This window comes from Streptomyces sp. NPDC043680 (genome assembly GCF_056436685.1).
On record NZ_JBWKCE010000011.1, the window covers coordinates 113570 to 169162 of the forward strand.

A 55593-nucleotide genomic window follows, 5' to 3' on the forward strand; every position below is an offset into this window, starting at 1 on the left:
GGCGCAGCCCACCCGTACGCGCCATTCCGCTTGTGTGTTGACGCCCGGTCGGCAGCGGCTCCGGCGGGGCCGGGCACGCGCCTCAGCGGCCCCGGCCGGGGCGGAAGGCCTCGGCGGCGAGCAGTCCCGTGTCGGCGTTGTCGGTGAAGATGCCGTCGATGCCCTGGGCGAAGTAGGCCCGGAAGGCGCCGAATGCGTCCCCGTAGGCCGCCGGGTCGGTGCCCTTGCGGTACTCCGCGGGCAGGAAGGTGTTCTCGTTGCGCGCGGTGTAGGGGTGCAGCACCAGCCCCTCGGCGTGGGCGTCCTTGACCAGGGTCGTCGGAACCCCGAGCCGGCCTTCCGCGTCCCGGGGCAGGATCAGGTCCATGGTCGGGCCGATGCCCTGCGCGAACCCGGCGATCCACCGCAGCCCCTCGGGCTTGACCAGGTCCGCGACCGTACGGGGGTCCTTGGCCACCTCGAAGTCCCAGGGGCGGGTGCCTGCTGCGGAGAGCAGCACCACACGGGGAGCGGAGACCAGCCGGGACAGGCGCCGGATGCTGGAGGGCTCGAAGGACTGGAGGAAGAGGGGGGCGTTGCGTCCGTCGCGGCCGTAGCGGCGCAGCAGCGCGGCGAGTGGCTCTTCCAGGCCGAGGCCGAGGGAGCGGAAGTAGGTGGGGTGCTTGGTCTCGACGTGCAGCCAGACGCGTCGGCCGCGCCGCCTGCCCTCCCGGTCGGCCCAGCGGAGGACCTCCTCGAAGGTGGGCACGTCCCACCGGCCGTCGTAGAGGGTGTTGCGCTGGCGAACGGCGGGGATACGTTCCTTCGCCCGCAGGGTCTTCAGTTCGGCGAGCGTGAAGTCCTCGGTGAACCAGCCGGTGACCGGGACCCCGTCGACCGACTTGGTGGTGCGCCGGGAGGCGAACTCCGGGTGGTCGGCCACATCGGTGGTGCCGCCGATCTCGTTCTCGTGCCGGCACACCAGATGGCCGTCGCGGGTGGGCACCAGGTCCTGTTCGACGACGTCGGCGCCGAGGTCGAGGGCGAGTTCGTACGATCCGAGGGTGTGCTCGGGGCGGTAGCCGCAGGCCCCCCGGTGGCCGATGACCAGCGGGACGGGGAGGTCCCGGTAGCCACCGCGGCCCTCCCCCGCCGCCTGCGCCTCCCCCGCCGCCTGCGCCGCCCCGGCCTGCTGCACCGCTGCCGCGGATCCCGCCGGGAGTCCGGCCACGGCTCCGCCCGCCGCCAGGACGGCCGCCCCCAGGACCGTACGCCGCGCTGCCCCACCCTGTGTCATGAGTGTCACTCCTCTGTTGTCTCGAATCGGCGCAATCGGCGTCGCGATCGTAGGCAGCGGCCGGTGGCCGAGGGGTGCGTACGGGTGGAACATGGCGCAAACACGCGTCAACACCGGGTATCCGATGTGTGAACCCGATGTGCGATCAGCCCGGACCCGCGAGTATCGTCCTCACCTGCGCGACCGCCGTGTCGCGCGAAGCCGTTTTCGATGCCGGAGGGCTCACGTTGTTCCGTACCGCGCTCATCAAGGCCACTGTCGGACCGGTCATGCGCATGATGTTCCGCACCCGTGTGGAGGGCATCGAGAACATCCCGGGGACCGGGCCGGTGATTCTGGCGGGCAACCACCTCACCTTCATCGACTCGATGATCCTGCCGCTGGTGTGCGACCGCACGGTCCACTTCATCGGCAAGGACGAGTACGTGACGGGCAAGGGGATCAAGGGTCGCGCCATGGCCTGGTTCTTCACCGGCTCCGGAATGATCCCGGTCGACCGGGACGGGGCCAACGGCGGCGTCGCCGCCCTGATGACCGGCCGCCGGATCCTGGAAGAGGGCAAGATCTTCGGGATCTACCCCGAGGGCACCCGCTCCCCCGACGGCCGGCTCTACCGCGGCCGGACCGGCATCGCCCGCCTGACGCTGATGACCGGCGCTCCCGTGGTCCCGTTCGCGGTGATCGGCACCGACAAGCTCCAGCCCGGCGGCAAGGGCATGCCCCGCCCCGGCCGGGTCACCATCCGCTTCGGCGAGGCGATGGAGTTCTCCCGCTACGAGGGCATGGACCGCGACCGCTACGTGCTGCGCGCCGTGACCGACTCCGTGATGGCCGAGGTCATGCGGCTGTCGGGCCAGGAGTACGTGGACATGTACGCCACCAAGGCGAAGGCCGCGTAGGGCGCACCCGCCCGCGCTACTGCCGTTGCAGTGACCGGCTGACGCCCGCCGCGGTCGTCGTGGCGAGGACCCAGCCGGTCACGATCAGCAGGTACGACAGCCACTGGTACCAGCCGCTCGGCGCGAAGGCCTGCTCCTGCCCGAAGCCGATGATCGGCAGCATCAGGTCGATCGTGTAGAAGGCCGGGTTGAAGTCGGGCGCCTCCCCCTGCTTGAGCGGCCGCGGCGGCTGGAGCCCGTACGCGATCGTGCCCGTCACCAGCAGCGCCGCCAGCCAGCCGGCCGCGCGCAGGGGCCGGAACCCGTAGCCCACGGTGGCGTCCTGGAGCAGCCCCCAGAGCCTGGCGTGCCGCGGCCGGGTGCGCCGGTGCCGCCGCAGCTTCGCGAGCTGTACCGTCCGGGCGGCCGCCTCGTCGCCGGCCGTGCGGTACGCGGTGGCGAGCTGTTCGTAGGCGTACGGGAGGTATCCCGACTCCTCCCGCTCCAGTGCGGGCAGCCGCTGCTCGGCGGGGAGGTGCGGGGCGAGGGTGCGGTAGGTCAGGCCGTCCACACGGATCCGAGCGGGCCACGTCCCTGGGTCGATGTGCAGCAGGTCGAAGGTGGAGCGGCGCAGGTTCACATCGCCTTGCACGGTGTCGCAGGCACGCAGCCACACCTCGCCTATGGCGCAGCTGGAGGCGCGCAGGGCGGTGCCGGCCGGGTTGGCCAGGCGCGCGTGCGCGAGGTTCAGCTGGCCCGGAATGCGGGAGCCGGTGAGGTTGACCCTGCCCCGGGCGTCCAGGCGCATCGCCCGCAGGTCCGTTCCGACCGTCAGGTTCTCGGCGTGCAGGGCGGTGCCGCCGGGGGCGAGGAGGCGGGCGTCGTCGAGGTTGACCTGCCCGCCGACGACCGCGCCGTTGATGCGGGTTTGGCCGTGGACCGTGAGGCCCATGGCGATGATGTCGGTGCCGATGGCGGCGTGGTTCAGCTGGAGCGGCGCCTCGCCCGCCTCGGCGTGCCGGCCGGTGGTGCTCAGGACCGCGTGCTGGAGGAAGAGGCCGCCGGATATCCGCGCCCCCGCCAGGCGGACGGGCCCGGTGAACCGGCAGCACGTCATCCGGAGCACGACCTCGACGCGCAGGGTGGCGGCGGTGAGGCCGGGCAGGACCGATTCGGTGAGGACGAGGGCGCGCAACCGGGCTCCGTACAGGCTCGGTTTGTGCTCGAACCAACAGCCGCGCATCCGCATCGGGGCGTCGATCTCGGCGTACTTCAGGTCGAGCTTTCCGCTGATCCGCGCTCCCTTGACCTTGAGACCTGCGACCTGGCCGGGCACCGTCGGGCTGTTGACCAGCAGCGCCCGGATCACGTGGGCGCGGATGGTGCGCTCGGAACCCCAGGAGGCTCCGTCCGCCGCATCCTCACCGGGCCCCTCACGGAAGTCGACGCCCTCACCGTGCGGGTACGCCTCCCAGACGCGGCGCTCGGCCGGGGTCAGATCGTTGATCTCCATCGCCCGGATGGTGTCCCGCGGTTCGACGGACTGTCAACTCGGCTAGCAGCAAGGAACTTTGACCGTCAGTGCTCGACGCCGTCCTGGAGCGCCTGCCCCTTGAGCAGGTACCAGGCCGCGACGGCGGTGGCCAGGAGGATGGCCGCTCCCACGCCGGAGGCGAGGCGGAGGCCGTCCACGAAGGCCCCCTGGGCTGCGTGCACCATGGCCTGCGCGGTCCCCGGGTCCACCGAAGCCGCCGCTTCGACGGCGCCGCCGAGCGACTCGTGCGCGGCGGCGGCGATCGGCGCGGGAACGGACGCCGGGGCGGTGAAGCCCTGGTACACGCCGGTGACGATGGAGCCGAGCAGGGCGATGCCGAGGGCGGCGCCGAGCTCGTACGCCGTCTCGGAGACGGCGGAGGCCGAACCGGCCTGCTCCTTGGGCACGCTGGAGAGGATGACGTCGGCGGTGACCGTGAAGGAGAATCCGGCGCCGAGGCCGACGACGAGCAGGGCCGCGCCGAGTAGCGGGTAGCCGCTGTCCTGGTGGATCAGGGTGAGGACGCCCAGGGCGAGCCCGCTCGCGCCGAGGCCGCCGGCGACGATGGACCGGACCGAGAACCTACGGGCGTACCGGCCCGCCACCAGGCCCGTGGCCACCGCGCCGACGGCGGCGGGCAGTTCGGCGAGCCCGGCCTCCAGCGGCTGGCGGCCCTGGACGAGCTGGAGGAACTGGGAGAGGAAGAAGACCAGGCCCGACAGGCCGAAGACGGTGAGGAGATCGGCGAGGACGGCTCCGGAGAAGCCGCGGTGCCGGAAGAGCCGCATGTCGAGCAGCGGCGAGGCCAGTCGGAACTGCCGCCGCACGAAGAGGACGAGCGCGGCGGCGCCCAGGCCGGCGGCGGCGCCGATCTGCCAGGTCACGCCGTGGATGGCGGCTTCCTTGACGGCATAGACGACACCGATGACACCGACGAGGGACAGTCCGACGCTGGGCAGGTCCCAGGGACCGGAGACGGGGTTCTTGGACTCGGGGAGCAGCTTGATGCCGACGAGGACCAGCACGAGCATCACGGGGAGGTTGATGAGGAAGACCGAGCCCCAGTAGAAGTGCTGGAGCAGGGCTCCCCCCACGACCGGGCCGACGGCCGCGCCCGCGGAGGCGGTGGCGCCCCAGATGCCGATGGCGAGGCTGCGCTCCCGGGGGTCGTGGAATATGTTCCGGATCAGCGCGAGGGTGGACGGCATCAGGGTCGCGCCGGCCACGCCGAGCAGGGCGCGGGCCGCGATCATCATCTCGGGGCTGGTGGCGCAGGCGTTGAGGACGGAGACGGCGCCGAAGGCGGTGGCGCCGGCGAGCAGCAGTTTCTTGCGGCCGATGCGGTCGCCGAGGGAGCCCATGGAGACGAGCAGACCGGCGATGACGAAGGAGTAGATGTCGCCGATCCACAGCAGTTGGGCGCCCGAGGGGCGCAGGTCCTCGCTGAGGGAGGGCGTGGCGAGACCGAGTACGGTGGCGTCCACCGCGACCAGCAGGACGGCGAGGACGAGCACCGAGAGGGCCAGCCAGCGCCCGCGGCTCCTCTCCTGCTCCTCCTTCCGGCGGCTCAGCTGTTCGGTACGGCTCATTTCTCCACGCTCCGTCGTGCGCCACCGAGCAACAGCTCGATGATCATGTACTGGAAGTCCTTCGCGGCGACCCGGCCGTCCATCACGGCCCAGGCGCAGGTGCCGATGAGGCCGTAGAGGGCCTCGGTGAGCCAGGCGGGGCTCAGGTCGATCCGGATGTCGCCCTCCTCCTGGCCGCGCCGGAAGAGGGCGCCGACGCGGGCGTCGAGCCGGGCCCAGCCCTCGTTGATCTGGTCGCCCTCGAAGAGCTGGTTCTCGGTGACGAGGAAGGCGAGCAGCTGGGCGTTGGGCTCGGCTTCGGCGACGAGCCGTCTCAAGGCCTCGACTGCGGTGCCCTCGTGCAGGCGGGCGTTGTCGAAGGCCACCTCGAACTCGCGGATGCCGAGGTCTTCCAGGGCCCGTACGAGGGCGTCGCGTCCGGCGAAGTGCCGGTGGAGGGTCGCGCGGCCGATGCCGGCGGCCCGGGCGACCTCGTCCATGGTGGCGGTCGACTTGCGGGAGAGCAGTGCGGCGGCGGCGCGGAGCACCTGATCACGATCCATGGCCATGAGACGACCATACACCAAATGAGACGTAGACGTCTCATTTTATTTCGGGTGCCCCAAGGCACCCCGAGAGGAATGCTGTGTACATGACGCCGAAGCCGCTGCTCCTGATCGACGTGGACGGCCCGCTGAACCCCTACGCGGCCCAGGCCCAGCGCCGCCCCGAGGGCTACACCACCCACCGCATGCGCCCCACCGGGTGGACCGAGGCCGAGAGCCGCAAGCCGCTGCGCGTGTGGCTGAACCCCGCCCACGGCGCGGAGCTGCTCGCGCTGGCGGACACGTACGAACTGGTGTGGGCGACGACCTGGAAGGGCGAGGCGAACGACTGGATCGCCCCGCACCTGGGCCTGCCGCGGCTGCCGTACATCGACTGGCCGCAGATGCACGGGCGCGCCCCGCGCGGCACCTTCTGGAAGACGCAGTACATCCTGGAGTACGCGGCCGGGCGGGAGTTCGCGTGGATTGACGACGATGTCACGGCGATGGACCGTGAGTACGTGGACCAACGCCACCCGCTGCGGACGTTGTTGCTGCGCATCGACGAGCAAGTGGGGCTCATGCGCGGCGACTTCGACACGCTGGCGGACTGGGCGGCGTGAGGGGCTCGCAGGGGTGCGGTGAGGGGCGGCGGTTTTGATCATGCTCGTGCGGCCGCCATAGCATGCACATGCCACCCTTGCGACCTCCGTCCGACGAAAGCGACCCATGCGCATCCAGCGGATCCTCGCCACTACCGCCGCCCTCACCTGCCTCGCCGTGCTGCCCGCGTGCAAGGGAGGTGGCGGCCAAGCAGCACCTCCGGGCACACCCGCCTCCTCCGCCTCCTCGGCCTCCGCCGGAGCGGACGGGGGCGCAGCCTCCGATGGCCCGCTCGTCAAGGCGCAGCAGTACATGCGCGAATGGGCCGGGTGCGAGAACCTCAGCTCCAAGGCCGACGACCCGAGGATCCCGAGCGGCGACTTCCCGAAGGTCGGGCAGTGGTCGGTGACGGAGATGGGCGTCTGCAGCACCACGGCCGACAAGAGCGACATCGTCATCGCCGTCCCCAAGGACATGAAGGAGTTCCAGGCGGGCTACAAGCAGTACGTCATGGACAAGATCGCCGGTGGCGACGGGGCGTACGGGCTCTCCAGCAACGTCCTCATCGGCAAGGGCTTCGTCGCCTTCCCCACCCTGCCGAAGACCTCCATGGCCCTGGTGCGCTCCGAGATGCGCGTCCTGACCTGCAACCCGACCGCCCCCGTGCCCAAGGGCTACAAGCGGGAGAAGGCGCTGGTCGAGTACTGCAACCTCAGCGATTTCGTCCCCGCCGAGGACGGCTCCGGCAGCCCGAACTTCGAGACCCAGCAGAAGGGACCGGACGGCAAGCCCGGCCAGCCGGCCACCGGCAGTCTCGGACTCGCGCGCGCGGGCAGCATCGCCGAGCTCCGCACGCTCGTGAACAACAGCCCCCTGGCCTGCAAGGAGCACTTCTCCACCGACCCCGAGGCGGTGGCGATCGAGTCCATCGACTACCAGCCGGTGGTCAAGGGCAACGCACTGGACTGGGGCGTGACCGGTCGCGCGCTGTGCGGCCAGCCGGCGGGTGAGCGGCGCGCCCACGACCTGAGCTGGCTCGACACCGTCGGCGACATGAAGAAGCTCCAGACGAAGGCGAAGGCCGCCCAGCAGGCCGACCTGAAGGACGACGGCAGGCTGAGGGCGACCGCCAGCAAGCTGCTCGTCGGCGAGAACGTCGCCGTGGAGACCAACAACGCCTCGGCCCGGTTCGTCCTGTACCAGCTCCAGTTCCTGTACCTGAACTGCGTGCCCGGCTTCTCGGCCCCCACCGGGTACCGGCTGGAGAAGGCCCAGGTGGAGGGCTGCGTCCTGACCAACTACGAGCCGGAGCACCCGGTGCGCTGAACGCGCGTAAGCGGGGGCGGGTGTGGGCCCGGGCGCGGACACGACGGAGGGGCGGCCGGAGCACAGGGCTCCGGCCGCCCCTCCGGGCATCCCGCGGCGTGCGGACGTACAGGGCCCGGGGAGCCCTGGGGGCTACGGGCGTGCGGGCCGCAAGGCCGCCGGGGTATGTGGGGTACGGGGGTCGGGGGATGCGGGGGCCGCCGTACGGGCTACTGCTTGTGCGCGGCCCAGGCGTGCTGGATCACCAGGTCCGCCTTCAGTTCGGTGAGCTGGGTCGCGACCGCCGACGGGGCTGTGCCGCCGCGGCCGTTGCGGGAGGCCAGCGCGCCGGGGACGTTGAGGACCGTGCGCACCTCGGGCGTCAGGTGCTCCGAGATCTTGGCGAACTGCTCGTCGGTGAGCTCGTCCAGCTCGATGCCGAGCGCCTCGCACTCCTTGACGCACTCGCCGGCCACCTCGTGCGCCACCCGGAACGGCACACCCTGCTTGACCAGCCACTCGGCGATGTCCGTGGCGAGGGAGAACCCGGCCGGGGCCAGCTCTTCCATCCGCTCCCGGTTGACCGTCAGCGTGGCCATCATGCCGGTGAAGGCGGGCAGCAGGACTTCGAGGGTGTCGCAGGAGTCGAAGACGGGCTCCTTGTCCTCCTGGAGGTCCCGGTTGTAGGCGAGCGGCAGGGCCTTGAGGGTGGCGAGGAGGCCGGTCAGGTTGCCGATCAGGCGGCCCGACTTGCCGCGCGCCAGCTCCGCGATGTCCGGGTTCTTCTTCTGCGGCATGATCGACGAGCCGGTGGAGAAGGCGTCGTGCAGGGTCACGAAGGAGAACTCCTTCGTGTTCCAGATGATGATCTCCTCCGCGATCCTGGACAGATTGATCCCGATCATCGCGGTGATGAACGCGAACTCGGCGACGAAGTCGCGCGAGGCCGTGCCGTCGATCGAGTTGCCGACCGAGCCCCGCTCGAAGCCCAGCTCCGCCGCGACCGCCTCCGGGTCCAGCCCCAGCGAGGATCCGGCCAGCGCGCCCGAACCGTACGGGGACACCGCCGTCCGGGTGTCCCACTGGCGCAGCCGCTCCGCGTCCCGCGACAGGGACTGCACGTGGGCGAGCACGTGGTGCGCGAAGAGCACCGGCTGCGCGTGCTGGAGGTGGGTGCGCCCCGGCATGGCCACGTCGGCGTGCGTCTCCGCGAGGCCGACCAGTGCGTCCTGCAGGTCGGCGACCAGGCCGCCGATGATCCGGGCGTGATCGCGCAGGTACATCCGGAAGAGGGTGGCCACCTGGTCGTTGCGGGACCGGCCGGCCCGCAGTTTGCCGCCGAGGTCGGCGCCGAGCCGCTCCAGCAGGCCTCGCTCCAGGGCGGTGTGGACGTCCTCGTCGGCGATGGTGCCGGTGAAGGAGCCGTCGGCCACATCGGCTTCGAGCCGGTCCAGGCCCGCGATCATACGGTCGAGTTCGTCGTCCGTGAGCAGGCCCGCCTTGGCGAGCACGCGCGCGTGGGCGCGGGAGCCGGCGATGTCGTACGGCGCGAGGCGCCAGTCGAAGTGGACCGACGCGGAAAGCTTCGCGAGGGCCTCGGCCGGGCCGTCGGCGAACCGGCCGCCCCAGAGCCGGACGTCACCGTTGTTGCTGCTCACAGCTACTGCTCCTCAAGAGTGGGGGTGTACGACGGCCTCCCCGCGCGGAGGTAACGGGGAGGCCGTCTGCGTACTGCGTGACGACTCAGGCGAGGTCGCGGCGCGCGGCGATCTTCGCGGACAGACCGAAGATCTCGATGAAGCCCTGGGCCTTGGACTGGTCGAAGGTGTCGCCCGAGTCGTAGGTCGCCAGGTTGAAGTCGTACAGCGACTCGTCGGACTTGCGGCCGGTGACGACGGCGCGGCCGCCGTGCAGGGTCATCCGGATGTCGCCGGTGACGTGCTGGTTGGCCTCGTTGATGAAGCCGTCCAGGGCGCGCTTGAGCGGGGAGAACCACAGGCCGTCGTAGACCATCTCGCCCCAGCGCTGCTCGACCTGCCGCTTGTAGCGGGCCAGCTCGCGCTCGACGGTGACGTTCTCCAGCTCCTGGTGGGCGGTGATCAGCGCGATCGCGCCCGGGGCCTCGTAGACCTCACGGGACTTGATGCCGACGAGGCGGTCCTCGACCATGTCGATCCGGCCGATGCCCTGGGCTCCGGCCCGCTCGTTGAGCTGCTGGATCGCCTGGAGCACGGAGACGGGCTTGCCGTCGATGGCCACCGGGACGCCCGCCTTGAAGGAGATGACGACCTCGTCGGCCTCCCGCGGGACGGCCGGGTTCGAGGTGTACTCGTAGATGTCCTCGATCGGCGCGTTCCAGATGTCCTCCAGGAAGCCCGTCTCGACGGCCCGGCCGAAGACGTTCTGGTCGATGGAGTACGGGGACTTCTTGGTGGTCGCGATCGGGAGGTTCTTCTCCTCGCAGAAGGCGATGGCCTTGTCGCGGGTCATGGCGTAGTCGCGGACCGGGGCGATGCACTTGAGGTCCGGGGCCAGGGCGACGATGCCGGCCTCGAAGCGGACCTGGTCGTTGCCCTTGCCGGTGCAGCCGTGGGCGACGGTCGTGGCGCCGTGCTTCTTGGCGGCGGCGACCAGGTGCTTGACGATGGTCGGCCGGGAGAGCGCCGAGACCAGCGGGTAGCGGTCCATGTAGAGGGCGTTCGCCTTGATCGCCGGGAGGCAGTACTCGTTGGCGAACTCGTCCTTGGCGTCCGCGACCTCGGCCTCGACGGCACCGCAGTCGAGCGCGCGCTTGCGGATGACGTCCAGGTCCTCGCCGCCCTGGCCGACGTCCACGGCAACGGCGATGACCTCGGCGCCCGTCTCCTCGGCGATCCAGCCGATGGCGACGGAGGTGTCCAGGCCGCCCGAGTAGGCGAGTACGACGCGCTCGGTCACGGGTTTCTCCTTACAGTGCATTCAACGACAGGCATAACTATGCACTACTCCGTATGTTTCGTCAATCGAGCCTCGGCCACCTCCTCCGACCTGCGGAATCCGCGAGCGGCGCGACCATGCAGCTGCCTACGATCGGGGACCGGCAACGGAGGGGGAGGCCATCGTGGGCAGCGAACCGCGGCGACAGCGGGAGACGGGGCGCGCGTACGCCGGGCGGCTCGTCGGCGCGACGGATGCGAAGGATGCGACCGAGGCGGCAGAGGCGACCGACGGCTGCGCGGCGGCCGTGTCCGACGGGGACGCGCTCTTCGCGTCGGACCTGCCGGAGGCGTGGATCGAGTTCGACCACGAGGTGCGGCGGATCCACCGGCGCTCGTACACGGCCCCCCGCAGCAATCGGTTGGAGGTGCGCCTGTGCCACCCCGACGGGCGGATCCGGGCCGCCGCGCTGACCGCTCCGCGGCCGCCGCTGGCCCTCGTGGCGATCCGGTGCACCGACTGGGCCCCGCCGGTACGCGAGCGGGCGCGGGAGGTGATGGCCGGGGCACTGGCCGACGCCCCCGGGCCCGTCCTGACCACCCTGACGGGCCTTGTGCTGCGGCTGGGCCGCCGGGAGCACGGCGGATGGGCGCTGGAGCGCATCGAGGCCGGGCTGCGCCGCGACCCGTCCGCACTCGCCGTGCTGCGCGACAGCGCGGACCTGCCGACCCGGCGGTTCGCCGCCCGGCTCACCCTCGATAGGGGGCTCTTCGGCGTACGGGAGCTCGCCCGGCGGGCTGCCGGTGAGCGGGACCCGGCGGCGGCCCGGCTGTGGACCGACGGCGCGCTGCGGGCCATGGCCGCCGACGGGCCGGACGGGACCGCGGTCGACGCCCTGCTCGGGGCGCACCTGCCGATGGTCCGGGCCGGCGGGGTGACGGCCCTGCGGGGGGCCGGCCGGGCTGCAGAGGCCGTGGACCACCTGGCCGACCGCTCCGGGCTGGTGCGGGCCTGTGCGCGGTGGCTGCTGCGGCAGGACGGCGGTCATCCGTACGCCGACTACCGCGAGCTGGTCTCGGACCCGGCGCGGGTGGGCCCGTACGCGGTGGCCGGACTCTCCGAATGCGGCGGCCGCGCGGATATGCCCGCGCTGCGCGCCCTGCTGGACCATCCCTGCGACGCGGTCCGCGCCGCGGCGCTCGCCGGGATCCGGCGCCTTGACGCCACGCTGGAGGACGCGCTGCTGCTCGGGCTGCTGGACGACCCGTCACCGTCGGTGGCCCGGGAGGCCTCCCGGAGCCTGCGGCCGGTGGCCGGGCGGTTGGACACGGCCCGGCTGGCCGCGCGGATCGCGGTGGAGCGGCCCGTGCACGTGCGCCGCGCCGCGTTCCACCTGCTGCGCGCGCAGGGCGGGATCGGCGGGCTGCGTGCCTCGGTGGCCCTGCTCGGGGACGCGGACCCGGCCCTGCGGCAGCTCGCTGAAGCCACCGTCCGCGGCTGGGATTGGCAGCTCACCCTCTTCGAGGGGCAGAGCACCGCGGCAGAACTGGACCTGCTGCTCGGGCAGTCCGCGTACCTCTTCACCGACTACGAACACCGGCTGCGCCGCGGTCGTCTGGGGCTCACGGGCTGACACCGCCCGATCCATCCGGCCGTCCCCGACGGATAATCGGTCCATGGGAAAACTCCACGACCGCATAGACGGCCGCCTGCGCACGTTCATCGAGGCGCAGCCGGTCTTCTTCACCGCGACCGCCCCGCTCGCCGGTGACGGCCACGTCAACCTGTCCCCCAAAGGCCGCTCGGGCACCCTCGTCGTCATCGACGAGCAGACCCTCGCCTACCTCGACTTCGGCGGCAGCGGCGCCGAGACCATCGCCCACGTCCGGGAGAACGGCCGGATCACCCTCATGTGGTGCGCCTTCAGCGGACCGCCGAACATCGTGCGCATCCACGGCGAGGGTGAGGCGGTCTTCCGCGACGACCCGCGCTGGGGCGAGCTGATCGGCCTGTTCGGGGCCGCCGACGGGCCCTCGGCGCGGGCGATCATCGTCGTGCACGCCCGCCGCATCTCCGACGTCTGCGGGTACGCCGTCCCCTTGATGGAGTACCAGGGCGAGCGCACCCTCCACGCCGAGTACTTCGGCCGCAAGACCGACGAGGAGTTCGCGCAGTACTGCGAGAAGAAGGAATTCATCGAGACGAGCCTCGACGGCCTGCCTGCACTTCCTCTGCCCCTTCCTCCGCGTACCGTCTGACATGTGCTGCGTACCGCTCTCGTCACCGGCTCACTGATCGTCACCAGCCTGCTCCCCCACGGCTCCCCGTCGCTGCCCGCCCGTCTCGCCGACACGGGCGGCGGCAGCCAGCTCATCACGGCCGTCGCACCCGCCCCCGGATCGACCACGGGGCGGGTGACGTGGTGGGACCTGCGGGCGGGCCGCTGGTACGAGGAGGGCAGCGCGGAAGCCCGCTTCGGCGCGAACGGCCTGACGGAGGGCCGGACCCGGGTCCAGGGCACGAACACCACGCCGACCGGCCTGTACGAGCTCCCGTACGCCTTCGGCATCACCCGCGCCCCGGCGGGGACCGAGTACCCCTACCGGCGGGCGACGCAGCAGTCCTGGTGGTGCCAGGACAACGCCTCGGGCAGCTACAACCGCTGGGTGGAGCCCCTGCCTGCGGACTGCGCGCCGGGCGAGGCGGAGCACCTGGTCGCGTACGAGAAGCAGTACGCGCACGCGCTGGTCATCGGCTTCAACTACGACCGCCCGGTGCACGGCCGCGGCGCGGGCATCTTCCTGCACGTCAACGGCAAGGGCGCCACGGCCGGTTGCGTCTCGGTCCCGGAGCGGGCGATGCGCGAGATCCTCCGCTGGGCCAACCCCCGCCGCCACCCCCACATCGCGATCGGCACCGATGCGGGGCCGCTGGCCGTCACCCGGTACTGAGTCAGCCTTCCTTCTGGGCCAGGCGCAGGAGGTGGTCCGCGAGGGCCTGGCCGCCCGCCGGGTCGCGGCTGATCAGCATCAGGGTGTCGTCGCCCGCGATCGTGCCGAGGATGGCGTGGAGCTCCGCCTGGTCGATCGCCGAGGCGAGGAACTGCGCGGCGCCCGGCGGGGTGCGCAGGACCACGAGGTTCGCGGAGGCCTCCGCCGAGATCAGCAGTTCCCCGGAGAGGCGCCGCATCCGCTCCTCCTTCGCCGACTCGCCCAGCGGGGCCTGCGGGGTGCGGAAACCGCCCTCGCTGGGCACCGCGTAGATGAGCTCACCGCCGGTGTTGCGAATCTTCACCGCGCCCAGCTCGTCGAGGTCGCGGGAGAGCGTCGCCTGGGTGACGCTCAGTCCGTCGTCGGCGAGCAGCTTGGCCAGCTGGCTCTGGGAGCGCACCGGCTGCCGGTTGAGGATGTCCACGATCCGGCGGTGGCGGGCGGTACGGGTCTGGGGGACGGAAGGCCCTCCCCCGGACTCCGTCAGGGGGGACCCCCACTGCTCGTTGTCCTGCGCCTGGCTCATCGTCGTCTCATTCCCCGGTTCGTCCGTCCCCGTTGGCTGCGTCGAGGATGCCCGGCAGCGCCTGGACGAACGCGTCCGCCTCGGCCTCGGTCAGGACGTACGGGGGCATGAGCCGTACGACGTCGGGGGCGGGCGCGTTGACCAGGAATCCGGCATCCTGGGCCGCCTGCTGCACCTGCGGTGCGAGCGGCTTGGTCAGCACGATACCCAGGAGGAGGCCCTCTCCACGGACATGGGAGACGAGCGGGTGGCCGGCGCCCTCGATTCCCGAGCGCAGCCGCTCCCCGCGGGCCTTGACCTGGTCGAGCAGTCCCTCCGCGGCGATGGTGTCGATCACCGCGAGGCCGGCGGCGCAGGCGATCGGGTTGCCGCCGAAGGTGGTGCCGTGCTGGCCGGGCTGCAAGAGCTGTGCGGCCGGTCCGAAGGCGGCCACGGCGCCGATCGGCAGACCGCCGCCCAGACCCTTTGCAAGGGTGACGAGATCGGGCTCGACGCTCTCGTGGGCCTGGTGCTCGAACCAGTGGCCGCACCGGCCGATGCCGGTCTGCACCTCGTCGAGGACGAGCAGGGTGCCGGTGGCCCGGGTGATCTCGCGGGCGGCCGTCAGGTATCCGGCGGGCGGTACGACGACGCCGTTCTCGCCCTGGATCGGCTCGATGACGACGAGCGCGGTCTCCTCGGTGACGGCGGCCCGCAGCGCCTCGACGTCACCGTACGGGACGTGCGTGACATCGCCGGGCAGCGGCCGGAACGGGTCCTGCTTCTTGGGCTGGCCGGTGAGGGCGAGGGCGCCCATGGTCCGCCCGTGGAAGCCGCCGTCGGTGGCGACCATGTGGGTCCGCCCGGTCAGCCGGCCGATCTTGAAGGCGGCCTCGACGGCCTCCGTGCCGGAGTTGCAGAAGAAAATCCGGCCGGGACGCCCGAAGAGCTGGAGCAGCCGTTCGCCCAGTGCGATGACCGGCTCGGAGGCGTAGAGGTTGGAGACGTGGCCGAGGGTGGTGATCTGCCCGGTCACCGCCGCGACGATCGCGGGGTGGGCGTGGCCGAGGGCGTTGACGGCGATCCCGCCGACGAAGTCGGTGTACTGCTTGCCGTCGGCGTCCCAGACCTGGGCGCCTTCGCCGCGTACGAGTGCCAGCGCGGGCGTGCCGTAGTTGTCGGTCAGCGCGCCCTGCCAGCGGGCTGCGTACTCCTGGTTGCCGGTCACTCGCCGTCCCCTCCCTGTGCGTCGGGCACGACCATCGTGCCGATTCCCTCGTCGGTGAAGATCTCCAGCAGGATCGAGTGCGGAACCCGCCCGTCGATCACGCGGGCCGTGCTCACCCCGCCGCGGACGGCGTGCAGGCAGCCCTCCATCTTGGGCACCATCCCGCTGGACAGCTCGGGCAGCAGCTTCTCCAGCTCGCTGACCGTGAGGCGGCTGATGACCTCGTCGCTGAGCGGCCAGTCCGCGTACAGGCCCTCCACGTCGGTGAGGACCATCAGCGTCTCGGCGCCCAGGGCGGCGGCGAGGGCCGCGGCCGCCGTGTCGGCGTTGACGTTGTAGACGTGGTGGTCGTCGGCGCTGCGGGCGATGGAGGAGATGACCGGGATCCGGCCGTCGGCGAGCAGCGCCTCGATCGCGCCGGTGTCGATGGCGGTGATCTCGCCGACCCGCCCGATGTCGACGGGCTCGCCGTCGATCTCCGGGGTGTGCCGGGTGGCGGTGATGGTGTGGGCGTCCTCGCCGGTCAGGCCGACGGCAAGGGGCCCGTGCTGGTTCAGCAGCCCGACCAGCTCGCGCTGGACCTGGCCTGCCAGGACCATCCGTACGACGTCCATGGCCTCCGGGGTGGTGACGCGCAGGCCCGCCTTGAACTCGCTGACCAGGCCCTGCTTGTCGAGCTGGGCGTTGATCTGGGGGCCGCCGCCGTGCACCACGACGGGCCGCAGGCCGGCCTGGCGCAGGAAGACCACGTCTTGGGCGAAGGCCGCCTTGAGGTCCTCGTCGACCATGGCGTTGCCGCCGAACTTGATGACGACGATCTTGCCGTTGTGCCGGGTGAGCCAGGGCAGGGCCTCGATGAGGATCTGCGCCTTGGGCAGGGCGGTGTGCTTGCGCGTGGTTCCGGCGCCGGGCTGGCCGGCCTTGTCGTTGCTCATGAGGAGTAGGCGCTGTTCTCGTGGACGTACTCGGCGGTGAGGTCGTTGGCCCAGATGACGGCGGACTCGCCGCCGGTGGCCAGGTCGGCGGTGATGCGGACCTCGCGGTCCTTCATCGAGACCAGGTCGCGGTCCTCGCCGACGCTGCCGTTCTTGCAGACCCAGACCCCGTTGATGGCGACGTTGAGGCGGTCCGGGTCGAAGGCGGCCTTGGTGGTTCCGATGGCGGAGAGCACCCGGCCCCAGTTCGGGTCCTCGCCGTGGATGGCGCACTTGAGCAGGTTGTTGCGGGCGATGGAGCGGCCGACCTCGACGGCGTCCTCCTCGCTGGCCGCGCCGATGACCTCGATCCGGATGTCCTTGCTGGCGCCCTCGGCGTCGCCGATCAGCTGGCGGGCCAGGTCGTCGCAGACGGTCCGCACGGCCTCGGCGAAGACCTCGTACTCCGGCGCCTGGCCGGAGGCGCCGGAGGCGAGCAGCAGCACCGTGTCGTTGGTGGACATGCAGCCGTCGGAGTCGACGCGGTCGAAGGTGGTGCGGGTCGCGGCGCGCAGCGCCCGGTCGAGGGTGGCGTGGTCCAGGTCGGCGTCGGTGGTGAGCACGACGAGCATGGTGGCCAGGCCCGGCGCGAGCATGCCCGCGCCCTTGGCCATGCCGCCGACGGTCCAGCCGTCCCGCGTCACGGCGGCCGTCTTGTGCACGGTGTCGGTGGTCTTGATCGCGATGGCGGCGGCCTCGCCGCCGTCGGCGGTGAGCGCGGCGGCCGCGGTCCCGATGCCCGGCAGCAGCTTGTCCATGGGGAGCAGGACGCCGATCAGGCCGGTGGAGGCGACGGCGACCTCGCCCGCGTTGTGCTCGCCGCCCAAGACCTCTGCCACCTTCTCGGCGGTGGCGTGGGTGTCCTGGAAGCCCTTGGGCCCGGTGCAGGCGTTGGCGCCGCCGGAGTTCAGGACGACCGCGCTGACGGTGCCGCCCCGCAGGACCTGCTCGGACCAGAGCACGGGCGCGGCCTTGACGCGGTTGGAGGTGAAGACGCCCGCGGCTGCCAGCCGCGGCCCGTTGTTGACCACCAGGGCCAGGTCCGGGTTGCCGTTCTCCTTGATCCCGGCCGCGATGCCCGCGGCCGTGAATCCCTGTGCTGCCGTGACGCTCACGGTGCGACTCCGATCGTGGAAAGACCCAGGCTCTCCGGGAGCCCCAGGGCGAGGTTCATGCTCTGCACCGCGCCGCCGGCGGTGCCCTTGGTGAGGTTGTCGATGGCGCTGATCGCGATGATCCGCTGCGCGGACTCGTCGTACGCGACCTGGATCTGAACGGCGTTGGAACCCTGGACGGAGGCGGTGGCCGGCCACTGGCCCTCCGGGAGGAGGTGGACGAAGGGCTCGTCCGCGTACGCCTTCTCGTACGCCGCCCGGACCGCCTCGGCGGTGGTGCCGGGCAGGGCCTTGGCGGAGCAGGTGGCGAGGATGCCGCGGGACATGGGCACGAGGGTCGGCGTGAAGGAGACGCTGACCCGCTGTCCGGCGAGCGGGGAGAGGTTCTGCACCATCTCGGGGGTGTGCCGGTGGCCGCCGCCCACGCCGTAGGGGCTCACCGATCCCATGACCTCGGAGCCGAGCAGGTGCGGCTTGAGGGCCTTGCCGGCGCCGGAGGTGCCGGTGGCGGCGACGATCACGGCCTCCGGCTCGGCGAACTGCGCGGCATAGGCCGGGTACAGCGCGAGCGAGACGGCGGTGGGGAAGCAGCCGGGGACGGCGATGCGCTTGGTCCCCTCCAGCGCCGCGCGGGCGCCGGGCAGCTCGGGGAGTCCGTAGGGCCAGGTGCCGGCGTGCGGGGCGCCGTAGAAGCGGTCCCAGTCGGCGGAGTCCTTCAGCCGGTGGTCGGCGCCCATGTCGACGACGAGCACCTCGTCGCCGAGCCGGGCGGCGACGGCGGCGGACTGCCCGTGCGGCAGCGCCAGGAACACGACGTCGTGCCCCGCGAGCACCTCGGGCGTGGTCTCCTCCAGGGTCCGGCCCGCGAGCGGGACCAGATGCGGCTGCAGCGAGCCCAGCAGCTGTCCGGCGTTCGAGTTCGCCGTCAGCGCGCCGATCTCCACCTCGGGGTGCGAGAGCAGCAGGCGCAGCACCTCGCCGCCCGCATACCCGCTCGCCCCGGCCACCGCTACACGAACCACCATCGGACCCTCCTCCTCGATGGCATGACTATACGTACCGCCGCACTTTTATGCAAAGGCTATGCAGTCCGCCCGGTCCGGCAGGTGTCCGGACCGGCGGCGGCGCGGGGCGACTCGGCGTCGAGAGATCTCCGCTCACCGACCGCGGGCCTTCGCGCGCCGGACGGTGCGCTCATCGTCACCCGTTCGGCGTAGAGCCGCCCACCGGCGACCGCTCGATTGGTCCACTCAGGTGAATCCAGGGCGTGAGCCGTGTGCAGGCGGCCGCAGAAGGGCCGGAAACGGCGTTGAAGGCCCGGCGGCGGCATCCGAGCATGGAGCTGTGCCCGTGAGAGCGGCTGCCGCGCGGCGCCGAGTCCGCCCGCGCCGCCGCACCGTGACGGGGGTCAGTGGTGTTGCGCATCCACTTCACCGCGGAGGATCTCGCCCGCACCCGGGTGGCCGGCACGATCGGGGCCGCGGCGGAGACGTACTACAGCCTGGAGATGCTGGGCAGGCGCTCCGGCGCCGTGCCGTTCCACCGGTGGCGCGGGGAGGTGACCGGGCGCCTGGCCCAGGACGCGGGGCCGCTCACCGCACTGCTCCCCGCCCGTGGGCCCGGGCTCGACCTGCTGGCGCTGGCCGGCGACTCGCCCGACATCGACCACGCCGTCGACGCGCTGCTGCGGGCGCCGCGGGCCCGTGTCCGCCGCGAGGTGGAGGCCGTCGCCTTCGACCCCGTCCACGCGGCCTGGGCGCGGAGCCTCGCCGAGGGGGACGGCGGGGCGCGGCGGCAGCTGGCGGCGGCCCTGGCGGCCTGCCACCGGGCGACCGTCGCGCCGTACTGGTCCGCCTGCCGGTCGCGCCTCGACGCGGTGCGCGCCCAGTACGCCCGGACCTTCCTCGACGGAGGCGTCGAGGGCCTGCTCGCCTCGCTGTGTCCGCCGCTGGTGCACTGGCGAGCGCCCGTGCTGGAGGTGCAGTATCCCCGTCCGGTCGAGGTCCACCTGGGCGGGCGAGGGCTCGTCCTGGCGCCGACCGTGTTCTCCTGGCGCCAGCTCAGCCTGCTGTACGACCCGTACGACGACGAATCCATGCCCCGGCTGACCGTACCGGCCGTGACCGGCCCCGAGACGGGCTCCGCACTGTGGCCCGGCCCCGGCCTTCCCGACGACGATCCCCTGGGCACTCTCCTGGGGCGCACGCGGGCCGCCGCACTGCGCATCGTCGCGGAAGGCGTCGGCACCACCGAACTCGCCCGCCGGCTCGGCGTCACCCCGGCGGCGGCCAGCCAGCACGCCAAGGCGCTGCGCGGCGCGGACCTCATCACCACCAGCCGCCGCGGAGGATCCGTGCTGCACGTCACGACCACCCTGGGCCGCGAACTGCTGGGCGGCACCACCTCTTGAGCCACCTCTTAAGCCACGGCTTAAGGCCATGGCCGCGGGCGCCCGGCCGACGCCAGCATTCCTGATGGCAGGGCCGCGGAAGACGGCCGTGCACGAGGCAAGAAGAAGAGGAGTACGGCATGACTGCTGCGACGAGGTCACCGAGTACGAAGTTCCGCCCGCGCCGCGCCCTGGAGCGTACGGCGGTGCTCCTGGGCGCCGCGGCGATCGCCTTCGCCACGGCCCAGGCTCCCGCACAGGCGAGTCCCGCCCAGTGCGGCGACAACCGCCTGTGCGCGTGGTCCGACGACAACTACGCCAGCATCTTCACCGCCTACACGGCCTCCGCGCCGGCCCTCGGCGGGGACAACGACCGGTTCGACTCGCTGTGGAACCGCAGCAGCGTCTCCTGGTACGTGTACGTCGACGCGTACTACGGAGGAGCCAAGTACTGCGTACGGCCGGGGTACTCCGTCTCGAAGCTGGGTGACTGGTTCGGCCTCCACGACAAGATCTCGTCGGTGAAGAAGCTGACCTCCTCGTCCTGCGGGACGGCGACTCCGATCGGTTCCTACAAGGGCTCGTAGGTCCCGTGGCGGGCCGCCACCCCGCCCGATCGCCCGACCGCCCGACCGCCCGTCACAGCCGGTGGCGGACCCAGACGTTCGGTTCCACGTAGACCGCGTAGCCCTGCTCCGGTTCGCAGCGGACCGGGGTCAGGGCGCCCGGGGCGTGGACCGGGCCCGGGGTGTCGAAGGGGAGGCCCGTCCACCCGCGCCACTCCGGGAGGGTGCCGGTGATCGTCATCGAGAAGGGCGCGATCGAGTCGATGACCCCGCCCGCGCGGACGTGGACGCGCAGCCACGGGTCGTACGGCAGGCCGTCCGCGCGGGTGCGGTACGCGTACTCGCGGATCGGGGTGTCCGGCTCGGCCGGCTTGCCGCTCGGGCGGACCGGGGCGACCACCTCGGTGAAGCCGCGGGCGCGGGCGTTCTCCCGCATCACGGACAGCATCCGCCCGGACAGGCCCTCGCCCTGCCGGCCGGCGGCGATGCTGATCTCGATGGCGCTGACGGTGTCGGGGGCGATCCCGCGCCGCAGGTCGGAGAAGGCCCACAGGAGGACCTGGTCCCAGCCCCGCGGGGGCAGCACCCCGTCGCGGCCCTTGGTGTGCTGCGCGAAGGGCACGCTGAACCCGCGGCCGATCACCTCGTCGCCGTCCGTCGCGACCAGGACGTACGGCGCCAGCTCCGTCACCATCCGCGGATACAGGAGCCAGCCGACCGGGTCGTGGCGGGAGAACTCCGGCCAGGAATCCTGCATGTCCCAGAGCCGGTCGGCCAGTTCGGGGCGCTCGGCGAGCGTGGTGATCCGTGGGTCGGTCATGCCCGCAGGCTAGGCCGGGGACCGGTACCGCCTCCACCGAATTGACGGGCCGGCCGGCGCACCTACGCGGGCGCCGGAAGCGACAGGTGCCAGCGGCCCGACCAGCCGGTCAGGGTGACCGTGGACAGCGGTCGGACGTCCACGCTCCAGTACGTCAGCGGGGCCGCCCTCAACGCGTACACCAGAGCGGCCCGCAGCACCGACGGCTCGGCCACCGCCACGATGGCCCCGCCGTCGTCCGCGGGCCGGCTGTCCAGCCAGCCGCCGATGCGGGAGATGAAGGCGAGCAGGGACTCCCCGCCATGCGGGGCGGCCAGGGGGTCGCTGAGCCAGAGGTCCACCGCCCCGGGCTCACGCTCCGCCACCTCGGCGAGCGTCAGCCCCCGCCAGCGGCCCATGTCGCACTCGCGCAGCGCGGGCTGCGCGAGCGGGGCGTAGCCGAGGGCCCGGCCCGTGGCCCGGCTGCGCGGGGTCGGCGAGCAGTAGCGCAGCTCGGCGGCGCCGAGGGGGACGAGGCCGTGGGCGGCGGACTCGACCGCGCGCCAGCCGGCCACGTCGAGTGGGCGGTCGTCGTCGAAGCGCTCGGCGAGCAGCGAGCAGCCACGGGCTGCGGCCACCAGCGAAACCCGAACATTCATGCGGCGATGGTGAGCCGCGGGCCGCATGCGGTCAAGCGTCTGGACCGAGGGCATTGCCAGGGGCATGGCCGAAGGTACGGCCCGAGGCGTCCCCGCGGGCGCTGCCGCGCACACCGGTGGCGTCGGCGAGCCCGTCACGCAGCCGCTGGACCGCCTCGTGCAGCTCCGCCGTGCCCGAGACCCCGGCGAAGCTGAGCCGGGCGTAGGCGCCCGGCGGCTCCGCGCAGAAGTACGGGCGGCCCGGCGCGACCGCGACGCCGGCGCGCAGGGCCGCCGCCGCGAAGGCCGCGTCGTCGCCCCCCGCGGCCACGCGTACCCACAACTGGTAGCCGCCCGAGGGCAGATGCGGCAGTTCCAGCTCGGGCAGCCCCCGCCGCAGTGAGCCCGCGAGCACGTCCCGCCGGTGGCGCAGCGCGGTGGCAACGGCCCGCAGGTGGCGGGGCCAGGCGGGCGCCCCGACCAGCTCCAGGGCGGCTTCCTGCAGGGGCCGGGGGACGAAGAAGCTGTCCACGACCTGGATGGCGCGCAGCCGCTCCAGCACCGGCCCGCGCGCGGCGAGCGCGCCCACGCGCAGGCTGGCCGAGGTGGCCTTGGTGAGGGAGCGGACGTGGACGACGACCCCGTCGGCGTCCTCGACGGCGAGGGTGGCCGGCAGCGGCCCTGAGTCCTCGTGGGCCAGGGAGCGGGCGTAGTCGTCCTCGACGACGAAGGCGCCGGCGGCCCGCGCGATCCGCAGGATCTCGGAGCGCCGCGCCGGGGCCAGCACCGCCCCGGTCGGGTTCTGGAAGAGCGGCTGGCATACGAAGACCCGCGCCCCCGTGGCCTCGAACGCGGCGGCCAGCAGCTCCGGCCGGACCCCCTCGGCGTCCATGGGTACGGGCACCGGCCGGCATCCGGAGGCGCGGGCGATGGCCAACAGGCCGGGGTAGGTCGGGGATTCGACGAGCACGGGCGCGCCCGGCGGGGCCAGCGCCCGCAGGGCGGTGGCCAGCGCGCTCTGCCCGCCGGCGGTGACCAAGACGTCGGCGGCGGTGAGGGTGCCCACCGGGCCGCCGATCTCGCGGGCGAACCAGGCGCGCAGCTCGGGCAGCCCCTCCAGGGGCGGCCGGCCCCACGCCCCGGGGCGCCGGCCGGCTCGGGCGAGCGCGGCGGCCATGGCCCGCTCGGGCTGGAGCGAGGGATGCAGGTAGCCGCCGTTGAGCTCGATCACCCCGGGCGGCGGTGCGGCCAGGGAGTTCAGCACCCCGGAGGCGTCCACGGCGCGCGGTATCACCTCGCCCCCGCCTTCGGCGCTGAGGGCGACCTCCTGCCAGGAGGTGTCGCCGGGTGCGTGCTCGGCCGTGCGCGGCGCCGCCCTGAACACCCCGGCGCCGGGCCGGGTGACGACGAGCCCCTCGGCGGCGAGCCGCGCGAGGGCCCGGGAGACGGTGACGGGGCTGACCCGGTAGCGCTCGACGAGGGCCCGGCTCGACGGGAGCTTTCCACCCACCGAGTAGCGGTCGAGCTCCGACCGTAGCTTCCCTGCCAGTTCCGCCACACTGCTACTCTCATGCATGACAGCACAGAATAGCGCTACCCGCTCCACCTCGATAGCGGTCGAGGCCCGCGGCGCCCGGCTCCGCGGTGCCCGACTGGGAACTGCCCGGCTCCGCGGTGCCCGGCTCGGAAGCGGTACCGCGCTCGCCTCGCTCGGCGTGATCGCCTTCTCCCTGACCTTCCCCTCCACCGCCTGGGGTCTGGAGAGCTTCGGCCCGTGGTCCTTCGTCGCCGTGCGCAGCGTGCTCGCGGCCGTCATCGCGGGCGGGTTCCTGCTCGCCGGGCGGGTTCCGCTGCCCGGCCGCGAGCACTGGGCGGGCCTGGCCGTCGTCGCCGGCGGGGTCGTGGTGGGCTTCCCGCTGCTCACCACCCTCGCACTCACCACCGCCACGACCTCGCACGCCGCCGTCGTGGTCGGCCTGCTTCCGCTCACGACCGCCACGCTCTCCGCGCTGCGTACCGGGGCCCGCCCCTCGCGCCGCTTCTGGGCCGCCGCCCTCGCTGGGGCCGCCGCCGTCCTCGGCTTCACCCTGACGCAGAGCGGCGGCGCCCTGTCCGCGGGCGACGGCTACCTCTTCGCGGCCCTGCTCGTCTGCGCGGCCGGCTACACCGAGGGCGGACGCCTGGCCCGCATCCTGCCCGGCTGGCAGGTGATCGGCTGGGCCCTGGTGCTGTGCCTGCCGCTCAGCCTGGCCGGCTCCGCGCTGGGACTGGCGTACGAGCCGGTGCACCTCACCGGCCACGGGCTGGCGGGCCTGCTCTGGGCGGCAGCCGGCTCGACCTTCCTCGGCCTCTACGTCTGGTACCGGGGCATGGCGGAGATCGGCGCCCCCAGGGCCAGCCAGCTGCAGCTCGCGCAGCCCCTGCTGACCCTGGTCTGGTCGGTGGCCCTGCTCGGGGAACACCTCTCGCCGGCAGCCCCCGCCGCCGCCTGCGCCGTGCTCGTCTGCATCGCCGTCACCCAGCGGGCTTAATCCGCCCGAATCGCCGTAAACTGCTGTCACCGGAACCAGACCGCCTCCGAGGAGGTCAGCAATGCGCGCGACCGAGGGAGACCAGCTCGTGCAGCACGGCAGGGTCGTCGGGCAGCACGACAAGGTCGGCGAGATCACCCAGGTACTCGGCGAAAACGGCACCCCTCCCTACCGTGTCCGTTTCTCGGACGGCCACGAGGCCGTCATGTCCCCGGGCCCCGACTGCGTCGTCAAGCACCCGTCCGAGCCCGCACACTGACTGCACACCGACTGCAGCCCCCGCCCACACGACACACTCCGCGCCACGCCACAGGACACACGACCGGGGGCCGCTCAGCGCGGCGGCACCGGCGTCGGGTAATGGTCGGCAACGACCTTGGCCATCGCTCCATTGGGGTCCGCGACCACCTGCTTCGCCGAGAAGTAGACGTGACCGCGGACCTCGGCGTATCCGCGTGCGAACCGCACGTGTCGTGACAGCTCCGCCGGATCGCGCCAGGCTTCCGTGGAGCTCTCGGCCTCGCACCGGTAGAGCGCCTCCCCCACGTACAGCGCCACGCCCGTGCCCGCGACGGTCTGCGCCCACCAGGGGACGATCTTCGCGTAATCGGCGGTCGGGTGGCCGATGTGCCAGTACGCCTGCGGCACGATGTAGTCGATCCAGCCCTCCTTGACCCACTTGCGGGTGTCCGCGTAGAGGTCGTCGTACGTCGCCACCCCCGCCTGCGTGGCCGAGCCGAGGGGATCGCGGTCGCGGTTGCGCCAGACGGCGAAGGGGCTGATGCCGAACCGCACCCCGGGGCGCAGCGCCCGCAGCCGGGCGGACATCTCCCGCACCAGGGTGTCGATGTTGTTGCGGCGCCAGTCCTCCCGGGAGTCGAAGCCGCCTCCGTGCTGCGCGTAGGCGTCGTCGTCGTCGAAGTCCTCGCCCTCCACGGGGTACGGGTAGAAGTAGTCGTCCCAGTGCACCCCGTCCACCGCGTAGCGGGAGACGGCGTCGAGCATGGCCTCCTGCACGAAGGCGCGCACCTCGGGCAGCCCGGGGTTGTAGTAGAGCTTCCCGCCGTACGCCACCGTCCAGTCGGGGTTGCGGCGGGCCGGATGGCAGGCGCTCAGCCGGTCGGGATCGGCGTGGTTCGCCACCCGGTACGGGTTGAACCAGGCGTGCAGCTCCAGCCCGCGCGCACGGGCCTCCCGGACCGCGGTGCCCAGCGGGTCCCAGCCGGGATCCACGCCCTGCTCCCCGGTCAGCCACTGTGACCAGGGCTCACGGGCGGCCGGCCACATCGCGTCCGCGGCGGGCCGCACCTGGAGGACCACCGCGTTGAGCCGGCGCTCGACGGCGGTGTCGAGGAGGTCGAGCAGCTCGCTCTGCTGCGCCCCCGCGCTCAGCCCGGGCCCGGAGGGCCAGTCGACGTTCTCCACCGAGGCGATCCACATGCCCCGGAACTCGGCTGCGGCCGCCCCGGCGGCACCGGCCTTCGCGGCCCCGCCCTTCTCAGCCGGAGCCGGCCCCCGTCCGGACCCGTCCGCCCGCTGCGCGGCCCCCGCCGGGCGCGCGGCCGTGATGGCCAGCGCGCCGGCGGCCCCGGCCAGCAGCATCCGCCGTCCGATGTGCGTCATGTGACGACTCCGTTCCGTTCCGTGACATTGCTTCGCGTGGAGTCAGCATGCCCGCCCCGGCACCCCACCGCGGCCAAGGTCGGGGGTAACGTCGGGGGGCGTGGCGGGCGCCGGAACGCAGTTACCACTGCAACCACGGGGGACCCGCCGACGAATGAGCAGCGAAAGGCACGAAGTGACTGACCTCCCTTCCGACATCACACGAGTCGGCGTAGTGGGCTGTGGCCAGATGGGTGCGGGCATCGCCGAGGTGTGCGCCCGCAGCGGCCTTGAGGTGAAGGTCGCCGAGACCACAGGCGAGGCCCTGGAGATCGGACGCACCCGGCTGCACAACTCCCTGACGAAGGCCGCCGAACGCGGCAAGATCACGGAGGAGGAGCGGGACGCCACCCTGGCCCGCCTCACGTTCACCACCGATCTGGGCGAGTTCGCCGACCGCGACCTGGTCATCGAGGCGGTCGTCGAGAACGAGCAGGTCAAAACGGAGATCTTCCAGGTCCTCGACCAGGTGGTCACCCGCCCGGACGCGATCCTCGCCTCGAACACCTCCTCGATCCCGCTGGTCAAGCTGGCCGTCGCGACCTCGCGCCCGGACCAGGTCATCGGCATCCACTTCTTCAACCCGGCCCCGGTGCAGAAGCTCGTCGAGCTGATCCCCGCGCTGACCACGGGCGAGGAGACGGTCAAGCGGGCCGAGGCCCTGGTCCGCGACGTGCTGGACAAGCACGCCGTCCGCGCTCAGGACCGGTCCGGCTTCGTCGTCAACGCGCTCCTCGTCCCGTACCTGCTGTCCGCGATCCGGATGTTCGAGTCCGGCATCGCGAGCCGCGAGGACATCGACAACGGCATGGAGCTGGGCTGCGCCCACCCGATGGGCCCGCTCAAGCTGTCCGACCTGATCGGCCTGGACACCATCGTCTCGATCGCCGATTCGATGTACGCCGAGTACAAGGAGCCGCTGTACGCCGCTCCCCCGCTGCTCCAGCGGATGGTCGACGCGGGCCGTCTCGGCCGCAAGACCGGCTCGGGTTTCTACCCGTACGGATGAACCCACCACGGCTGACGTGCCCGGCCGCGGTCAGCCGAGCCGCAGGTGGTGCAGGAGGAGGAGCCCGGCCGCCATGTTGGCGGCCGGGACCTCCCCGCGCGCGATCATGTCCGGCACGAGTTTGAGCGGCACCCACTCGCGCCGCGAGGACTCGAAGTCGTCCTCCGGATGACCGGTGTACGTCGCGCCGTCCGCCCAGTAGAGGTGGTGGCGGGCATCGGTCAGCCCGTTGGCGGGCTCCACGGTCATCAGATGGTGCAGCGGGCCGGGCCGCCAGCCCGACTCCTCCTCCATCTCCCGGGCCGCGGCGCTCTCGATGTCCTCCCCGTCCTCGACCACGCCCGCGGGAAGTTCCCAGCCCCAGCTGTCCGTGATGAAGCGGTGGCGCCACAGCAGCAGCACCTCGTTGGCCTCGTTCACGGCGGTGGCGACGGCCACCGGTCGCAGCCGGATCACGAAGTGGTCCAGATGCCGGCCGTCGGGAAGTTCCACATCCGCGAGGTTCACGTCGAACCACCGGTTCCTGTACACGGTCTGCTCACTCAGGTTCGTCCACTGCACGGTTCTGCCACCTTCCGCATCTGTTGGTGGCAACATGGCAGCAGCTCCACCGGTCACAGTGGAACGCGCAGCGCCCCGTCGATGAGCTGTGCGGTCTCCTGGGCACCCGAACACCCGCTGGTCAGCAGCTGTTCGCGGACCGCCCGCAGCCGGTCGCGCAGCCGCAGCGACTCCATCCCCGTGGCCCGCTCGGCCATTTCGGCGGCCGCCGCCACCGCCCGGTCCGCCTCGCCCTGGCGCAACTGGATCTCGCACAGCATCGCCAGCCGGTGGACCCGGCCCCGGTCGTGCGCGGGCGTGCCGACGGCCGCGGTCGCCTGCTCGTGGGCGGCGTCGAGGTCGCCGAGGCTGAGCAGCGCCTCGGCCACCTGTACGTTGACCAGCCCGGGCTGCACGTACCCCGTCTCGTCGGGCTCCGTCCCGGGCCGGATCCGCTCGGCCGCCGCCTCGGCGTGCCGGATGCAGGCCAAGGCCGCGGTGGGGTCGCCGAGTTGGGCATAGGCCTTGGCCTGCATGGCGTACAGGTCGGCGGCCAGGGCCGGGGTGGTGTGCCGGCCCGCGGCGCGCAGCGCGGCCTCCGCGAAGGCGACCGCCTGCCGGTACTCCCGCAGGTGCAGGCACTGGTTGACGATCAGCGCGATCACGTACGCGCCGAGCCCGCGGTCGCCGCTCGCCTTCGCCAGCCTCAGGGCCTGGTGGAAGTAGCGCTGGGCGAGCCCGTGGGCGTCGGAGTCGTACGCGCAGATCCCGGCCACCGCCACGAGGGAACCGGTGGCCCGGTGCAGCTTGCGGCCGAGGCTGTCGGAGTAACTCCCGCGCAGCATCGGCGCGGTCTCGCTGCCGAGGAAGCGGACGATCCGGGCCCGGGTGGCCACGCCGCCGGCCCGGCGGTACATGACCTCGTAGTGGGCGCGGGCGGCCCGCAGGATCTCGATGTGCTCGGGCCCGATCCGGTTCGGCCCGTCGCGCGAGACATCGGCGTCCTCGGGCGGATTCTCCCACTCCCATACGGGTATCACCGCGGGCGTGCCGGTGACGGCCTCGGTGCTGAGCAGCTGGTAGCGGCCCTGGTCGTCGGACCGCCAGAGGGCGGCGGCACGGTCGACGAAACCGCTGAGCGGGGAGGCGTGCGGGCCCGCGGGCTGGCCGGGCACGCCGAATCCGACGTCGTCCAGCGACACCGGGCGCCCGAGGCGGCCGCCGAGCACCTCGCAGATCAGGTCGGGCACTTGGCCGCGGGGCCGCTGCCCCTTCAACCACCGGGTGACCGCGGTGTGTTCGTAGCGCAGGGCGAGTCCGCGGGACCGGCCCGCCTGGTTCACGTGTGCGGCGAGTCCGGCGTGGGACATGCCCGCCTCGGCGAGGAGGGCGTCGAGCAGGGCATTGGGCTGCATGGGCCCCTCCAAGGGCTCGTCGCAGTCCAGGCTAGTGGGTGCGCGGTTCACACGGGGTGCGAACCGAGTACGCGCATAAATGCGATGCGCACCCTGCCGCGAGGGTGGCTCGGGGCGCTTCACTTAAGGGCCTCGCCAAGAGGCCGCTCGGGTCGTCGGCTCCCCCTCGTACAGTGCGACGACCCGGCAAGGCGCCGCCCGTTCTGCTGTCTGCCCGACACTCCATGGCAGGCGGGCGGCGCGCCGCGGTTCCGTCGACGCCCGGTTGGTCGCCGGGCTCCGCCGGAACCGGGCCGATCGCGCACCGGGTCCTCCCACCGGGACCCGGTGCGCCGCCCGCCCCACCCGAAGCCCCCGCGGGCCGCCGAAGCGACCCCGCCGGGGCGCACCGCCCGAGCCCGTCCCCGGTGCGAAGCCGCCCCGCCGTCCCGGCGCACGCCCCGTGCCCTGCCTGCACGGCGGCGGGCCGACCCCTGCCCCCGCTGCCCGGTGCGGCCGGGGCGGCCGGGGCGGCCGGGGCGCGGAGCTGTCCCCTACCCGCCCTTCCACCGTTCCCCGGGCGCTGCCCGGGTCCGGGGCGGAGCCCCAGGACACCCGGCGGAACCGGGGCACGTTTGCGCAGCCGGGCCGCGCCCGCAGACACGGGGGCGCAGTACAGTCCCGCCGGCGCCCGGGGCGTCGGGCCGTGCCCGGAGACGGGTGAGGGGCGCACCCCGGCGTTCGGGGGCGCCCCTCGGCGAGTCGGCGGCAGCGGCTACGCGCCCCGCAGCACCGCCCCCGTGCGCTCAGCGGCCAGCGCCACGGCCGCGTCGCGGGCCGCCGTGGACTCCTCGGCCGTCAGCGTGCGGTCGGACGCGCGGAAGCGCAGCGCGTACGCCAGGGACTTCTTGCCCTCGCCGACCTGCTCGCCGGTGAACACGTCGAACAGCCGCAGGGATTCGAGGAGTTCGCCCGCGCCCTTGCGGAGGGCGGCCTCCACCGAGGCGGCCGGCACCGACGCGTCGACGATCAGCGCGACGTCCTGGGTCGCCACCGGGAAGGTGGAGATCCGGGGCGCCTCCACGGGCCGGCCGCCGGCCGCCGCGAGGCGGTCGAGGTCGAGCTCCATGGCGCTGGTGCGGGCCGGCAGGCCCATCGCCTTGACCACCCGCGGGTGCAGCTCACCCGCGTGGCCGATGACCTGCTCCACCCCGTCGAGGACGACGACCAGCTCGGCACAGCGGCCCGGGTGCCAGGGACCGTACTGGCCCTGGCGGACCACCAGTTCGGCACCGGCCTCGACGGCCAGCGCCCGCGCGGCCTGGACGGCGTCCGCCCAGTCGGCCGGGCGGCCCTTGCCCCACCAGCCGGCCTGCTCCCGCGCACCGGCCAGGGCGACCGCGGCGTACCGCGGCTGCGCCGGCAGGGCGGCGTTCAGCGTGGCGATCTCCTCGTCCGTGGGACGCCGGTCGACCGGCAGCCGTACGGCGACGCCCGGCTGCTCGCCGGCCCGGAAGACCGAACCGGTCTCGAAGAGGGCCAGGTCGTGGCTGCCGCGGCTCTCGTTGCGGCGCAGCGCGCCCAGCAGGCCCGGCAGCAGCGTGGTGCGCAGCGCCGGCTCCTCGTCGGAGATCGGGTTGACCAGCTTGACGACCTGGCGCGCCGCGTCGTGCGCGGGCAGCTGGAGCTGGTCGAAGACGGCCTCACCGATGAACGGGTAGCTGAGCGCCTCGACGTAGCCCGCGCCGGCCAGCGCGCGGCCGACCCGGCGGTGCAGCTGCTGCCGGGCGGTCAGGCCGCGGCCCGAGGGGACCTGCGGGAGGGTCGACGGCAGGTTGCCGTAGCCCTCCAGCCGGATGACCTCCTCGGCCAGGTCGTTCGGCTCGGCGAGGTCGGGCCGCCACGACGGGACGGTGACGACGAGCTCGTCCTGACCGTAGACGTCGCAGCCGACCTCCTGGAGGCGGCGGACGACGGTCTCGCGGCCGTAGTCCATGCCCGCGACCCGGTCCGGGTGGTCCGCGCTCATCGCGATGGTGCGCGGGGCGCCCGGCGCGGTGAGCTCGGTGACGCCGGCCTCGGCGGTGCCGCCCGCGAGCAGCACCAGCAGGTCGACGGTCCGCTGCGCGGCCGCGGCGGCGGCCTGCGGGTCAACGCCGCGCTCGAAGCGCTTGGACGCCTCGGAGGACAGCTTGAGGCGGCGGGCGGTGCGCGAGATCGACACGGAGTCGAAGTGCGCGGCCTCGATGACCACGTCCGTGGTGCCCGTGACCTGGCCGGTCTCGGGGTCGGTCACGGAGTCGGCGATCTCGGTGTTGGCGCCGCCCATGACACCGGCCAGGCCGATCGGCCCACTGTTGTCGGTGATCACCAGGTCCTCGGCGTCGAGGGTGCGCTTGACCCCGTCGAGGGTGGTGAACTTCTCGCCCTGCTCGGCCCGGCGGACGCCGATGGCGCCGTCGAGGCGCGAGCGGTCGTACGCGTGCAGCGGCTGGCCGAGCTCCAGCATCACGTAGTTGGTGATGTCCACGGCGAGCGAGATCGGGCGCATGCCGGCCTTCTGCAGGCGGCGGGTGAGCCAGATCGGTGAACGCGCCTCGGGGTCGAGACCGGTGACGGTGCGGGCGGTGAATCGGTCGCAGCCCGCCGGGTCGTCGATCTTGACGAGGTAGCCGTACGAGTTCGGGGCGGGCACGTCCAGCAGGGCCGGGTCGCGCAGCGGCAGGCCGTACGCGGTCGCCACCTCGCGGGCCACGCCGCGCATGGACATGCAGTAGCCGCGGTCCGGGGTGATGTCGATGTCGAGGACCTCGTCGACGAGCTGGAGCAGCTCGATCGCGTCGGTGCCGACCTCGTGCTCCGGCGGCAGCACGATGATGCCGTGCGTGCCGTCGTCGCCCATGCCGAGCTCCTCGCCGGAGCAGATCATGCCGTGCGAGGTCTTGCCGTACGTCTTGCGCGAGGCGATCGCGAAGTCGCCGGGCAGCACCGCGCCGGGCAGGACCACGACGACCTTGTCGCCCACGGAGAAGTTCCGGGCGCCGCAGACGATCTCCTGCGGCTCGCCGGTGCCGTTGGCCCGGCCGACGTCGACCGTGCAGAAGCGGATCGGCTTGCGGAAGCCCTCCAGCTCCTCGATGGTCAGCACCTGACCGACGACGAGCGGGCCCTTGAGCCCTGAGCCGAGCTGCTCGACGGTCTCGACCTCAAGGCCCGCGTCGACGAGTTTGGCCGCGACGTCGCGACCGGATTCACCCGCGGGGAGGTCGACGTACTCCCGCAGCCAGGAAAGCGGGACGCGCATCAGATCTCACTCCCGAACGGCCGGGTGAAACGAACGTCTCCCTCGACCATGTCTCGCATGTCTTCAACGTTGTGACGGAACATCAGCATCCGCTCGATGCCGAAACCGAAGGCGAACCCGCTGTACTTCTCGGGGTCGACGCCGCAGGCGACGAGCACCTTGGGGTTGACCATGCCGCAGCCGCCCAGCTCGATCCAGCCCTCGCTGGAGCAGGTACGGCAGGGGCGGTCGGGGTTGCCCACCGACGCGCCGCGGCACACGTAGCACTGCATGTCCATCTCGGCGGACGGCTCGGTGAAGGGGAAGAAGTGCGGGCGCAGGCGGGTGGTGGTCTCCTCGCCGAACAGCTCCTTGACCATGTGGTCGATGGTGCCGCGCAGGTCCGCCATGGTCAGGCCCTCGTCCACGGCGAGCAGCTCGACCTGGTGGAACACCGGCGTGTGCGTCGCGTCGAGCTCGTCGGTGCGGTACACGCGGCCCGGGCAGACGATGTAGACGGGCGGCTTGCGCTCCAGCAGCGAGCGCGCCTGCACCGGGGAGGTGTGGGTGCGCAGCACGACGCCGGACTCGTCGCCCTCGGTGCCGGCCGGCCCCTGGACGAAGAAGGTGTCCTGCATCTGGCGCGCCGGGTGGTCGGGCGTGAAGTTGAGGGCGTCGAAGTTGAACCACTCCGCCTCCACCTCGGGGCCCTCGGCGACCTCGTAGCCCATGCCCGTGAAGATGTCCGCGATGCGGTCCATCAGCGTGGTCAGCGGGTGCCGGGCGCCGGCCGGGACGCGGTCGTAGGGCAGCGTGACGTCCACCGCCTCCTCGACCAGCACCCGCTCGTCGCGCTCACGCTCAAGCTCGACGGTGCGGGCCCCGAAGGCCTTGTTCACCGCGCCACGGGCCTGGCCCACGCGCTTGCCGGCCTCGGCCTTGGCGTGCGGCGGCAGGGCGCCGATCTCGCGGTTGGCGAGCGCCAGGGGCGACCGGTCGCCCATGTGCGCGCTCTTCGCCTCGCGCAGCGCGTCGAGGTCGCCGGCGGACGCGAAGGCGGCGAGCGCCTCGTCCCGCATGCGCTCGATCTCTTCCGGTTTCAGTGCCTCGACCTCGACAGGGTCGTACGACTTGTTCGGTGCCGACATCTCTTCCCGTACTTCCGATGGCTGGCTGGTGGGTCCCCGTACGACTCGATCGGCACAAGGACACAAAGGTGCCAAAGGACGAGTCTAAAGGTCGCCGGGGGTGAAGGAGCCCGTGGGCCGCCTGGCGAGACGCTCCGCAGGGTTACTGCGTGAGGTACGCCGGCGCGCCGACGGGCAGGATAAATCGGAACTCGGCGCCGCCGCCGGGGCCGCGGCCGACCGTGATGGTGCCGCCGTGGGCCTCCACGATGCCCTTGACGATGTACAGGCCCAGGCCGGTGCCGCCGCGCTTGCTGCCCCGCCAGAAGCGGGTGAAGACGCGGCCCATCGACTCCTCGGGGATCCCGGGGCCCTCATCGGTCACGGTGACGGCGGTTCCCTTCTCGGTCTTGCCCGCTGCGTTCGTCAGGCTGGTCGGCGATACGTCGATGGTGACCGTTCCCTCGCCGTGCCGCACCGCATTTTCGAGGAGGTTGCCGAGGATCTGGTCGATCTTGTCCGGATCGGCCCACAGATCGGGGAGCGAGCGGCTCACCCGTACGAGGAACCGGTCGGGGGCCTGGCCGTTCGCGGTGAGCGCCTGGACGTGGCGGCCCACGGCGGTGGCGATGTCCACGGGCTGGCGGCGCACTTCGAGGCGCCCGGAGTCGATCCGGGAGATGTCGAGGAGTTCGGCGATCAGCCGGGTGACCCGGTTCGCGTCCGCGTCGACGGTCTCCAGCATCAGGCGCTTCTGGTCGTCGGTGAACCGCTCCCACTTGGCCAGCAGGGTAGCCGTGAACCCCTTGACCGAGGTGAGCGGCGAGCGCAGCTCGTGCGCGACGGTGGCGATCAGCTCCGCGTGGCTGCGCTCGGTGCGCCGCCGGGCCTCGGTGCCCCGCAGGGTGACCACGAGGCGGCGCAGCGGGCCGGTGGGGTGGGTGCGCACGTACCGGGCGGAGACCAGCACCTCGCGGCCGCCGGGCAGGAGCAGGTTCCGCTCGGGCTGTCCGCGACGGGTGGCCAGGCCTCCGTACGGGTCGGTCAGCGTCCACCAGCGACGGCCGTCGAGGTCCTCCAGGGGCAGCGCCCGCTCGATCCGGGCGCCGAGCGCCTCGGCCGGGGCCAGGGCGGTGATCCGGGCGGCGGCGGAGTTGAAGCAGATCACCCGGCCGGTGTGGTCGGCGACGACGAGCCCGTCGGGCAGGTCGTCGGGGTCGATCCCGAGGCCGGTGAAGTCCGCGGGCCCGGTGCCCTGGCCGGCGCGGCCCGCGGTCTGCGGGGGCACGGCCGCCAGGGTGGGTGTCCCGGCCGCCTTCGCGGCCCCTGGCGAGCTGTTCGTCCCGACGGTCATGTCCCAGTACCCCACATCTCCGAGTAGCGCAGTGGGCCCCCGCGCCGCCACATTACTAGCTGGGGGTCACGGAGCGGCACCCTCCGGACGCCCGCTGTGCACGCGCGGACGCATACAGGCACACCGCGGCGGCCGTGGCGAGGTTCAGGCTCTCCGCCTTGCCGTGGATCGGGACCCGTACGACGGCGTCGGCGAGCGCCCGCGTCTCCTCGGGCAGGCCCCAGGCCTCGTTGCCGAACACCCAGGCCGAGGGGCCGCCCATGGTGCCCGCGTCCAGCTCGGCGTCGAGGTCGTCCGTGCCGGCCCCGTCCGCGGCGAGGATCCGCACGCCGGCGGCCCGCAGGCCCGCGACGGCCTGCTCCACGGGCACGCCCACGGCGACGGGCAGGTGGAAGAGGGAGCCCACCGAGGCGCGGACGGACTTGGGGTTGTACAGGTCCACGGAGGCGTCGGTCAGGACGACCGCGTCGGCGCCCGCGGCGTCCGCGCAGCGCAGCACGGTGCCGGCGTTCCCCGGGTCGCGGACGTGAGCGAGGACGGCGACGAGCTTGGGCCGCGCCTTCAGGATCTCCTCGAAGGGCGAGTCGAGGAAGTGGCAGACGCCGACCAGCCCCTGCGGGGTGACGGTCTGGGAGACCTCGGCGAGCACCTCGTCGGAGGCGTAGTGCACGCGGGCTCCGGCGGCCAGCGCGGCATCGATGATCCCGGTGTGGCGCTCGGCGGCCTCGACCGTGGCGAACAGCTCGATCAGGGTCGCGCCCGCGGCTCCGCGGTGCTCGACGGCCTCGCGGACGGCCTGGGGGCCCTCGGCGATGAACCGGCGCTCCTTGGTGCGGAAGTTGCGCCGCGCGAGCCGCCTGGCGGCGGCCACCCTCGGGGACCGGGGTGAGATCAGCTCGGCGGGGGCGGGGGTACCCATGGCGGTCGGCTCGCTTCCGTACGTACTGCGGGTGGAGACAGGGGTGGGACGGGTGGAGACGGGTGGGGCGTCGGCGACCCTCGACGGGTCGGCGGCCCGGCCGTCGACCTGGTCGTCAACGCACCGGACCCGCAGGCACAGGGCCTGCGGGTCCGGGCTGAAGCCAGTGGAGGCTTGCTGCGCGAAGCGTGACGCTTAGGCGGCGGCGGGGGCCTTCGGGGCGTTCACGTCGGCCGGAAGCGCCTTCTGCGCGACCTCGACGAGCGCGGCGAACGCGTTGGCGTCGTTGACGGCCAGCTCCGCGAGGATCTTGCGGTCCACCTCGATGTTGGCGGCCTTCAGACCCTGGATGAGGCGGTTGTACGTCATGCCGTTCTGGCGGGCAGCAGCGTTGATGCGCTGGATCCACAGCTGACGGAAGTCGCCCTTGCGCTTCTTGCGGTCGTTGAAGTTGTAGACCAGCGAGTGGGTGACCTGCTCCTTGGCCTTGCGGTACAGGCGCGAACGCTGACCGCGGTAGCCGGAGGCCGCTTCGAGGATCGCCCGGCGCTTCTTGTGGGCGTTTACTGCCCGCTTGACGCGTGCCACTTTTTAACTCCTTGTAGCGGGGCCGCGGGTGTGTTCACGCGGCCCGAAATTCGATGGGGTCCCGGTCTTGGCGTCCCGCTCCCGGCAGGGAGCGGAGACGTCAGATGCCGAGAAGCTTCTTGATCTTCGCGGCGTCGCCCGGGGCCATCTCGGCGTTGCCGGTGAGGCGACGCGTCAGCTTGGACGACTTGTGCTCGAGCAGGTGGCGCTTACCGGCACGCTCGCGGAGCACCTTGCCGGAGCCGGTGATCTTGAAGCGCTTCTTGGTACCGCTGTGCGTCTTGTTCTTCGGCATAGCGCCGTTATCTCCTCGTCGGTGGCGCTCCCACCGGTCCGGTCGGACCGGCTTGCGGGAGCGTCATGTTGTGTCGGTGATCCGGGACAGGCTGGCCCGGATCAGGCCTCGGATCAGGCCTCGGCGGGTGCCTCGGGAGAGGCGGCCTCGGTGTCCTCGGCGGAGGCGACCTCGGTGCCCTCCTCGACGGCGGCTTCCTGCGCGGGAGCCTCGTCGGCGGCGACACCCTGGCGCTCGGCCTTGCGGGCGGCCTGCGCCTCGCGGGCTTCGGCCATCGCCTCGGTCTTCTTCTTGTGCGGACCGAGGACCATGATCATGTTTCGGCCGTCCTGCTTCGGGTTCGACTCGATGAACCCGAGGTCCTCGACGTCCGAAGCCAGACGCTGCAGCAGTCGGTAGCCGAGTTCCGGCCGGGACTGCTCGCGACCACGGAACATGATCGTGATCTTGACCTTGTCGCCCTGCTTGAGGAACCGAACGACGTGACCCTTCTTGGTGTCATAGTCGTGCGGGTCGATCTTCGGCCGGAGCTTCATTTCCTTGATGACCGTGTGCGCCTGGTTCTTGCGCGCCTCACGGGCCTTCATGGCCGACTCGTACTTGAACTTGCCGTAGTCCATGAGCTTGCAGACCGGCGGGCGTGCAGACGCCGCGACCTCGACCAGGTCCAGGTCGTACTCCTGCGCGAGCTCAAGCGCCTTCGCAAGCGGGACGATGCCCACCTGTTCGCCGCTGGGACCGACGAGTCGCACCTCAGGGACACGAATCCGATCGTTGATGCGGGGCTCGGTGCTGATGGATCCTCCTCGGTAGCACCACACGACTGCCTGGCAGACAGCCGCTGACGTCATTTGTCGTCAGACCAACCGCGGCGGAACACGAAAAGGCCCCGCCGGGCACAGGTGGGGGCTCCAAAACAACCGGAGCACCGACGCGTGTGAACCGCGGGGCGCAGACTCGGGCAGCTTTCCATCGTCCGTACGGAACGATGGATGCCGCCTGACCGGTGACCCGCCGCCCCGGAGGACGGTCAGGTGGGAGAGCGGAGCCTCCACTTGTGGGCCGGTGACATGCGTCTCCGGCCGGTCGTCAGCCCAATATAGCATTCCGCGCCGGGTCCGCTCATCCGGTGCCCGGTCGGCGACCGGCGCCGACCGGCTTATCGTGTGAGGCATGACTGACGCGACCCCCACCCCCGCCGCCGAGGCCGACCAGGCCCCCGACTACGACGCCATGACCCGCGACATCGCGGACGTGCCCGCCGTCGAGGTGATCACCACGGTGGCCGTGCACCTGCTGAGCGCCGCGGCGGTCAACCTGGGCCTGGACAAGCCGGACTCCGAGCACAAGGACCTCGACGAGGCCCGCAAGCTGATCACCGCCCTCGCGGGCCTGGTCACGGCGAGCGCCACCGAGATCAGCTCCTTCCACGCGGCCCCGCTGCGCGACGGCCTGAAGTCGCTGCAGCTGGCCTTCCGCGAGGCCTCCCTCGTCCCGGACGAGCCCGGGCAGGGGCCGGGCGAGAAGTTCACGGGGCCCGTCTTCGGCTGAGCCGTCGCCGCCCGCGGGCGGAGCGGGCCCGAGAACCAGGCCGGAGCAGAGGGGCCGGGGCTTGTGCCCCGGCCCCTCTGCGTGTGACCGGCCCCTCGTCCGTCCGGCCCCTGCGCCCGGCCCCTGTGCGGGTACGCCGCCTCAGCGGGAGAAGAGCGGCTCGCCGGGCGGGGCCGGGGCCGCCGCCGGGAGCAGCGCCAGGTCCAGCCCGCGCACCAGCCGGGCCCGCAGCGTCTCGTCGCCGGCCAGTGCCTGCGCGACCCGGCGGGCCGCCTCGGGGGCCTGCGCGTCCGCGGCCAACACGATCGCCAGGGTGCCGTCGGCATCCGCCCCGCCGGGGCCCAGGTGGGCGCGGAGCACGGCGGGCTCCGCGGACACGGCGGCCCGTACGGCCTCCCGCACCGCGGGGTCGGCGAGCGGGTCGGCGTCGGTCCGGCCCTCGGCCAGCGCGAGCAGGGCGGAGCCGGTGAGCTGGTAGGTGACCGGGCCTGCCAGGTCCAGGACGAGGGTGTCGGCCTTCTCGTGCGCGGCGGCGGCCAGCGCCTGGTGCAGGGGGACGGCCACGGGCCGGGCGGCCGGATCCCAGAGGGCCAGCGAGGCGGTCGAGGTGAAGGCCGGCAGCGCCCGCCGGTCCCCCGCCCGCAGGGTCGGGACGGCCATGTCGCTGGTCTTCTCCTGCTTCAGCCCGGTGGCCGGGTCCGTCTCGACCTCGCCGAGGACGGCGACGACCGGGACCAGCAGGCGGGCGTCCTTGAGCGCGGCCAGTACCTCCGGCTCCTTCGCTCTGTCCTGCGACCAGGCGGCCAGGGCCGCGCTCAGCCGGGGATCGGCGGAGCCGTCGTCGTCGGAGAAGCCGGGGTCGGGAATGCTTTTGTTCGCCACAGTTACCCGACTGTATCCCGCCCCCGGTGGAAGCCCCGCGGGCGCCGTGCCAGTACGGCGGCCAGCACCAGCAGGGCCGCGCCCGCCACAGCGGCCGCGGTGATGGCGAGGCGGTGGCCGGGCCCGGGCGCGGCCGCCGGCTCAGGGCCGGGGCCGAAGTAGGGCGACCCCGCCCCGACCGGGGTGGGGACGGGCGGCTCGGGGCGCAGTTCCTCGGCCGTCTGGAGGGCGGCGACGGGGTCCACCAGGCCGTGGCCGCGGGAGTCGTCCCGGCCGCCGGGCGGGGCGCCCGAGGCGGTGTCCTCCAGCAGCTTCTTGATCTGGGCCGGGGACAGGTCCGGGTGGGCGGCCTTGACGAGGGCCACGGCGCCGGAGACGAAGGCCGCAGCGGCGCTTGTGCCCCAGCCCTCGTAGTAGGAGCGGTCGGGGTCGGCGATGACCACGTCGACGCCGGGGGCGCTGACGGTGGCGTACCAGCTGCGGGTCGAGAAGGGCGCCTTCCGGCCGGCGCGGTCCACGGCGGTGACGGCGATGACGCCGGGGTACGCGGCCGGGTAGGAGGCGTGGTCGCCCTGGCGGCCGCCGTTGCCGGCCGAGGCGACGACCACCACGCCCTTGGCGAGGGCGTACTGGACCGCCTCGTCCTCGGCGGCCTCGTGGTGGGCGGAGTCGCTGTCGTCGCCGAGGGAGAGGTTGATCACGTTCGCGCCGTGGTCGGCGGCCCAGCGGATGCCTTCGGCGAGGGCGCCGCCCTTGGTTTCGCGGGCCTTGGCCCGGCCCGGGTCGCCCTCCTCCAGGATCACCCGGACCGGGAGGATCTTGACCTGGGGTGCGATGCCGAGGACGCCTTGGCCGCGGCTCGGGCCGTGGCCGTGTCCGGCGATGATCCCGGCCATGGCGGTGCCGTGCCGGGCCCAGGAGCGGTCGCCGCGGCCGGCGCCCATGCCGATCAGATCGGCGCCTTCGAGGACCTGTCCCGCGAGGTCGGGGTGGGTGGAGTCGACACCGGTGTCGAGGACGGCGACGGTCACCCCGTCGCCCTGGGTGGTGCCCCAGGCCTCCTCCGCGCGCAGGGCCGTCAGGCCCCACTGGCGGTCTCGTATGGCGTCGGCGCAGGCGGGGGGCGCGGCGGTGCCGACGAAGAGGGCTGCGAGGGCGGTGACGGTGGTGAGGGAGGTGAGGGCGCCGGTGCGGGTACGGGTACGGGTGCGGGCCGTGGTCACCGGGCGGGCTCCGGGGTGGCGGGGGCCGTGAGGGTCTGGAGGGTGCGCTCCATGGCCGCGGCGACGGCCTTGGCCTCGTGGCCGAGGCCCGCCTGGGCGACGGCTCCGGTGGCGTCCTTGCGCATGGCTTCCTCGGCGGGGCGCGGGGCGTCCACGGGGCGGCCGTCGGTGAAGGCGGAGACGGTGTAGAGGACGATCGGGCCCTCGGGGAGCACGGAGGCGGTCCAGGCGGCGCGCCGGCCGTCCGCGAAGCCGTAGCCGGGGGGCGCGGTGAAGTGGCCGCCGAGGGCGGCCATGGCGGGGGCGTCGGCGGGGGTGAACACCATCCCGACGGTGACGAGGGAGCTGCGGGTGGCGTCGGTGTAGGTGGCGCGCAGGACGCGGGTGCAGCCGGTGGGGACCAGGGCCGCCTGCCAGGCCGGGGCCAGCGCCGGGCCGCACTCGGCGTCGGGGGCCAGGGCGACGCGGGTCCAGCTGCGGTCGGCCCCGCCGGGGCCGGCGCCGGGGCCGGCGAGGACGGGCGGGAAGAGGGTGTCGACGGGGGTGGCCCGCCAGAGGGAGCCGGCGCGGCGGTAGACGGCCTCGGCCGTCGGGGGGCGGTGGGCGGCGCGGTGGTCGGCCCAGGCGGTGAGGGCGGCCCCGCAGAGGAGGACGAGGCCGAGGAGGGCGCAGAGGGGGGCGGGGGTGGGACGGCGGTGCCGAGGTGGGTGGTGCTCGGGGGCGGGCTCCGGGCCGGACCCGGCCAGGACCGCATGCGGTGTCGACGTGGTCATCCGGCGGCTCCGCCCCCCGTTCCGTACGGCTGCCTCCGGCCACTCTACGCGCCTTCCGGCCACCCGAACCGGCCGCGCGCCCCGGCCGCCGTCGATCCCTCGGGCGGGCTCGGCATCGGTGAGCCGCGGACTGGCCCTGACGGGCCGGTGGGTGCTGGGCGAGCCGCCCTGCCCGGGCGGGCTCCGCGCCGGCGGGGTGCCCCTCGACGGGACCGGCCCTTGGTGGGGCGGTGCGGCCGAATCACGGCCTGACCCGGCGGTGACCGCTCGTCCTCGACTCACCACCCCAGTGTCCCCGCCCCACCTGGCGATCTCCCGGCCCCAGGGGGAGGGCTGCGACGGCCAGCCGGGGGTGGGGGTGGGGTGTTGACCGGGGCGTAGAACGTGATTTGTTGGCGCGGGATCCGGATCATCTCCATGACCCCGCTCAGGCGCCATGAATCATGAGCTCCGGACGACACCCCACCCCGCCCCCGTCACCGGCCCCGCTACGCGACACGGACCCACCAAATCCAGCCTCGCCGGCGTTTGAGGCGCGGGGGGTGCGGGGGGGCTGGCCCCGCGACGGCGCCGCCCATGACCCGGCAAAGCCACGGGCCCCGCCGGCGTTCGAGGCGCGGGGGGCCGGGGGCTACCCAGGGGTAATGCGCCGTGGCAAGCTGCGCCGCATGAATCTTCACGGGGACCGGGCCCGGTACGACCGGGCCACCGCGCATCTCGACGCCCCCCTGGCCATCGTGGACCTCGACGCGTTCGACGCCAACGCCGACGACCTCGTCCGCCGCGCCGCGGGCAAGCCGGTGCGGGTCGCCAGCAAGTCGGTGCGCTGCCGGGCGCTCCTCGAACGGGTCCTGGCAAGGCCCGGATTCGCCGGGATCATGTCGTACACCCTCGCGGAGTCGGTCTGGCTGGCCAGGTCCGGGTTCGAGGACGTCCTGCTGGCCTATCCCTCCGCCTACCGCGCCGGCTTCGCCGAACTCGCGGGTGATCCGAAGCTGGCCGCCGCCGTCACGGTCATGGTGGACGACCTCGCGCAGCTGGAGCTGATCGACCGGGCCCGGGACGGCGGGTCCCAGGAGATCCGGGTCTGCCTGGAGTTGGACACCGCGCTGCACCTGCTCGGCGGCAGGATCCGCGTGGGCGCCCGGCGTTCGCCGCTGCGGGAGCCGGCCCAGCTCGCGGAGCTCGCCCGTGCGGTCGCGGCCCGCCCGGGATTCCGGGTGGTGGGGCTCATGGGGTACGAGGGCCATGTCGCCGGGGTCGGGGACGCGCTGGCCGGACGGCCGCTGCGGTCCCGGGCCATCCGGCTCATGCAGGGCGCGGCCCGCAAGGAGCTCGCGGCCCGTCGCGCCGAGACCGTACGGGCCGTGCGGGCGGTGGTGCCGGACCTGGAGTTCGTCAACGGCGGCGGCACCGGCAGCGTCCAGCAGACCGCCGCAGAGGAGGCGGTCACCGAGATCGCCGCCGGGTCGGGGCTGTACGTACCGCGGCTGTTCGACAACTACACCTCGTTCCGCGGCCGTCCGGCGGCGCTCTTCGCGCAGCCGGTGGTCCGGCGGCCGGGGGTGGGGGTGGTCACGGTGCTCGGCGGGGGCTACCCGGCCTCCGGTGCGGCGGGCCCGGACCGGCTGCCGGAGCCGTATCTGCCGCCGGGTCTGCGCTACGACCCGCAGGAGGGCGCGGGCGAGGTGCAGACGCCGCTGCTCGGCAGCCCGGCCGACGACCTGCTGATCGGCGACCGGGTCTGGTTCCGGCACGCCAAGGCCGGTGAGCTGTGCGAGCGGTTCGACGTGCTGCACCTCGTGGCGGGTGACCGGGTGGCCGCTTCCGTGCCGACGTACCGGGGCGAGGGCCGGACCTTCCTCTAGAAGACGGTGTCCGTCTGGTCGGGGATGACGCTGGTGTCGCCCCGGCGGACGGGGCCGGGTGTGCCGTCGTGGTCGGTGTAGCCCGTGCTCGCGCACGGGTAGGGCGTGGTCTTCTGCTTCTTCGGCTCGATGAACATGGGGTTCACGATCCACTTGCCGTCACTGTTGTCGTAGGCGCGGCACATGAGTTCGTCCTTGTTGCGGTTGACGACGAGCCGCAGGGCGGTCGCGTCCCGCAGGAACGAGACGTCGGTGTCGGAGTCGCCCGCGGCGAACACCTGGCGGCGGGCGGCGGGCTGGACCTTTTCGGCGGCGGGGCCGCGGACGCCGAAGACCTCCTGGTTGATCCAGCAGCGCTTGCCGTCGATGTACGTGATCATCGTGTCGGCGCCGTCCTCGACGGATCCGCAGCCCTGGAGGTGGGAGGTGAACCTCCCGCCGCGGGTGGTGGTGTTGCGGATGCCGATGACGTGGTCGGGCCCGATTCCGACGCCCTTGGCCCAGACCTCGACGACCGGTTGGGGCGAGGCCGAGCTGATCCAGACGTCGAAGCCGGCCTGCTGGAGGCTCCTGATCAGGTCCTGCTGCTGGTCGTAGTAGCGGACCCAGCCGGTGGCGGTGCCGCTGCCGACCTGCTGCCGGGTGCCGACGGGCGCGGCGAGGTTCTCCGCGCGGGCGGCGGCCGCGAAGGCGCGGACCTCGCGTGCGGTCCAGCCCTGCATCAGCTGGGGCAGCCAGGCGTACGCGGGTTCGGTCGTGCGGTGGTCCCATCCGGCGAAGGCGGCGGCGCCCGCGCGGGTCGCGGAGCTGCCGTACACCGCGGCGAGTTCGTCGGCGCAGCCGGCGCCCTCGGGGGTGCCGGTGGGCAGCGGGGCGCCGGGGGCGGCGAGGGCGCCGCAGGCTTCGGCGAGGGCGCGGGCGGCGTCCGGGGTGAGGTGGCGGCTGGTGGTGGACCAGTCTCCGGTGGCGGGTTGGCGGATCTTCCCGTTGCGCAGCAGCCAGTACAGGGTGGCGTCGCCGACGTCGTTCTTGACGACGGTGTTGTCCCAGTCGAAGACGGCGACGGGCCGGGTGCGGTCGGGGCGGTACGGGTTGCAGGCGCCGTACTGGTCGATCAGCTGCTGGAGCCTGGCCTGGTTGTCCCCGTACCAGCCGGCCGCGAGCTCCGGGGTGGTGCAGGGGGCGCCCGGACGGGCCGCCTGGGCGGCGGGCGCGGTGGCGACGAGCGCTGCGGCGGCCAGCGCGGCGGCCGCGGCTGCGGCCGGGAGCCGCCGGGCGGTGGTGGGTCGGGTCACTGAGGTGGTCTCTCCTGGTTCCGGTGGAGATCATCGCGGACGGTGGAGCACGACAGCCGGGCGTCGTGCGACGCCCGGCTGTCGGGGGAGGAGTACGGGTGAACGCTCGGCGGGGTCGGCTCGCAGGCCCGCCGGCGGAGCCGGTTTAGAGGGGCGTCACGTACGCGCCGGAGATGCCGCCGTCGACCAGGAAGTCGGTGGCGTTGATGAAGGAGGAGTCGTCGCTGGCGAGGAAGGCGACGGCGGCCGCGATCTCGGTGGGCTCGGCGAACCGGCCCAGCGGGATGTGGACGAGGCGGCGGGCGGCCCGCTCCGGGTCCTTCGCGAAGAGCTCCTGCAGCAGCGGGGTGTTGACCGGCCCCGGGCACAGGGCGTTGACCCGGATGCCCTCGCGGGCGAACTGCACGCCGAGCTCGCGGGACATGGCGAGCACGCCGCCCTTGGATGCGGTGTAGGAGATCTGGGAGGTGGCGGCGCCCATGATCGCCACGAAGGAGGCGGTGTTGATGATGGAGCCGCGGCCCTGGCGCTGCATGTAGGGCAGGGCGGCCTTGCAGCACAGGTAGACGGAGGTGAGGTTGACGTCCTGGACGCGCTTCCAGGCCTCCAGGCCGGTGGTGAGGATGGAGTCGTCGTCGGGGGGCGAGATGCCCGCGTTGTTGAAGGCGACGTCCACGGAGCCGTAGGTGTCGAAGGCGGTCTTGAAGAGGGCCTCTACCTCCTCGGGGCTGGTGACGTCGACCTTCACGAAAGTGCCGCCGACCTCCTCGGCGGCGGCCTTGCCCGCGGTCTCGTCGATGTCGCCGCAGACGACGTTGGCGCCCTCGGAGGCCAGGCGCCGGGCGGCGGCGAGGCCGATTCCGCTGCCGGCTCCGGTGATGACGGCGGTGCGGCCGACCAGGCGGCGGCAGACGATCTCTTCGGTGCTCTGGCTGGTCATGTTCTTCAGGCCTCCGTGCTGATGAAGACGTTCTTGGTCTCGGTGAATGCGGTCAGGGCGTCGGGGCCGAGCTCGCGGCCGAGGCCGGACTGCTTGTAGCCGCCGAAGGGGGTCCAGTAGCGCACGCTGCTGTGGGAGTTGACGGAGAGGTTGCCCGCGGCGACGGCGCGCGAGACGCGCAGGGCGCGGCCGATGTCGCGGGTCCACAGGGAGCCGGAGAGGCCGTACTCGGTCGCGTTGGCCAGGCGTACGGCGTCCTCCTCGTCCTCGAAGGGCAGGACGACGGCGACCGGGCCGAATACCTCCTCGGCCGCCACGGGCGCGGTGGGTTCCACGCCGGTGACGAGGGTCGGGGGGTACCAGAAGCCGGGGCCCTCGGGGGCGGTGCCGCGGATCGCGGTGAGGTCGTCGGTGACGTACGACCGTACGCGGTCCAGTTGCGCGCGGGAGATCAGCGGCCCCATCTGGGTCTTCTCGTCGGCCGGGTCACCGACGCGCACCTTTTCGATCTCCGGGGCGAGCAGTTCCAGGAAGCGGTCGTACGCGGTCCGCTGGACGAGGATCCGGGTGCGGGCGCAGCAGTCCTGGCCGGTGTTGTCGAGGTAGGCCATGGGGGCCGCGGCCGCGGCTGCTTCGAGGTCGGCGTCGGCGAAGACGATGTTGGGGCTCTTGCCGCCGAGTTCGAGGGTGACCCGCTTCACCCGTTCGGCGCACTTGGCCATGATCTGCTTGCCGATCCGGGTGGAGCCGGTGAAGACGATCTTCGCCACGCCGGGGTGTTCGACGAGCGCGTCGCCCGCGACCGCTCCGCGGCCGGGGAGCACCTGGAAGAGGTGCTCGGGGATCCCGGCTTCGAGGGCGAGTTCGGCGAGGCGCAGCGCGGTGAGGGGGGTGGTCTCGGCGGGCTTGAGGAGGACGGCGTTGCCCGCGGCGAGCGCCGGGGCCAGTCCCCAGGCGGCGATCGGCAGGGGGAAGTTCCACGGGGCGATGACGCCGATGACGCCGAGGGGTTCGAGGAAGGTGACGTCGATGCCTCCGGCGACGGGGATCTGGCGGCCGGAGAGCCGTTCCACTCCCCCGGCGGCGAAGTCGAGCAGGTCGCGGACATTGCCGGCTTCCCAGCGGGCGTTGCCGATGGTGTGGCCGGCTTCGCGGACCTCCAGCTGGGCCAGTTCCTCGATGTGCTCGTCGACCACGGCGGCGAACCGGCGCAGCAGCCGGGCCCGGTCGGCGGGGGCCGCCGCGGCCCAGCCGCGCTGGGCCGCGGCGGCTCGGGCGACGGCGGCATCGACATCGTCCCGTGTGGCGGCCGGGACGATGGCGACGATTTCCTCGGTGGCCGGATTCAGCACCGTCAAATTGAAGGGGTCCAGCGCATCGGACACGTGGTGCCTCTCAGACGTTCGGTTGCGATGTGGGCCGGGGGCCTGGGGCCGGGGCGGGCGGTGCTCAGAGGCGTTCGAAGGAGCGGCGCAGCTCCCAGTCGGTGACCGCGGAGTCGTAGGCGTCCAGTTCGACGCGGGCCATGTTGCGGTAGTGGGCGACCACTTCGGGGCCGAACGCGGATTTGGCGATCTCGCTGTTCTCCCAGAGCTCGGCGGCTTCGCGCAGGGTGGTGGGGACGTGGGCGAAGTCGGCCGTGTAGGCGTTGCCCGCGCAGGCCTCGGGCAGTTCGAGGCGGTTCTCGATGCCGTAGATCCCGGCCGCGACCAGCCCGGCGACGGCGAGGTAGGGGTTGACGTCACCTCCGGGGAGGCGGTTCTCGAAGCGCATGGAGCGGCCGTGGCCGACGACCCGGAGCGCGCAGGTGCGGTTGTCCAGGCCCCAGGCGACGGCGGTCGGTGCGAAGGAGCCCGGCCGGAAACGCTTGTACGAGTTGATGTTCGGGGCGTAGAGAAGGGAGAAGTCGCGCAGCGCGGCCAGCTGGCCGGCCAGGAAGTGTCGCATCACCGGTGACATTCCGTGTTCCGGGCCGTGTCCGTCTCCGGCCATCACGTTGCGTCCGTCGGTGTCGCTGAGCGAGAGGTGGATGTGGCAGGAGTTGCCCTCGCGCTCGTCGAACTTCGCCATGAAGGTGAGCGAGACGCCTTCCTGGGAGGCGATCTCCTTCGCCCCGGTCTTGTAGACGGCGTGCTGGTCGCAGGTGGTCAGGGCCTCGTCGTAGCGGAAGGCGATCTCGTGCTGGCCGAGGTTGCACTCCCCCTTCGCCGACTCGACGGTCAGGCCTGCGGCCTGCATCTCGTTGCGGATGCGGCGCAGCAGGGGCTCGATGCGGCCGGTCCCGAGGACGGAGTAGTCGATGTTGTACTGGTTGGCGGGGGTCAAGCCGCGGTAGTTCGCGTTCCAGGCCTGCTCGTAGGTGTCCTGGAAGACCATGAACTCCAGCTCGGTGCCGACCATGGCCGTGTACCCGTGCTCGGCGAGGCGCTCCAGCTGGCGGCGCAGGATCTGCCGGGGTGCGGCCACGACCGGGGAGCCGTCGTTCCAGGCGAGGTCGGCGAGGAGGAAGGCGCTGCCGGGGTTCCAGGGGAGGCGGCGCAGGGTGGCGAGGTCGGGGTGCATGGCGAAGTCGCCGTAGCCGCGGTCCCAGGAGGACATCTCGTATCCGTCGACGGTGTTCATGTCGGTGTCGACGGCGAGGAGGTAGTTGCAGCCCTCGGTGCCGTGTTCGAGGACCTCGTCGAGGAAGAAGCGTGCGGCGAACCGCTTGCCCTGGAGCCGCCCCTGCATGTCGGGGAAGGCCAGGACGACGGTGTCGATCTCACCGCTGGCGACGAGGGCGCGAAGCTCCTCGGGCGCGAGCGGCGGCTTGCGGTCTACCACTGGAATCTCTCCTTCGGTGAGCCGAGGGGGCCTAAGGTATTGAACAGAACCATTGCTTGGGAAGAGGAGGGGCCGAGATGACCGGCACGGCGAGTGAAGGCGGCGCGATCGCGCGGCTGAATCCGGTGTTGCGACAGGTGCGGGCGGGCAACGGTTTCGAGGAGGCGCTGGAGCAGATCCTCCAGGTGGTCCGGCTGGGCCTGGTGCCCGGCGGCGAACGGCTTCCGCCCGAGCGCGAGTTGGCGGAGCGGATGGGGATCAGCCGGGTCACCCTGCGCGAGGTGCTGAAGGTACTCCAGGACCAGGGCCTGGTGGAGGCGCGGCGCGGGCGGTACGGCGGGACGTTCGTGCTGCCGCGCCCCGATCCCCCGGCCGGCGGCACCGAGGACGAGCTCCGCCGGCGCGTGGTGGGCGTGGACATCGAGGACGTCCTGCGCTTCCGCGAGGTCCTGGAGGTGGGGGCGGCCGGCCTGTGCGCGGCGCAGGGGCTGTCCGAGGAGGACGGCGAACGGCTGCTCGGCGCGCTGGCGGCCACGCACGACGCGCCGCTGACCGACTACCGCCGCCGCGACACCCTCTTCCACCTCACCCTGTGCGAACTCGCCGGCTCGGCCACCCTGACGGCCCAGTACGCCGCCGTCCGGGCCACCGTGAACGACCTGCTGGACTGCATCCCCCTGCTGGTGCGCAACCTGGAGCACTCGCAGCAGCAGCACAGCGCGCTCGTCGAGGCGGTGCTGGAGCGGGACGCGGACGCGGCGCGCGAGGTGATGCGCGAGCACTGCTGCGGCACGGCGGCGCTGCTGCGGGGATTCCTGGCCTGAGGGAGGCTTTCGTAACCGCTGTTTAACGCAAGGGTCTTGCGCTCTCCACTCTCCGCCCGCAAAGGTACGCCCCACAACCATTGCCTGAGGCAGGAGTGCACATGGCCGACGACACCGAGGCACGGCTCGCAGTCGCGCCCGAATCCCCCACCCCCTCCGGCAGCGGGGGCGACGGCTACCTGGAGCGCCGTACGCTGCGCCGCGGCAGCGCCGGCTGGCTGCTGCTCACCGGCTTGGGCGTCGCGTACGTCGTCTCCGGCGACTTCTCCGGCTGGAACGTCGGCCTCGCCCAGGGCGGCTTCGGCGGGCTCGCCCTCGCCACCGTCCTGATGGGCGCGATGTACGCCTGCCTCGTCTTCTCCCTCGCGGAGCTGTCCGCGATCCTGCCGACGGCGGGCGGCGGCTACGGCTTCGCCCGCCGCGCCCTGGGCCCCTGGGGCGGCTTCCTCACCGGCACCGCGATCCTCATCGAGTACATCCTCGCGCCCGCCGCGATCGCCATCTTCATCGGCGACTACGTCGAATCCCTGGACCTCTTCGGCCTCACCTCCGGCTGGCCCGTCTACCTGGCCTGCTTCGCGGTGTTCATCGGCATCCACCTGTGGGGCGTGGGCGAGGCCCTGCGCTTCTCGCTCGTCGTGACCGCGGTGGCCGTGCTCGCGCTGATCGTCTTCGCGGCCGGCGCGTTCACCGGCTTCGACGCCGGCCGCCTCGACGACATCGCGGTCGACACCACCGCCTTCGGCTCGGGCTCCTGGCTGCCGCTGGGGGTGCTCGGCATCTGGGCCGCCTTCCCCTTCGGCATGTGGTTCTTCCTCGGCGTCGAGGGCGTACCGCTCGCGGCCGAGGAGGCCAAGGACCCGGTGCGCTCCATGCCGCGCGCCCTGTCGATCTCCATGGGCATCCTCGTGCTGCTCGCGCTGATCACCTTCCTGGCCTCGACCGGAGCGCGCGGCGCCGATGCCATCAAGGACGCCGGCAACCCGCTGGTCGTCGCCCTGGAGGGCGACCCCGGCCTGTCCTGGCTCAAGACCTTCGTCAACTACGCGGGCCTGGCCGGGCTCGTGGCCTCGTTCTTCTCCCTCATCTACGCCGGGTCGCGCCAGCTGTTCGCCCTGTCCCGAGCCGGCTACCTGCCGCGCTTCCTGTCCCTGACCTCCCGCCGCAAGGCCCCGTACCTGGGGCTGCTCATCCCCGGCGCGATCGGCTTCGCGCTGGCGGCGGCCACGGGGAACGGCCCGCGCATGCTCAACATCGCGGTGTTCGGCGCGACCATCTCGTACGCGCTGATGGCCCTGTCCCACATCGTGCTGCGCAGGCGGGAGCCGGGCCTGGAGCGGCCGTACCGTACGCCCGGCGGCATCGCCACCTCGTCGGTGGCGTTCGTCCTCGCCCTGTCGGCACTCGTCGCCACCTTCCTGGTGGACAAGGACGCGGCATTCATCGCCCTGGGTGTGTACGCCGTCGCCCTCGCCTACTTCGCGCTCTACAGTCGCCACCGTCTCGTCGCCTCCGCGCCGGAGGAGGAGTTCGCGGCGCTGGCGCAGGCCGAGGCCGAGCTCACCCGCGACTGACCCGTACCGCTCCACCCGACCCTTCCCCGCCCCTTTCGGAGGTAGCCACCGTGCCCAGGCCGCTCATCGGCATCACCACCTACGTGGAGGAATCCACCCGCTTCCGGGTGTGGGACGTCCCGGCCTCCCTGGTGCCCACGGGCTACTACGAGCTCGTACAGGCGGCCGGCGGCGCGGCGGTCCTGCTCCCGCCGGACGACCCGGCGGCGGCAGCGGAGGTGCTCGGCCGGGTGGACGGCCTGGTGGTCGCGGGCGGCCCGGACCTGGACCCGGCCCGCTACGGCGCCGAACGGGACCCGCGTACGGGGCCCGCGGCCACGCAGCGCGACGACTGGGAACTCGCCCTGATCGGGGCGGCGTTGGCGGCGGGCAAGCCCCTGCTGGGCATCTGCCGGGGCATGCAGGCGCTGAACGTGGCCCTGGGCGGCACGCTGGTCCAGCACATCGACGGGCACGTGGAGGCGCCGGGGGTGATGTCCTGGCACCCGGTCCGACCGGTCGCGGGCACGCGGTACGCACAGCTGGTGCCGGAGGAGGCGGAGGTCCCGACCTACCACCACCAGGCCGTCGACCGCCTGGGCGAGGGGCTGATCGCCTCGGCCCACGCGGAGGACGGCACGGTGGAGGCCGTGGAACTCCCGGACGCCGCCCGCTGGGTGCTGGGCGTGCAATGGCACCCGGAACGCGACAAGGACACCCGCGTCCTGGCCTCCCTGGTGGAGGCCTCGGCCGCTCCCCGCTGACGGCCCTGCCCACCGGCCCCCGGCGGCCGCGGGGGCGGACCGGCGCAGCCGGTCGGCGGGGGACGACCTGCGCAGCCGGGTGCGCCGATGACTCAGGCCTGCCGACGGTTCAGGCGTGCTGAGGCGTTTCCTCCCTCATGACCGAGGTGAGCTGCTCCCGCAGCTCCGGACCCGCCGTGTGCCCGTGCACGGACACGGCGTGCTCCTCCGCGGCGCGGAGCAGCTCCGCCTCCTCGCCCGCCATGAAGAGGCTGCAGTTCGATTCGCTCGGGAACTCCCGGCAGTCGATCATCTTGCGCATGATGCGCCTCCTCGGATGCGACTGCCTCCATTGTCGGACGGATCCGCCGAGGCGGCGAACACGCCGCCGGGCCGCCGGCGGGGAGTCGACGGCGCCGGTCAGGCCGGGGTGCGGGTGAGGGAGAGCAGGTCGCGGGCCGGGCCCGCCGGGCGGGAGCCCGTGGGCCAGACCGCACGCAGGGCCCGGTCCAGCGCGGCACCGGCCACCGGGACCGCCACCAGGCGGCGCCCCGCCAGTTCGTCGCCCACCGCCAGCTCCGACAGGACGCAGGGCCCCGCCCCGCTCACCGCCGCCGCCTTGACGGCGGTGGTGGAGGCGAGCTCCAGCAGCGGCTCCGCGAGGCCCCCGGAGTCCGCCAGGGCCGCGTCCAGGACCTGCCGCGTCCCCGACCCCCGCTCCCGCAGGATCAGCGGCGTCCCCGCGAGCTCCACCGCCTCGATTCCCCGGGAGCGCCGCGCCCACCGGTGGCCGGGGGCCACCGCCACCACCAGCCGGTCCTGCGCGATCACCACCGCGTCCAGCCCCTCCGGCACGGTCAGACCCTCCACGAAGCCGAGGTCCGCCTCGTGGGCGAGCACGCGCTCGGCGACGACCGCCGAGTTCCCGGCGTGCAGCGACACGGCGGTCCCCGGCCGCTGCCCGCGCAGGGCGATCAGCCAACCGGGCAGCAGGTACTCCGCGATGGTCATACTGGCGGCCACCCGCAGCCGCGAGTCCCGCCGCCCGCGCAGCGCCTGCGCACCCGCGTCGAAGGCCTCCGCGGCCTCCACCACCCGCCGGGCCCAGTCGGTGACCAGCGCGCCCTCCGCCGTCAGGGTCGAACCGCGCGGCGAGCGGTCCACCAGCGCCACCCCCAAGCGTGCCTCCATGGCGCGGATCCGGCTGCTCGCGGCGGGCTGGGTGATGCCCATCCGCTTGGCTGCGCCGCTCAGGCTGCCGGCCCGGGCCACCGCGAGCAGCAGCTCCAGCGCGCCCAGGTCCGGTACCCGGTGCGCCAGCGGAACCCACTCCTCGTCAGTCATAAAGTCAGTTTATGGCCTCATAGGGAGAGGGCCTCTGCCGCCCGGCGGCGCCCGGCGCGAGCCTGGGCCCATGGCCACCACCGTCGTACGACCCCGTCCAGCCACCCCCCGGACCCCCCAGGCCCACAAGGCCTTCCCGGCGCTCCGCCACCTCGGCCCCAACTGGTACGCCTCCATCATGGGCACGGCGATCGTCGCCAACGCCGGCGTGACCCTCCCGTACCAGGCCCCCGGCCAGCGGGCGGCCTGCCAGGTCGTCTGGGCGCTGTCCGCCCTGGCCCTCGCCGTCCTCCTCACCGCCCGCGCCCTGCACTGGCTCCACCACCGCGACCAGGCCCGCGCCCACCTCCTCGACCCCGCCGTGGCCCCCTTCTACGGGTGCCTCGCGATGGCCCTGCTGGCGGTCGGCGCCGGCACCCTCCTCGTCGGCAGGGATCTGGTCGGGGAGGGCGCGGCGGTCGCCGCGGACGCGGTCCTCTTCACCGCCGGCACCGCCGTCGGCCTGGTCATGGCCGTCGCCGTGCCCTACCTGATGGTCGTGCGGCACCGGGCCGAGGCCGCCCAGGCCACCCCCGTCTGGCTGCTTCCCCTGGTGGCCCCGATGGTCTCCGCCGCCGTGGGCCCGCTGCTGATACCCCACCTGCCCGCCGGCCAGCCCCGCGAGGCGCTCCTGCTGGCCTGCTACGCCATGTTCGGCATCAGCCTGCTGGCCGTCCTGGTGATGCTGCCGCTCGTCTTCGGCCGGTTGATCACGGGCGGGCCGCTCCCGTCGGCCCTGACCCCCACGCTGTTCCTGGTCCTCGGCCCCCTCGGCCAGTCCACCACCGCCGTCAACCAGCTCGCCGACGCGGCCCCCCGCGCGATCGACGCCCCCTACGCCGGAGCGCTCGCCGCCCTCGCCGTCGTCTACGGGGTGCCCGTGATGGGGTTCGCCCTGCTGTGGCTGGCTCTCGCCGCCTCGCTGCTGGTCCGGGCCGCCCGGGACGGCATGGGCTTCGCGATGACCTGGTGGGCCCTGACCTTCCCCGTCGGCACCTGCGTCACCGGCGCCGCCGGCCTGGCCCGCCACACCGGCCTGACCGCCTTCGCCTGGCTGGCCGCGGGCCTCTTCCTCGCCCTGCTCACCGCCTGGCTGCTCGCCGCCGGCCACACCCTGCGCGGCCTGCGCACCGGCCGGCTGCTCCCCCGCTAGCCGCAGCTCAGCAGGCCATGCGCAAGGCGGCGGCCAGCGCCTGCGGGGCCTGCACCAGGGAGGGGCCGTACCAGGTCAGCGCACGGCCGTCGACGAGCGCGGCCGGACGGCCCGGGAACGCCTCCGGGCCGTCCTCGCGCGTGAAGCGGTACGGCTCGTCGGGCAGCACCACCAGATCGCGGTCGACGGCGGCCAGCTCCGCCACCGGTATCCGCGGATACCGCTCCGGGTGGCCGGCGTACACGTTGCGCACCCCCAGCCGCGCGAGCAGGTCCCCGGGGAAGGTGTCGCGGCCGAGCACCATCCAAGGGCGCCGCCAGACCGGTACGAACGCGCGCAGCGGGCCCACGGGCTCCGTCCCGGCCCACGCCGCCTCGGCCTCGTCCAGCCACTCGGGCCTCGCCAGGCCCATGGCTCCCACCAGCACCCGGTCCAGCTCGGTCAGTGCCTGCGGCAGCGAGCGGATCTCCGTGACCAGCACCTCCAGGCCGGCTCCCCGCAGCGCGGCGAGGTCGGGGGCGCGGTTCTCCTCCTCGTTGGCGATCACCAGGTCCGGGCGCAGCTCCGCGATCCGCCGCACGTCCGGGTTCTTGGTGCCTCCGATGCGCACCGCACCCCGCTCCTCCAGGCCGGCGGGATGGGTGCACCAGTCGGTGACCCCGACCAGCAGGCCGGGCGCGGTCACCGCCACCGCCTCGGTCAGCGAGGGCACCAGCGAGACGACCCGCATCCCGGTCAGTGACCCGGGGAGGGCGGCTCGGAGGTCGCGTGGATGTGCTCGCCGACCGCCACGACCAGGAAGCGGGTGTCCTCGCTGACCGCCCGCCAGCGGTGCCGCACGCCGCCGGACAGGAACAGCGCGTCCCCGCTCTCCAGCCGGTAGGCCCGCCCCTCCGCCTCCACCTGGCAGGCGCCCGAGACCACGTACATCAGCTCGTCGTTGCGGTGCTGGTACTCGCGGCCCGCGTCCTGGTCCCCGCTGAATTCCAGCGCGTGCAGCTGGTGGTGGCCGCGGACGAGGGGGCGTACGCCCGGGACCGGGGTGAGACCGGAGTCGTCCCCGGCCCGCACCAGGTCGACGGTGCGGGCGGTGTCGGACGCGGCCAGCAGCTCGACGGCCGTGGTCTCCAGCGCGTCGGCCACCCGTTCAAGGGACCGCATGCTGGGCCGGGCCCGCTCGTTCTCTATCTGGCTCAGGAAGGGCACCGACAGGCCGCTGCGCGCCGAAACGGCGGCGAGGGTGAGATGGAGCGCCCGGCGCCGTTTGCGCACGGCGACGCCCACCCGGAGCGGTTCCTTGGCGTCCTTCTCCCGCTCCTTGTCTTCCCTGTCGTACGAGCCGTCCCTGTCGTCCATGGCGGGGCTGCCCTCCCCTTGTCCTGGTCCGTCGCACATCGATGTGCTGTAAGCACCTTACGCAGCAACCGCCTCCGGTTTCGCGCGCAAGAGCCCTCCAGGCTACGCCCGGGCGGAAACTCGCGTGCCACTTCCGATCACTCTTGCGGCCACTTCCCGTGCTCCCGGCCGTAACCGGGCGCCGTCGGCGGGGTGCGGCATCATCGTCGTCGTGACGACGACTCGACGCCTGATGCTCCTGGACACCGCCTCCCTCTACTTCCGCGCGTACTTCGGTGTGCCGGACTCCGTGAAGGCGCCCGACGGTACGCCGGTCAACGCCGTGCGCGGACTGCTCGACATGATCGGGCGGCTGGTCCAGGACCACCGCCCCGACGACCTGGTGGCGTGCATGGACGCCGACTGGCGGCCGCACTGGCGGGTGGAGCTGATCCCCTCGTACAAGGCCCACCGGGTCGCCGTGGAGACCGAGACCGGCCCGGACGTGGAGGAGACCCCGGACACCCTGGCCCCGCAGGTGCCGATCATCGAGGCGGCGCTGGACGCGTTCGGGATCGCCCGGGTGGGGGTCGCCGGGTACGAGGCGGACGATGTGATCGGCACGCTGACCGCCCGCGCCACCGGCCCGGTGGACATCGTCACCGGCGACCGGGACCTCTACCAGCTGGTGGACGACGCCCGGCAGCGGCGCGTGC

General features: G+C 73.0%; 53 protein-coding genes (1 of these 53 running past the window's edge). 18 read left to right on the forward strand and 35 right to left on the reverse strand.

Annotated elements, in window-relative coordinates:
- Window positions 1-82 precede the first annotated feature (82 nt).
- Entirely contained in the window at window positions 83-1276 is a 1194-nt protein-coding gene (locus tag AC0666_RS22510; RefSeq protein ID WP_468970721.1) for a glycerophosphodiester phosphodiesterase, read from the reverse strand.
- A 269-nt stretch (window positions 1277-1545) separates the two neighbouring features.
- Between AC0666_RS22510 and AC0666_RS22515 the strand changes: the two genes are divergently transcribed.
- Window positions 1546-2175: a lysophospholipid acyltransferase family protein gene (locus AC0666_RS22515; protein WP_468583835.1), complete on the forward strand. Its 630-nt coding sequence runs from the start codon at window positions 1546-1548 to the stop codon at window positions 2173-2175.
- Between the two features lie 16 nt (window positions 2176-2191).
- Here AC0666_RS22515 and AC0666_RS22520 read toward each other — a convergent pair whose 3' ends face one another.
- From AC0666_RS22520 to AC0666_RS22530, 3 genes are all read right to left on the reverse strand, one after another.
- Window positions 2192-3667 carry a membrane-associated oxidoreductase gene (locus tag AC0666_RS22520; protein ID WP_468970717.1) on the reverse strand — a complete coding sequence of 492 codons (1476 nt, stop codon included), beginning with the start codon at window positions 3665-3667 and terminating at the stop codon, window positions 2192-2194.
- 65 nt (window positions 3668-3732) lie between these two features.
- Window positions 3733-5277, reverse strand: coding sequence for an MFS transporter (locus AC0666_RS22525; RefSeq protein ID WP_478708172.1), 1545 nt, complete (start codon window positions 5275-5277; stop codon window positions 3733-3735).
- On the reverse strand, window positions 5274-5825 hold the full coding sequence (locus tag AC0666_RS22530) for a TetR/AcrR family transcriptional regulator (RefSeq protein ID WP_468970709.1): 552 nt from the start codon (window positions 5823-5825) through the stop codon (window positions 5274-5276). The genes AC0666_RS22525 and AC0666_RS22530 overlap by 4 nt, the downstream gene beginning before the upstream one ends.
- A gap of 83 nt (window positions 5826-5908) precedes the next feature.
- Here AC0666_RS22530 and AC0666_RS22535 point away from each other — a divergent pair, with 83 nt between their 5' ends.
- Together AC0666_RS22535 and AC0666_RS22540 are read left to right on the forward strand one after the other, a co-directional pair.
- Window positions 5909-6424 carry an HAD domain-containing protein gene (locus tag AC0666_RS22535; RefSeq protein ID WP_478708173.1) on the forward strand — a complete coding sequence of 172 codons (516 nt, stop codon included), beginning with the start codon at window positions 5909-5911 and terminating at the stop codon, window positions 6422-6424.
- 106 nt (window positions 6425-6530) lie between these two features.
- The gene (locus AC0666_RS22540; protein WP_478708174.1) at window positions 6531-7730 is read left to right on the forward strand and encodes a hypothetical protein; all 1200 of its coding nucleotides are present in this window, start codon (window positions 6531-6533) and stop codon (window positions 7728-7730) included.
- Between the two features lie 209 nt (window positions 7731-7939).
- Here the strand turns inward: AC0666_RS22540 and argH are convergent, their stop codons facing one another.
- The gene (argH, locus tag AC0666_RS22545; RefSeq protein WP_468583756.1) at window positions 7940-9367 is read right to left on the reverse strand and encodes an argininosuccinate lyase; all 1428 of its coding nucleotides are present in this window, start codon (window positions 9365-9367) and stop codon (window positions 7940-7942) included.
- Between the two features lie 85 nt (window positions 9368-9452).
- Entirely contained in the window at window positions 9453-10646 is a 1194-nt protein-coding gene (locus tag AC0666_RS22550; protein WP_468583757.1) for an argininosuccinate synthase, read from the reverse strand.
- A gap of 163 nt (window positions 10647-10809) precedes the next feature.
- On the opposite strand from AC0666_RS22550, the gene AC0666_RS22555 reads away from it, so the two are divergent.
- Genes AC0666_RS22555 through AC0666_RS22565 form a run of 3 tightly spaced genes read left to right on the forward strand, consistent with a single transcriptional unit; the run spans window position 10810 to window position 13576 of the window.
- Complete coding sequence (locus AC0666_RS22555; protein ID WP_478708175.1) at window positions 10810-12258, forward strand: hypothetical protein; 1449 nt, start codon at window positions 10810-10812, stop codon at window positions 12256-12258.
- Window positions 12259-12301: 43 nt separating this feature from the next.
- Window positions 12302-12883 (forward strand): pyridoxamine 5'-phosphate oxidase family protein, encoded by a 582-nt coding sequence (locus AC0666_RS22560; protein ID WP_468583760.1) that lies wholly within the window; start codon window positions 12302-12304, stop codon window positions 12881-12883.
- 6 nt (window positions 12884-12889) lie between these two features.
- Window positions 12890-13576, forward strand: a complete 687-nt coding sequence (locus AC0666_RS22565) for a L,D-transpeptidase family protein (protein ID WP_478708196.1) — start codon at window positions 12890-12892, stop codon at window positions 13574-13576.
- A 1-nt stretch (window position 13577) separates the two neighbouring features.
- Here AC0666_RS22565 and AC0666_RS22570 read toward each other — a convergent pair whose 3' ends face one another.
- From AC0666_RS22570 to argC, 5 genes are read right to left on the reverse strand one after another with little or no spacing between them, the layout of a single operon-like run.
- Window positions 13578-14141: an arginine repressor gene (locus AC0666_RS22570; RefSeq protein WP_468583761.1), complete on the reverse strand. Its 564-nt coding sequence runs from the start codon at window positions 14139-14141 to the stop codon at window positions 13578-13580.
- Between the two features lie 7 nt (window positions 14142-14148).
- Window positions 14149-15348 (reverse strand): acetylornithine transaminase, encoded by a 1200-nt coding sequence (locus AC0666_RS22575; protein ID WP_478708176.1) that lies wholly within the window; start codon window positions 15346-15348, stop codon window positions 14149-14151.
- Window positions 15345-16283: an acetylglutamate kinase gene (gene argB, locus AC0666_RS22580; protein ID WP_468583764.1), complete on the reverse strand. Its 939-nt coding sequence runs from the start codon at window positions 16281-16283 to the stop codon at window positions 15345-15347. The genes AC0666_RS22575 and argB overlap by 4 nt, the downstream gene beginning before the upstream one ends.
- The gene (gene argJ / locus AC0666_RS22585; RefSeq protein WP_468970692.1) at window positions 16280-17437 is read right to left on the reverse strand and encodes a bifunctional glutamate N-acetyltransferase/amino-acid acetyltransferase ArgJ; all 1158 of its coding nucleotides are present in this window, start codon (window positions 17435-17437) and stop codon (window positions 16280-16282) included. Before argJ ends, argB begins: the two co-directional genes overlap by 4 nt.
- Complete coding sequence (argC, locus tag AC0666_RS22590; protein WP_468970690.1) at window positions 17434-18462, reverse strand: N-acetyl-gamma-glutamyl-phosphate reductase; 1029 nt, start codon at window positions 18460-18462, stop codon at window positions 17434-17436. Before argC ends, argJ begins: the two co-directional genes overlap by 4 nt.
- Window positions 18463-18851: 389 nt before the next feature.
- Between argC and AC0666_RS22595 the strand changes: the two genes are divergently transcribed.
- Together AC0666_RS22595 and AC0666_RS22600 are read left to right on the forward strand one after the other, a co-directional pair.
- Entirely contained in the window at window positions 18852-19847 is a 996-nt protein-coding gene (locus tag AC0666_RS22595; RefSeq protein WP_478708177.1) for an ArsR/SmtB family transcription factor, read from the forward strand.
- A 119-nt stretch (window positions 19848-19966) separates the two neighbouring features.
- Window positions 19967-20413, forward strand: a complete 447-nt coding sequence (locus tag AC0666_RS22600) for a peptidase inhibitor family I36 protein (RefSeq protein ID WP_468970684.1) — start codon at window positions 19967-19969, stop codon at window positions 20411-20413.
- Window positions 20414-20465: 52 nt separating this feature from the next.
- Here AC0666_RS22600 and AC0666_RS22605 read toward each other — a convergent pair whose 3' ends face one another.
- The 3 genes from AC0666_RS22605 to AC0666_RS22615 all read right to left on the reverse strand — a co-directional run bounded on the left by AC0666_RS22605 (window position 20466) and on the right by AC0666_RS22615 (window position 23405).
- Window positions 20466-21212 carry an N-acetyltransferase gene (locus AC0666_RS22605; protein WP_468583776.1) on the reverse strand — a complete coding sequence of 249 codons (747 nt, stop codon included), beginning with the start codon at window positions 21210-21212 and terminating at the stop codon, window positions 20466-20468.
- A 62-nt stretch (window positions 21213-21274) separates the two neighbouring features.
- A complete protein-coding gene (locus AC0666_RS22610) occupies window positions 21275-21850 on the reverse strand; it encodes a histidine phosphatase family protein (protein ID WP_468970681.1) in 576 nt (191 codons plus the stop codon).
- Window positions 21851-21881: 31 nt separating this feature from the next.
- Window positions 21882-23405 carry an aminotransferase-like domain-containing protein gene (locus AC0666_RS22615; protein ID WP_478708178.1) on the reverse strand — a complete coding sequence of 508 codons (1524 nt, stop codon included), beginning with the start codon at window positions 23403-23405 and terminating at the stop codon, window positions 21882-21884.
- On the opposite strand from AC0666_RS22615, the gene AC0666_RS22620 reads away from it, so the two are divergent.
- Both AC0666_RS22620 and AC0666_RS22625 read left to right on the forward strand, forming a co-directional pair.
- Complete coding sequence (locus tag AC0666_RS22620; protein WP_468970675.1) at window positions 23404-24360, forward strand: DMT family transporter; 957 nt, start codon at window positions 23404-23406, stop codon at window positions 24358-24360. The genes AC0666_RS22615 and AC0666_RS22620 overlap by 2 nt on opposite strands.
- A gap of 61 nt (window positions 24361-24421) precedes the next feature.
- A complete protein-coding gene (locus AC0666_RS22625; RefSeq protein ID WP_361723880.1) occupies window positions 24422-24619 on the forward strand; it encodes a DUF1918 domain-containing protein in 198 nt (65 codons plus the stop codon).
- A 74-nt stretch (window positions 24620-24693) separates the two neighbouring features.
- Here AC0666_RS22625 and AC0666_RS22630 read toward each other — a convergent pair whose 3' ends face one another.
- Window positions 24694-25983 carry a glycoside hydrolase family 10-like protein gene (locus AC0666_RS22630; protein WP_478708179.1) on the reverse strand — a complete coding sequence of 430 codons (1290 nt, stop codon included), beginning with the start codon at window positions 25981-25983 and terminating at the stop codon, window positions 24694-24696.
- A 154-nt stretch (window positions 25984-26137) separates the two neighbouring features.
- Between AC0666_RS22630 and AC0666_RS22635 the strand changes: the two genes are divergently transcribed.
- A complete protein-coding gene (locus AC0666_RS22635; RefSeq protein WP_361723886.1) occupies window positions 26138-27031 on the forward strand; it encodes a 3-hydroxybutyryl-CoA dehydrogenase in 894 nt (297 codons plus the stop codon).
- A gap of 30 nt (window positions 27032-27061) precedes the next feature.
- On the opposite strand, the gene AC0666_RS22640 is transcribed toward AC0666_RS22635, so the two are convergent.
- From AC0666_RS22640 to infC, 9 genes are all read right to left on the reverse strand, one after another.
- Window positions 27062-27592, reverse strand: coding sequence for an NUDIX hydrolase (locus AC0666_RS22640; RefSeq protein ID WP_468970669.1), 531 nt, complete (start codon window positions 27590-27592; stop codon window positions 27062-27064).
- 53 nt (window positions 27593-27645) lie between these two features.
- Entirely contained in the window at window positions 27646-28986 is a 1341-nt protein-coding gene (locus AC0666_RS22645) for an NsdA family TPR-like regulatory protein (RefSeq protein ID WP_468583781.1), read from the reverse strand.
- Window positions 28987-29740: 754 nt separating this feature from the next.
- Window positions 29741-32269 carry a phenylalanine--tRNA ligase subunit beta gene (pheT, locus tag AC0666_RS22650; RefSeq protein ID WP_478708180.1) on the reverse strand — a complete coding sequence of 843 codons (2529 nt, stop codon included), beginning with the start codon at window positions 32267-32269 and terminating at the stop codon, window positions 29741-29743.
- Entirely contained in the window at window positions 32269-33396 is a 1128-nt protein-coding gene (pheS, locus tag AC0666_RS22655; protein WP_361723895.1) for a phenylalanine--tRNA ligase subunit alpha, read from the reverse strand. Before pheS ends, pheT begins: the two co-directional genes overlap by 1 nt.
- 142 nt (window positions 33397-33538) lie before the next feature.
- Window positions 33539-34729 carry a sensor histidine kinase gene (locus AC0666_RS22660; protein WP_478708181.1) on the reverse strand — a complete coding sequence of 397 codons (1191 nt, stop codon included), beginning with the start codon at window positions 34727-34729 and terminating at the stop codon, window positions 33539-33541.
- Between the two features lie 55 nt (window positions 34730-34784).
- Window positions 34785-35648 (reverse strand): TrmH family RNA methyltransferase, encoded by an 864-nt coding sequence (locus AC0666_RS22665; protein WP_468970660.1) that lies wholly within the window; start codon window positions 35646-35648, stop codon window positions 34785-34787.
- A 195-nt stretch (window positions 35649-35843) separates the two neighbouring features.
- A complete protein-coding gene (gene rplT, locus AC0666_RS22670; RefSeq protein WP_008741875.1) occupies window positions 35844-36236 on the reverse strand; it encodes a 50S ribosomal protein L20 in 393 nt (130 codons plus the stop codon).
- Window positions 36237-36336: 100 nt separating this feature from the next.
- Complete coding sequence (gene rpmI, locus AC0666_RS22675) at window positions 36337-36531, reverse strand: 50S ribosomal protein L35 (protein WP_361723905.1); 195 nt, start codon at window positions 36529-36531, stop codon at window positions 36337-36339.
- 113 nt (window positions 36532-36644) lie between these two features.
- Window positions 36645-37352 carry a translation initiation factor IF-3 gene (gene infC, locus AC0666_RS22680; RefSeq protein WP_468583843.1) on the reverse strand — a complete coding sequence of 236 codons (708 nt, stop codon included), beginning with the start codon at window positions 37350-37352 and terminating at the stop codon, window positions 36645-36647.
- Between the two features lie 352 nt (window positions 37353-37704).
- Between infC and AC0666_RS22685 the strand changes: the two genes are divergently transcribed.
- A complete protein-coding gene (locus AC0666_RS22685) occupies window positions 37705-38082 on the forward strand; it encodes a DUF1844 domain-containing protein (RefSeq protein ID WP_361723908.1) in 378 nt (125 codons plus the stop codon).
- Window positions 38083-38223: 141 nt separating this feature from the next.
- On the opposite strand, the gene AC0666_RS22690 is transcribed toward AC0666_RS22685, so the two are convergent.
- The 3 genes from AC0666_RS22690 to AC0666_RS22700 are packed head-to-tail and all read right to left on the reverse strand — an operon-like array spanning window position 38224 to window position 40960.
- Window positions 38224-38964: an SseB family protein gene (locus tag AC0666_RS22690; protein ID WP_468583785.1), complete on the reverse strand. Its 741-nt coding sequence runs from the start codon at window positions 38962-38964 to the stop codon at window positions 38224-38226.
- Window positions 38965-38966: 2 nt separating this feature from the next.
- Window positions 38967-40187, reverse strand: a complete 1221-nt coding sequence (mycP, locus tag AC0666_RS22695; protein WP_478708182.1) for a type VII secretion-associated serine protease mycosin — start codon at window positions 40185-40187, stop codon at window positions 38967-38969.
- Window positions 40184-40960 (reverse strand): hypothetical protein, encoded by a 777-nt coding sequence (locus tag AC0666_RS22700; RefSeq protein ID WP_468970653.1) that lies wholly within the window; start codon window positions 40958-40960, stop codon window positions 40184-40186. Before AC0666_RS22700 ends, mycP begins: the two co-directional genes overlap by 4 nt.
- Window positions 40961-41628: 668 nt before the next feature.
- On the opposite strand from AC0666_RS22700, the gene AC0666_RS22705 reads away from it, so the two are divergent.
- Window positions 41629-42828 (forward strand): amino acid deaminase/aldolase, encoded by a 1200-nt coding sequence (locus AC0666_RS22705; protein ID WP_478708183.1) that lies wholly within the window; start codon window positions 41629-41631, stop codon window positions 42826-42828.
- Here AC0666_RS22705 and AC0666_RS22710 read toward each other — a convergent pair.
- The 4 genes from AC0666_RS22710 to AC0666_RS22725 all read right to left on the reverse strand — a co-directional run bounded on the left by AC0666_RS22710 (window position 42825) and on the right by AC0666_RS22725 (window position 47886).
- Window positions 42825-44123 carry a haloacid dehalogenase-like hydrolase gene (locus tag AC0666_RS22710; protein ID WP_468970648.1) on the reverse strand — a complete coding sequence of 433 codons (1299 nt, stop codon included), beginning with the start codon at window positions 44121-44123 and terminating at the stop codon, window positions 42825-42827. The two genes, AC0666_RS22705 and AC0666_RS22710, sit on opposite strands and share 4 nt — an antisense overlap.
- Window positions 44124-44268: 145 nt before the next feature.
- Window positions 44269-45063, reverse strand: a complete 795-nt coding sequence (locus AC0666_RS22715) for a 3-oxoacyl-ACP reductase (protein ID WP_468583790.1) — start codon at window positions 45061-45063, stop codon at window positions 44269-44271.
- Between the two features lie 5 nt (window positions 45064-45068).
- On the reverse strand, window positions 45069-46448 hold the full coding sequence (locus AC0666_RS22720) for an aldehyde dehydrogenase family protein (RefSeq protein WP_478708184.1): 1380 nt from the start codon (window positions 46446-46448) through the stop codon (window positions 45069-45071).
- A 64-nt stretch (window positions 46449-46512) separates the two neighbouring features.
- Window positions 46513-47886: a glutamine synthetase family protein gene (locus tag AC0666_RS22725; RefSeq protein ID WP_468970643.1), complete on the reverse strand. Its 1374-nt coding sequence runs from the start codon at window positions 47884-47886 to the stop codon at window positions 46513-46515.
- Between the two features lie 77 nt (window positions 47887-47963).
- On the opposite strand from AC0666_RS22725, the gene AC0666_RS22730 reads away from it, so the two are divergent.
- From AC0666_RS22730 to AC0666_RS22740, 3 genes are all read left to right on the forward strand, one after another.
- Window positions 47964-48710: a FadR/GntR family transcriptional regulator gene (locus tag AC0666_RS22730; protein WP_361723469.1), complete on the forward strand. Its 747-nt coding sequence runs from the start codon at window positions 47964-47966 to the stop codon at window positions 48708-48710.
- Between the two features lie 101 nt (window positions 48711-48811).
- Window positions 48812-50284, forward strand: a complete 1473-nt coding sequence (gene eat, locus AC0666_RS22735) for an ethanolamine permease (protein ID WP_468970640.1) — start codon at window positions 48812-48814, stop codon at window positions 50282-50284.
- A 50-nt stretch (window positions 50285-50334) separates the two neighbouring features.
- Window positions 50335-51027, forward strand: coding sequence for a gamma-glutamyl-gamma-aminobutyrate hydrolase family protein (locus tag AC0666_RS22740; protein ID WP_468970637.1), 693 nt, complete (start codon window positions 50335-50337; stop codon window positions 51025-51027).
- Between the two features lie 109 nt (window positions 51028-51136).
- Here AC0666_RS22740 and AC0666_RS22745 read toward each other — a convergent pair whose 3' ends face one another.
- Both AC0666_RS22745 and AC0666_RS22750 read right to left on the reverse strand, forming a co-directional pair.
- Window positions 51137-51328: a DUF1059 domain-containing protein gene (locus AC0666_RS22745; protein ID WP_468970634.1), complete on the reverse strand. Its 192-nt coding sequence runs from the start codon at window positions 51326-51328 to the stop codon at window positions 51137-51139.
- Window positions 51329-51426: 98 nt separating this feature from the next.
- Entirely contained in the window at window positions 51427-52350 is a 924-nt protein-coding gene (locus tag AC0666_RS22750) for a LysR family transcriptional regulator (RefSeq protein WP_468970632.1), read from the reverse strand.
- A gap of 70 nt (window positions 52351-52420) precedes the next feature.
- Here AC0666_RS22750 and AC0666_RS22755 point away from each other — a divergent pair, with 70 nt between their 5' ends.
- Entirely contained in the window at window positions 52421-53542 is a 1122-nt protein-coding gene (locus AC0666_RS22755; protein WP_468970629.1) for a TDT family transporter, read from the forward strand.
- Between the two features lie 7 nt (window positions 53543-53549).
- Here the strand turns inward: AC0666_RS22755 and AC0666_RS22760 are convergent, their stop codons facing one another.
- Together AC0666_RS22760 and AC0666_RS22765 are read right to left on the reverse strand one after the other, a co-directional pair.
- Window positions 53550-54272: a helical backbone metal receptor gene (locus tag AC0666_RS22760; RefSeq protein WP_478708185.1), complete on the reverse strand. Its 723-nt coding sequence runs from the start codon at window positions 54270-54272 to the stop codon at window positions 53550-53552.
- Window positions 54273-54277: 5 nt separating this feature from the next.
- A complete protein-coding gene (locus AC0666_RS22765; protein ID WP_361723448.1) occupies window positions 54278-54898 on the reverse strand; it encodes a helix-turn-helix domain-containing protein in 621 nt (206 codons plus the stop codon).
- 232 nt (window positions 54899-55130) lie between these two features.
- Between AC0666_RS22765 and AC0666_RS22770 the strand changes: the two genes are divergently transcribed.
- Window positions 55131-55593 carry the 5' portion of a 5'-3' exonuclease gene (locus tag AC0666_RS22770; protein ID WP_468583844.1) on the forward strand. It continues 443 nt past the right edge of the window, so 463 of the gene's 906 nt are visible here — the first part of the coding sequence; its start codon is at window positions 55131-55133; its stop codon lies beyond the right edge, outside the window.

Excerpts from the sequence above, each read along its gene's own strand:
- AC0666_RS22510 (WP_468970721.1), bottom strand. The coding sequence starts at position 1,276 with ATGACACAGGGTGGGGCAGCGCGGCGTACGGTCCTGGGGGCGGCCGTC.
- AC0666_RS22515 (WP_468583835.1), top strand. The coding sequence starts at position 1,546 with ATGCGCATGATGTTCCGCACCCGTGTGGAGGGCATCGAGAACATCCCG.
- AC0666_RS22520 (WP_468970717.1), bottom strand. The coding sequence starts at position 3,667 with ATGGAGATCAACGATCTGACCCCGGCCGAGCGCCGCGTCTGGGAGGCG.
- AC0666_RS22525 (WP_478708172.1), bottom strand. The coding sequence starts at position 5,277 with ATGAGCCGTACCGAACAGCTGAGCCGCCGGAAGGAGGAGCAGGAGAGG.
- AC0666_RS22530 (WP_468970709.1), bottom strand. The coding sequence starts at position 5,825 with ATGGCCATGGATCGTGATCAGGTGCTCCGCGCCGCCGCCGCACTGCTC.
- AC0666_RS22535 (WP_478708173.1), top strand. The coding sequence starts at position 5,909 with ATGACGCCGAAGCCGCTGCTCCTGATCGACGTGGACGGCCCGCTGAAC.
- AC0666_RS22540 (WP_478708174.1), top strand. The coding sequence starts at position 6,531 with ATGCGCATCCAGCGGATCCTCGCCACTACCGCCGCCCTCACCTGCCTC.
- AC0666_RS22560 (WP_468583760.1), top strand. The coding sequence starts at position 12,302 with ATGGGAAAACTCCACGACCGCATAGACGGCCGCCTGCGCACGTTCATC.
- AC0666_RS22570 (WP_468583761.1), bottom strand. The coding sequence starts at position 14,141 with ATGAGCCAGGCGCAGGACAACGAGCAGTGGGGGTCCCCCCTGACGGAG.
- argB (WP_468583764.1), bottom strand. The coding sequence starts at position 16,283 with ATGAGCAACGACAAGGCCGGCCAGCCCGGCGCCGGAACCACGCGCAAG.
- argC (WP_468970690.1), bottom strand. The coding sequence starts at position 18,462 with ATGGTGGTTCGTGTAGCGGTGGCCGGGGCGAGCGGGTATGCGGGCGGC.
- AC0666_RS22600 (WP_468970684.1), top strand. The coding sequence starts at position 19,967 with ATGACTGCTGCGACGAGGTCACCGAGTACGAAGTTCCGCCCGCGCCGC.
- AC0666_RS22605 (WP_468583776.1), bottom strand. The coding sequence starts at position 21,212 with ATGACCGACCCACGGATCACCACGCTCGCCGAGCGCCCCGAACTGGCC.
- AC0666_RS22610 (WP_468970681.1), bottom strand. The coding sequence starts at position 21,850 with ATGAATGTTCGGGTTTCGCTGGTGGCCGCAGCCCGTGGCTGCTCGCTG.
- AC0666_RS22620 (WP_468970675.1), top strand. The coding sequence starts at position 23,404 with ATGACAGCACAGAATAGCGCTACCCGCTCCACCTCGATAGCGGTCGAG.
- AC0666_RS22615 (WP_478708178.1), bottom strand. The coding sequence starts at position 23,405 with ATGCATGAGAGTAGCAGTGTGGCGGAACTGGCAGGGAAGCTACGGTCG.
- AC0666_RS22625 (WP_361723880.1), top strand. The coding sequence starts at position 24,422 with ATGCGCGCGACCGAGGGAGACCAGCTCGTGCAGCACGGCAGGGTCGTC.
- AC0666_RS22630 (WP_478708179.1), bottom strand. The coding sequence starts at position 25,983 with ATGACGCACATCGGACGGCGGATGCTGCTGGCCGGGGCCGCCGGCGCG.
- AC0666_RS22635 (WP_361723886.1), top strand. The coding sequence starts at position 26,138 with ATGAGCAGCGAAAGGCACGAAGTGACTGACCTCCCTTCCGACATCACA.
- AC0666_RS22645 (WP_468583781.1), bottom strand. The coding sequence starts at position 28,986 with ATGCAGCCCAATGCCCTGCTCGACGCCCTCCTCGCCGAGGCGGGCATG.
- pheT (WP_478708180.1), bottom strand. The coding sequence starts at position 32,269 with ATGCGCGTCCCGCTTTCCTGGCTGCGGGAGTACGTCGACCTCCCCGCG.
- pheS (WP_361723895.1), bottom strand. The coding sequence starts at position 33,396 with ATGTCGGCACCGAACAAGTCGTACGACCCTGTCGAGGTCGAGGCACTG.
- AC0666_RS22660 (WP_478708181.1), bottom strand. The coding sequence starts at position 34,729 with ATGACCGTCGGGACGAACAGCTCGCCAGGGGCCGCGAAGGCGGCCGGG.
- AC0666_RS22665 (WP_468970660.1), bottom strand. The coding sequence starts at position 35,648 with ATGGGTACCCCCGCCCCCGCCGAGCTGATCTCACCCCGGTCCCCGAGG.
- rpmI (WP_361723905.1), bottom strand. The coding sequence starts at position 36,531 with ATGCCGAAGAACAAGACGCACAGCGGTACCAAGAAGCGCTTCAAGATC.
- AC0666_RS22685 (WP_361723908.1), top strand. The coding sequence starts at position 37,705 with ATGACTGACGCGACCCCCACCCCCGCCGCCGAGGCCGACCAGGCCCCC.
- AC0666_RS22700 (WP_468970653.1), bottom strand. The coding sequence starts at position 40,960 with ATGACCACGTCGACACCGCATGCGGTCCTGGCCGGGTCCGGCCCGGAG.
- AC0666_RS22705 (WP_478708183.1), top strand. The coding sequence starts at position 41,629 with ATGAATCTTCACGGGGACCGGGCCCGGTACGACCGGGCCACCGCGCAT.
- AC0666_RS22715 (WP_468583790.1), bottom strand. The coding sequence starts at position 45,063 with ATGACCAGCCAGAGCACCGAAGAGATCGTCTGCCGCCGCCTGGTCGGC.
- AC0666_RS22730 (WP_361723469.1), top strand. The coding sequence starts at position 47,964 with ATGACCGGCACGGCGAGTGAAGGCGGCGCGATCGCGCGGCTGAATCCG.
- eat (WP_468970640.1), top strand. The coding sequence starts at position 48,812 with ATGGCCGACGACACCGAGGCACGGCTCGCAGTCGCGCCCGAATCCCCC.
- AC0666_RS22745 (WP_468970634.1), bottom strand. The coding sequence starts at position 51,328 with ATGCGCAAGATGATCGACTGCCGGGAGTTCCCGAGCGAATCGAACTGC.
- AC0666_RS22750 (WP_468970632.1), bottom strand. The coding sequence starts at position 52,350 with ATGACTGACGAGGAGTGGGTTCCGCTGGCGCACCGGGTACCGGACCTG.
- AC0666_RS22755 (WP_468970629.1), top strand. The coding sequence starts at position 52,421 with ATGGCCACCACCGTCGTACGACCCCGTCCAGCCACCCCCCGGACCCCC.
- AC0666_RS22760 (WP_478708185.1), bottom strand. The coding sequence starts at position 54,272 with ATGCGGGTCGTCTCGCTGGTGCCCTCGCTGACCGAGGCGGTGGCGGTG.
- AC0666_RS22765 (WP_361723448.1), bottom strand. The coding sequence starts at position 54,898 with ATGGACGACAGGGACGGCTCGTACGACAGGGAAGACAAGGAGCGGGAG.